This window comes from Microbacterium azadirachtae (genome assembly GCF_000956545.1).
GTDB lineage: Bacteria > Actinomycetota > Actinomycetes > Actinomycetales > Microbacteriaceae > Microbacterium > Microbacterium azadirachtae.
Genome location: NZ_JYIT01000077.1, coordinates 1 through 57,021, shown reverse-complemented (window position 1 = coordinate 57,021; position 57,021 = coordinate 1). Strand labels below are relative to the sequence as shown.

Here is a 57,021-nt window from a genome sequence, read left to right as displayed (position 1 = left end):
ACCCCGCCGTGCTGCGCCGCCTCGACCGCACCCGCACCAAGGGCGCCAGCGGGGCGCTCTGGGGCGGCGTGCTGGACCGGATCGACGAGGCGGTCTCCCCGGCGGGCGACGACGCGTCGGCCGCCCGCCTCTGCCTCAACGGCGCCAACCGCGCGGTGCGGGCGCTGCGCGACGTCGCCGACGACGCCGTGTTCGCGCGCACCGTGCAGCTGCTCTACATCCAGGCGCTGCTGGCGGGGCACCGCCCGCTGAGCGACGCCGACCGCGCGCTGATGACCGGCGCCCTCGCCGATCTCGTCGCGCTCTCGGCCGGCGTCGTCCCGGGCGCCCCCGATCCGCTCCCGGTCGTCCTCTCCGACGACGATCCGACCGCTCTCGACCCCGAGGATGGATGATGACAGGCCAGAACACGCAGCTGACCCGGCTGTTCGAGGAGATCGACCGCACCCCGTGGGGACCGCACGAGCAGGAGCTCGTCGCACAGGCCGTCGCGCTCGCCCAGGAGCTCGGCGACGAGACGCTCGAGTACCAGGCCCGCATGAGGCAGACCGCGTCCGCGAACATGGGCGGGCTGACCGATCTGATGCTGAGCTCGTTCGCGTGGTGCCTGGCCCGCCATGACGCCGACCCGGCGCGCTTCCCGGCCGACATCGACAACGGCGCCGCCGACCTGATGTGGCAGTTCAAGTGGATGGCGTCGTCGCTGCGCGGGTCGCCCGCCTTCGCCCCGGAACAGATCGCCGCCGTGCTCGACGACATGGAGTCCCACTACCGCGCCGCGGGCCTCGGACCCAGCGGCGTGCTCATGGCCCGCTTCGAGGATGCGCACGCCGCCGGCCGCCTGGACGAGGCGGAGCAGCTCCGCATCCGGCTCGAGACCACGCCGCGCGACTCCCACAGCCACTGCGACGCGTGCGGGCGCAGCCAGATCGCCGGCTTCTTCGCCGACACGGGCCGCGACGAGGAGGCGATCCGGCTCGTCGAGGAGATGGTCGAGGGCGGCTTCTCCTGCGGCGAGGAGCCCGAGCACGCGCTCTCGCTGGCTCTGCTCCCCTACCTGCGTCTCGATCGCGGCGAGGAGGCGAAGGCGGCGCACCTGCGCAGCTACCGCCTCGCCAAGGACAACCCGGACCTGCTGACCGCGATCGCGAACAGCATCCGCTTCTGCGCGATCACCGGCAACGAGGCGCGCGCGCTCGCGCTCGTCGAGCGGCACCTGCCCTGGCTCGCGCACGACGCCCTCAACGCGCAGGGGCACTTCGGGATGCTCACCGCGGTCGGCACCGCGCTCGACGCCGTCGCTGCCGCCGGACACGGGACCACACCGGTGCGGGGTGCGGACGCGGCCGGGCTGGAGCGGTTCTTCGGACCGCACGAGGGCGTCTGGACCGCGGCCGAGCTGGCCCCGGTCGCCTGGGCCGGAGCGGAGCGCCTCGGCGCGCGCTTCGACGAGCGCGACGGCACCGACAACCATGCCCGTCGCCTGCAGAACGCGCGGCAGAGGGCCGCGGAGCGCTACGAGGTGCCGATCCGCAGCGACGTGTTCACGGCCCCCGCGCCGGAGACGACTCCGGCCGACGCCGACGGCTGGTACCGCCGCGCGCTGGACATCTCCGGCTACGGGGCGGCCGCCGAGACGCTGGACATCCTGCCGCACGTGATCGACGAGGTGGATCCCGAGCGCCGCGCCGTGCTCACCGGACAGCGCCTGGCGGCGCTGGTGAATCTGGAGCGGATCGACGAGGCCCAGGAGCTGCTGCCCGACCGGATCCGCACGCTGCGCGCCGCAGGACGGCACGCCCAGGCAGACCTCGAGGAGCGGTTCGGGCTGGCGCTGTTCGGCACGGCCACCGCGGAGGACACGGCCGCGCTCGCGGAGCTCCTCGCGGAGTCCGCGGATCCGGCCGCCGTCCTGCCGCCGGACACCCGGGGCGACATCGCCCTCACGATCGCCTTCGGCCGGATCGACGACGACCCCGACGCCGCGCTCGAGCTCGCGGAGCAGGCGGGAGCGCTGTTCGCCCGGGCCGGGGACGCCCGGATGGGATACGGCGCCGAGTTCGCCGCGATCATGGCGCTGCTGCGTGCGGACCGCACAGAAGCGGGGAACGCCCGGATCGAGCGTCTTCTCGCCGACCCCGAACTCCCCCGCGGCGTGCGCGCGCGCACGCTCGAGCTGCGGGCACGGATCCGCGGCGGGCGCGGCGAGTTCACCGAGGGCGCCGCCGACGCCGACGAGGCGAGCCGCCTCCTCGCGGAGCTGGGAGGACGGGTCTCGCTCGCGAACGCGCAGATGCTCGCCGGAGCGCTCTGGGAGGACGCGGAGGCTCCCGAGCAGGCGCTCGCCCGCTATCGCGTCGGCGCCCGCCTCGTGGAGCAGACCGGCGGAGACGTCGCCGCGGCGAAGTACCGCGTGGCGCGCACGATGCTGAGCTCCGGAGCCGCCGACGAGGCGGCGGAGCTGTTCGGCGAGGTGCTGCAGCTCGAGGAGCGCACCGACGTCCCAGCGGGAAGCCGCGCGATGACCGCGCTCATGCTCGCCCGGGCCTTCCGCGCCGCGGGAGAGGGCGGGCAGGCGTACGGCGTGTTCGGCTATGCGGCGGAGCTCTTCGGAGAGGCCGAGAACCCGGCCGACCAGGCGCTCGCGCTGATGAGTCGAGCCCAGATCCTCGCGCAGTACGAGGAGCCGGAGCAGGCGGTGGCGACGCTCGAGGAGGCTGCGCAGATCGTGCGCACCGCCGAGGACGCCCCGGCCGCCGTCGTCGAGGTGCTCCACAACCTCGGCCAGTCCTACGGGGCGCGGCGCGACGACCGCGCCTTCGCCCTGTTCGACGAGGTCGAGGAGATCGCCCGCGCGAACGACGCCGCCTGGGTGATCGCAGACGTCCGCGACTCCCGGGCGAGGGCCCTGCTCGCCGCCGACCGCATCGACGAGGGCGTCGCCGCCGCGCTCACCGCCTCGGACGCGTTCGCCGAGGTCGGCGACCCGCAGTCCGCCGGCGGGTCGGCCCTGCTCGCGGCGCGGGCGCTGCACGGCGTCGGCCGCGCCGCGGACGCCGTCGCCGCATACCGGGCCGTGCTCGACCAGGCCGAGCAGATCCCGCCGCTGCGCCAGATCGCCGCGCTCGAGCTCGGCGACGTGCTGCAGGGCCTGGGCCGCGAGGCCGAGGCCGCCGAGGTGCGCCGGCTGGCGGAGGACTGAACAGGGTCCGGATCCCCTCCCCGCATATCCCAGAGGACGGCGGCGGACGGGATCCGGATCAGCTCAGAACAGCTGACGCCAGTTGGCCTTGGCGAGATCGAGCAGCTCGTCACCACGACCCGAGAGCACGGTGCGGATCGCGTACAGCGCGAAGCCCTTCACCTGCTCCGCGTTCACCGCGGGCGGCATCGACAGCTCCTGCCGCTCGGTGACCACGTCGAGCAGCGCGGGGCCGTCGTGGGCCAGCACCTCGGCGAGCGCCGCGGGAAGATCCTCGCTGCGCTCCACCCGGCGGGCAAAGATGCCCATGGCTTCTGCGACCGCAGCGAAGTCGGGGTTGCGCAGCTCGGTGCCGTAGTTCACGAAGCCGGCGGCCTTCATCTCGAGCTCGACGAAGTTCAGCGAGGAGTTGTTCACGACGATCGTCTTGACCGGCAGGTCGTTCTGGGTGAGGGAGATCAGCTCGCCCAGCATCATCGTGAGCCCGCCGTCCCCGGCGAGCGCCACGACCTGGCGGCCGGGTTCGGACGCCTGCGCGCCGATGCCGTGCAGCAGGGCATTCGCCATGGACCCGTGGTTGAAGGATCCGATCAGCCGGCGCTTCCCGTTCATGTGCAGGTAGCGGGCCGCCCAGACCGTAGGCGAGCCGACGTCCGCCGTGAACACGGCGTCGTCGGCGGCCGCCTCGTCCAGCAGCCGCGCCAGGTACTGCGGATGGATGGGCGCCTTGCCCCGCGACGGCACCGCCAGCTCGTCGAGCTTCGCGCGCGTCTTGCGGTAGTGCGCCGTGGCGTCGTCGAGGTGGGCCCGTCGACGATCGCCCTTGAGGCGCGGAAGCAGGGCCGCCGCGGTCGCGCCGACGTCGCCGACCAGGCCCAGATCGAGCGGGTGCCGCCGCCCGAGGTTCTCGCCGCGGATGTCGACCTGGATCGTGGTGGCGTCCGCCGGATAGAACTGCGGATAGGGGAAGTCGGATCCGAGGATCAGGAGGGCGTCCGCGCCCTCCATCGCGCGGTAGCCCGACGCGAAGCCGAGCAGTCCCGTCATCCCCACGTCGAACGGGTTGTCGTACTCGACGAACTCCTTGCCGCGCAGCGCGTGCACGACCGGTGCGGCGAGACGGTCGGCGAGCGCCACGACCTCGTCGTGCGCGCCCTCCGCGCCCGCGCCGGCGAGGATCGTCACCTTCGACGCCGCGTTCAGCAGGGTGGCCGCCCGCTCCAGCTCGTCCGGGGCGGGCACGACGATCGGGCGGCTGCGCTCGATCACGGCGACGCGGTCGTCCACCGCCTCCGCCAGGGCGATATCGCCGGGGATCACCAGCACCGCGACGCCGCGCCGGGCGATCGCCTGGCGCATCGCGACCTGCAGCAGCCGCGGCATCTGCACCGGATCCGAGACGTACTCGACGTACACGCTGCACTCGCGGAACAGCTCCTGCGGGTGCGTCTCCTGGAAGTACTGGGTGCCGATCTCGCTGGTCGGGATGTGCGCCGCGATCGCGAGCACCGGCACGCGCGAGCGGTTCGCGTCGTAGAGGCCGTTGATCAGGTGCAGGTTGCCCGGCCCGCAGGATCCGGCGACGACGGCGAGGTCGCCGGTGAGCGCGGCCTCCGCCGCGGCGGCGAAGGCGGCGGTCTCCTCGTGGCGCACGTGCACCCAGCGGATCGTGCCGTCCTTGCGGAGCGCGTCGGTGAAGCCGTTCAGGGAGTCCCCCGGGATCCCGTACACGCGCTTCACCCCGTTCGCGTGGAGGGAGCTGACGATGTTCTCGGCGACGGTGGTCATGGATGCCTCTCGTGAAAGCGAACAGGGCATCTCGAGGCTACGCCCGCAGGCGTGGGCGAGGGCCGGAGGGATCCGATCCCCGGTTCTCGAACCGTCTCCTGATGCTCTCTTCGAGGTGTGCGCACACTCCGGGCGGGACACGACGAAGGGCCGGACGACGTCGGTCACGTCGTCCGGCCCTTCCTTCCCGCTGAGTGCGGCGGGACGGGATCCGAGTCGCCGGAATCAGGCCACGCGGATGAGCTTCTTGTTCACGAACTCGTCCGCGGCCAGCAGACCGAGCTCGCGCGAGGTGCCGCTGCGCTTCACGCCGCCGAAGGGCAGCTCCGGGCTGTCGGCGAGCACGACGTTGACGTAGACCATGCCCGCATCGATGCCGTTCGCCACACGCTCGGCCTGCGCCTCGTCCGTGGTGTAGACGTAGGAGCCGAGCCCGAAGGAGGTGTCGTTGGCGAGGGCGACGGCCGCATCCTCGTCCGCCACGCGGTAGACCACCGCAGCCGGGCCGAACAGCTCCTCGCGGTACACGTCCATCTCCGGCGTCACGTCGGCGAGCAGCGTCGGCGCGTAGAACGCCCCCTCGCGCGTGCCTCCGGTCAGCAGCGTCGCCCCCTGAGCGACCGCGGTGTCGACCTGCTTCTGCAGGTTGACCGCGGCGGCCTCGGACACGAGCGGGCCGAGGACGGTGTCCTCCTGGGTCGGGTCGGCCGGCGTGACCGCGGCGAGAGCGGCGACCGCCTTCTCGACGAACGCGTCGTACAGGCCGTCGACCACGATGAACCGCTTGGCGCCGTTGCAGGCCTGGCCGTTGTTGTCCAGGCGCGCCGCGACGGCTGCCTCGACCGTGGCGTCCAGGTCGTCCGTGGAGAGCAGGATGAACGGGTCGGATCCGCCGAGCTCCAGAGCGACCTTCTTCAGGTTGCGGCCGGCGATCTCGGCGACCGCGGCGCCCGCACGCTCGGAGCCCGTGACCGAGACGCCCTGCACGCGCGGGTCCGCGACGATCGCGGCGGACTGCTCGTTGGTGGCGTAGACGTTCACGTAGGCGCCGTCGGGAAGGCCCGCGTCGCGGTAGATCTCCTCGAGGATCGCCGCGGACTCGGGGCACTGCGGCGCGTGCTTGAGGATGATCGTGTTGCCGATCGCCAGGTTCGGGCCTGCGAAGCGCGCGACCTGGTAGGCCGGGAAGTTCCACGGCATGATGCCGAACAGCACGCCCAGCGGGGCCTTGCGGATGACCGCCGAGCCGTCTCCGAGGATGTCCAGCGGCTGGTCGGCGGTGATCTTCTCCGCGTTGTCGGCGTAGAACTCGATGATGTCGGCGGCGAAGTCGACCTCGCCCGCGGCGGCGGCGAGCGGCTTGCCCATCTCCCGGGTGATGATCGCGGCGAACTCGTCGCGGCGGGCGCGGTGGCCCTCGGCGATCCGGCGCACGACCGCGGCGCGCTCGGCGACGGGCGTGCGACCCCAGACCGCGGCGGCCGCGTGGGCGCGCGCGACGGCGTCGTCGATCTGCGCGTCGGTGAAGGTCTCGTAGGTGGCCAGGGTCTCGCCCGTGGCCGGGTTGACGACGGCGTAGTCGGTCATTCCGGTTCCTTTCAGTGGGTTGTGTGGCCCGTCTGTGTGCGTCGAACCGTTGCAGGCGGAGGCCTCGTCCAACAGTTTGACGCAAACAGACGGGAAGGGGCCGGCCCTCGCCGTGGAGCGAGGACCGGCCGGGGAACTCAGTCGACCGGGATCAGCGTGTACTTGGTCGAGAGGTACTCGTGGATGCCCTCGAAGCCGCCCTCGCGGCCGACGCCGGACTGCTTGACGCCGCCGAAGGGGGCCGCCGCGTTGGACACGACGCCCACGTTCAGGCCCATCATGCCCGTCTCGAGCGCGTCGATCATCCGGTGACCCCGGGCCAGATCCTGCGTGAAGACGTAGGAGACCAGGCCGTACTCGGTGTCGTTGGCGAGGCGCACCGCCTCCGCCTCGTCCGCGAAGGTCGCGATCGCCAGCACCGGGCCGAAGATCTCCTCGCGGAGGATCTCGCTGCCGGCCTGCACGTTCGCGAGCACGGTGGGCTCGTAGAAGGATCCGACGCCCTCGACGGCCTTGCCGCCCGAGAGCAGCGTCGCGCCGCGCTCGACCGCGTCGCCCACGAGCTCCGCGGCCTTGGCCACGGCGTCGTCGTCGATCAGCGGGCCGATCGTGACGCCCTCCTCGGTGCCGCGGCCGATCTTCATCGCGTCCACGCGCTCGGTGATGCGGCGCGCGAACTCGTCGGCGACGTCCTTGTGCACGATGAAGCGGTTCGCCGCGGTGCAGGCCTGCCCGATGTTGCGGAACTTGGCAGCCAGCGCGCCCTCGACGGCCTTGTCCAGATCCGCGTCCTCGAAGACGACGAACGGGGCGTTGCCGCCGAGCTCCATCGACACGCGCAGCACGCCCTCCGCCGCCTGGGCGATGAGCTTGCGGCCGACCTCGGTCGAGCCCGTGAAGGACAGCTTGCGCAGACGCGGGTCGGCGATGATCGGCGCCGACAGCGCGGACGAGCGCGAGGTCTGCACGACGTTCACGACGCCCGCGGGGAGACCGGCCTCTTCGAGGAGCTTCACGAAGTAGATCGTGGTGAGCGGCGTCAGTGCCGGGGGCTTGATGACCACGGTGCAGCCGGCCGCGAGCGCGGGCGCGATCTTGCGCGTCGCCATCGCGAACGGGAAGTTCCATGGAGTGACGAAGAACGACGGGCCGACCGGTCGCTGGGACACGACCATGTGCCCGGTTCCCTCGGGGTTCAGGCCGTAGCGGCCGGAGATGCGCACGGCCTCCTCGCTGAACCAGCGCAGGAACTCGCCGCCGTAGCCGACCTCGCCGCGGGCCTCGGCCAGCGGCTTGCCCATCTCGACGGTCATGAGCAGCGCCAGGTCCTCCTTGTGCGCCTGCACGAGGTCGAACGCGCGGCGGAGAATGTCGCTGCGGGTGCGCGGCGGGGTCGCGGCCCACGCGTCCTGAGCGGCGACGGCGGCGTCGAGGGCACGGATGCCGTCGGCCGGCGACGCGTCGGCGATCGTGCGCACCACCTCGTTGGTCGCGGGGTCGCGCACGTCGAAGGTCTTGTCGCCCTCGGCGGCGATCCACTCGCCGGCGATGTAGAGCCCCGTCGGGACGCTCTCCAGCAGGGTCTTCTCCAGATCGGTCATGCGATCCTCCTTGTCAGATGCTTCGATTCTCATGCAATCGGATGGTGCGGGTCCGGTCAGGACCCAGAGTCTGCGCTGTCGTCCAGGCGTGTGCGCGGTACGACGATCATCGGCACAGGGATGACGTCGAGCATCTTCGCCGCGGTCGAGCCGAGGAACAGCCGCCGAGGCTGCGCGAGCCGGCTGGATCCGACCAGGATCAGCTCCCCCGGCAGCCAGGTCAGCCGGGCCACGGCCTCCTCGACCGTGTCCCCCGGGGCCCGCTCGAGCTCGGCGCGCACCCCCTGGGGCAGCTCCGTCTCCGCGCGGGCGAGCACATCGTCGCCGTGCGCCGCGCTCACCAGCCGGATCGCCTGCGGGTCGAACCCGCGCGGCACGTCGAACGCGACCAGCGAGACGAGCCGCAGCGTCGCCCCGGTCGCCGCCGAGAGCGCGACGGCGGCCTCCAGGAGCGCATCGGCTCCCGGGCGGTTGCCGATCGCGGCCGTGATCCGCGAGGTCGGCGCCTGCACGTCGGCACTGCGCGCGAAACCCGCGGGCGCCAGGGCCACGGGGATCGGCGACGAGTGCAGCAGCGCCTGTGCGACGCTGCCCATCCGGTGCAGCCCGATGGTGGCGCCGTTGGCCGCGCCGACGACGATCAGAGCCGCATCGAGCTGCTCCCCGGCGAGCACGAGCCCTTCGGCGAAGGAGTCGTGCACGCGCACGTGGGCGGTGTGCGCGACGTCGGCGGGGATCATCCCCTCCGCCTCGTCGAGCCACTGCCGCGCCTGCCCCTGGATGGGGCTCTCCCGCACCGGCTCCGCCGCGGACGTGTCGCCGTGGCCGGGCAGGACGATGAGCACGTGCAGGTGCCGCCGCGTGGCGCGGGCGAGTCGCACGCCCAGCGCCAGCGCGTCGGAACCGGTCTCCGTCGCCGTGTAGCCGACGACGATGGAGGTGGTCATCAGACCTCGGCGACGACGAGCTCTGGCGCGTCGTCGGCCGCCGTGTCGTCACCGCGGTCCGCCTCGAGGATCTGCGCGGCGGCGAGGCGACCCATGCGGATCGCGCCGTCGACGTGCTGGTACCCCGCGCCGGCCAGGTCGGAGCACGCGAAGTGGATCGGCCCGACGGGCGTGCGCAGGTCCTTGCCGTAGCGGTGCAGACCGCCCATGTCGAAGCTCGCCGCGTAGGCGCCGCGCGTCCACTCCTCGGTGCCCCAGTCGCTCTCGTAGTAGACGACCGGGTTCTTCGCCTCGGGACCGTAATAGTGCGAGAGCGACTCGAGGATCCGCTCCTTGCGCTCCTCGGCGCTGAGCTCGAACACGTCGTCGGCGTTCTGGTCGCTGACGAAGCCGACCAGGGTGCCGCGCTCGTCGCCGTGGTTGGTGTTGTCGTACGCCTCGTGGGAGAGCTCGTACGGGCTGAACGCGGTGCCGGACAGGCCCTGCTCGCGCCAGAACGGGCGGTCGTAGACGGCGTGCACCTTGATCACGAAGCCCATGGAGAGGTGCTGGTGCATCTGGTGCTGACGGCGCGGCAGCGACGGCACGAACGAGATCCGGTCGTACAGCACGGGGGCGTGCGCGAGGATCGCGTAGCGGGCGCGGACGGTGAGCGAGTCGGTGGTGGCGGTGACGCCGGCCCCAGAGCCTGTCGAGGGGTCGTCCCACTCCAGGGTGCGCACGGGCTGGTTCAGCAGCACGTCGTCGCCGAGGCGCTCGGCGAGCAGCAGCGGAACCTGCTGCAGACCGCCGACCACGCGCTTGTCCAGGATGAAGTCGGCGTCGACGAGGTGCGAGTAGGAGCCGGCGGACGCGGCCATGAGCAGCGACTGCAGCAGGGAGAACGCGTGCGTCGGCTTGGTGAGCATCGCGGATCCGGTCGCGAATGCGAGGTTGCGCACGGCCTCGTCGTCGTCGGTCTGCTGGCGCAGCCACGCGTCCCAGGTGATCGAGTCCCACTCGGCGGCCTTCGGGTGCGCGTACGGACGGTCGGGGTCGATCTCCGCCACCATCGCGTCGAGACGCTCGGTGATCTCGGCGATGACCTTCTCGGTCTCGGCCGAGACGGGGAACATCTCGCCCGTGAAGCGGTGCAGCGTGCCGTCGGGGCCGACGTAGACGCTGTCGCCCTCGCGGTAGCGGCTGAAGGTCTCCAGCCCGAGCTCGTCGATCGTCTCGATCAGCGCGTCCTGGTCGGGCGACACCCACTGGCCGCCGATCTCGAGCATCGCGCCGTCGATGACGTCGGTCCAGAGCCGGCCGCCGACCCGGTCACGGGCCTCCAGCACCACGACCGACAGACCCGCCTTGCGCAGTTCGTTCGCGGCGGTGGTGCCTGCGGCGCCCGCTCCCACGATGAGCACGTCACGGGTGATATCGGCCAATTTCGACTCCTTCATCGGTCTCGCACCGGGGCGGTGCGCAGTGCAGGTCTCCCTGCGGTTTTGTTGGAAAGTTGCCGGGCGCGATCCAGCATCCCCCGATCCCGATCGCGCCCGGACGTCTCAGTGGGCCGCGAGCGCGGCGGCGATGACGTCAAGACCCTCGTTCAGGAGGGCGTCGCCGATCGTCAGCGGGGGCAGGAAGCGGATCACGTTGCCGAACGTGCCGCAGGTGAGGACGATGACGCCCTGCGCGATCGCGGCCTTGGCGACCGCGGCGGTGAGCGCCGCGTCCGGGGCGCCGGTGGCCGGGTCGACGAACTCGGCGGCGATCATCGCACCGTGTCCGCGGATGTCGCCGAGGCGCGGGTCGCCGGCCTGGATCGCGGTGAGGCGGTCCTTGAGCAGAGCGCCGATCTCGACCGCGCGCTCCAGCAGACCCTCGGTCTCGTAGGCGTCGATCGCGGCGAGCGCCGCGGCACACGCCACCGGGTTGCCGCCGTAGGTGCCGCCGAGGCCGCCCGAGTGCGAGGCGTCCATGATCTCGGCGCGGCCGGTCACGGCCGCGAGCGGCATGCCGCCGGCGATGCCCTTCGCGGTCGTGATGAGGTCGGGCTCGATGCCGAAGATCTCGCTCGCGAACATCGCACCGGTGCGACCGAAGCCCGTCTGCACCTCGTCGGCGATGAACACGACGCCGTTTGCGCGGCACCACTCCACGATCGCGGGGAGGTATCCGTCGGCCGGGACGATGAAGCCGCCCTCGCCCTGGATCGGCTCGATGATCACGGCGGCCAGGTTGTCGGCACCGATCTGCTTCTCGAGCTGCAGGATCGTGCGGGCCGCCGCCTCAGCGCCGGAGAGCCCGTCGCGGAAGGGGTACGAGGCCTGCGCGCGGTACACCTCGGGGGCGAACGGGCCGAAGCCGCTCTTGTAGGGCATCGCCTTCGCGGTGAGCGCCATGGTGAGGTTGGTGCGGCCGTGGTAGCCGTGGTCGAAGGCCACGACCGCCTGGCGACCGGTGTGCTTGCGGGCGATCTTGATCGCGTTCTCGACGGCCTCGGCGCCGGAGTTGAACAGCGCGCTCTTCTTGGCGAAGTCGCCGGGGGTGAGGCGGTTGAGCGCCTCGGCGACCTCCACGTACGACTCGTACGGGGAGATCATGAAGCAGGTGTGGGTGAACTGCGCGGCCTGCGCGGCGATGGCCGCGGCGACCTTCGGGTGCGCGCTGCCCACGGTGGTCACGGCGATGCCGGACCCGAGGTCGATGAGCGAGTTGCCGTCGGCGTCGACGACCACGCCGCCGCCCGCGGCGACGGCCGCGACCGGCACCGTGTGACCGACTCCGGCGGGGACCGCGGTGGCCTTGCGGGCGAGGATCTCCGCCGAACGGGGGCCGGGGAGCTCGGTGACGAGGCGACGCTCCTGGGGAAGGGAGGGTCCGCCGAGGGGAAGGGTGTCAGCCTGCGCGTCGATGGTGCTCATGGCGTCGAGACTACGGAGGTCGACACCGCGGAGCATTCGCCGGCGCGTACAATCTGGTGGATGATTTCGCCGGCACGGCCACGTCGCTGCCGGCCGGGAAGGAGCACTCCGTGGACCAGGATCCCACCCTCCGCACACTGCTGGGACGGCGCGATCTGCACCTGCGCCTGGTCGGCGACGAGTCGGCGCTGCCCGCGGGATCCCTCGATCACCCGCTGCGTTGGGTGCACAACTCCGACCTCACCGATCCCACCCCGTTCCTCACCGACGATCTGGCGCTGCTGACGACCGGCACGCAGTTCGCCGACGACGACGCGGCGGGCGTCCGCGCCTACGTGCACCGGCTCGTGGACCGCGGGGTGGTCGCGCTCGGCTTCGGTACCGAGGTGCACCGCAGCGGCATCCCCGCCGACCTCGCGCACGCGTGCGCGCAGGCGAGCCTGCCCCTGTTCGAGGTGCCCTACGGGACGCCCTTCCTCGCCGTCGCCCGCGCCCACGCTGAGGCCATCGCCGCACAGGCGTACGCGCGTCGCACCTGGGCGCTGGAGACGCAGCGCGCCCTGTCCGTCGCGGCCCTGCGCCCGCACGGCCTGGAGTCCACGCTCACGGAGCTCTCCCGGCGCCTCGGCTGCTGGGTCGGCATGTACGACGCCGCGGGGCAGCTCGTCCACGAGCATCCGGAGGGCGGATCCTCGCCCGTCGTCGACGAGGCCGCCGCGGATCTGCTCGCGCGCGGCGGATCCGCGAACCGCGTCGTCGACGCCGGCGAGGCCGCGCACACCCTGCTGACCGTGGGGCGCGCCGGGCACCTCCGCGGCATCGTGGCGATCGCGAGCGGCACCCTCGATCCGGAGACCCGCGCCGTGGTGACCTCGGTCATCGCGATGGCCGGGCTGTCGCTCGAGCAGAGCGAGCAGCTCGCGCGCAGCCGTCGGCGCCTGCACCGTCAGCTGCTGGCCTCGCTCCTCACCGATGACCCGACCCTCGCGCGCCGCGTTCTGGGGGCCCTCCCGCCGGCGCCCGTGGTGGTCGCGGTGGCTGCCGGTCAGCGCCAGGGTGCGGTCGTGGAATGGTGGGAGCGGCAGCCGGCCGACGCTCCCGCGGCCTTCCTCGCCGAGTCGGAGGACGGGCTCGTGATGTGCCTCGCCGTCGGCGACGCCGGCGTGCTGGACGAGCTCGCCGCGCGGACGGACGTGCGCATCGGCGTCTCGGCGCCCGAGGAGTACTCCGCGTTCTCGCGTGCCCACGCGCAGGCGCTCACGGCGCTGCGGCGTTCGGGCGACGGGGTCGCGCGCTACGCCGACAGTGCCGAGTCGAGCGTGCTCGCGGCGTTCGCGACCGACGAGGCACGGCTGATCGCGGAGTCGCGCCTGGCCCCGCTGCGTCAGCACGACGCGCACGAGGGCTCCGAGCTCGAACGGTCGCTGCGGGTGTGGCTCGAGCACGACACGCGATTGGAGCCGGCCGCGGCCGCCCTGGGCGTACACCGTCACACGCTGCGCACGCGGATCGCTCAGGCGGCGATGATCCTGGATGCGGATCTCACGTCGTTCCCCGCGCGCGCCGAGCTGTGGGCGACACTCCGCACGGCCGGCGACTGAACCGCGCCTCCGCATCCGTCTATTTCTGCCAATCCGTCGGTTTGGAGCCCGAGGAACCACGGTTCGACAGAAATAGACGGCGCCCGGGGGCGCCCCGGGTCGGGTGTCAGCGCTTGAGCACCGCGAGCATCTCGGCGGCGGTGCCGTGGAAGATCGGACCGTGACCGACGACGATCTCGCGCTCGGGCAGCGCGCGCAGGCGCTCGAGGCTGCCGGGCGTGGCATCGGGGTCGTCGCTGAACGGACCGACCTGCACGTCGGACGAGCCGTTGAGCACGTGCCGGGTGGTGATCGCGTCGCCGACGAAGATCGCGTCGACGGCGGGGACGCGGATCGCGATGGATCCGGCAGAATGCCCCGGCATGCCGATGATCTGCGGGGATCCGGGCAGGTCGAGCACGTCGCCGTCGCGCACCGTGCGCACCTCGCCGAGGTGCTTCGGACGCAGGCCGCCACGGCGCAGAGCGGCGGCGAAGAACTGCAGCGTGGGACCGAGGCGCATGGCGCCGCCTGACGCGGAGGGCGTCTTCTCCCCCTGGGCGCGGCCCGCGTCGGCCTCGTGCACGTACGTCGGCACGCCGTGCTCGGAGCGCAGCCACTCGGCGACGCCGATGTGATCGCTGTCGCCGTGGGTCAGCACCACACCGCGGATGTCGGAGACGCTGCGGCCCGCGGCGGCGAGAGCCTGCTGCAGGATCCGGCGGTCGCCCGGAAGCCCTGCGTCGATGAGCGTGACGCCCTCGTCGGTGACGACGGCGTGCATGGCGACGATGTCGTCGCCGATCCGGAGGAGTTCTGCGTTCATGATGGCTACGCTACATAGCTATCATGGCTACTGTCAATAGCCTTATGATGAGGTTCCGGGATCCCCGCAGGACGTCGCCGCAGAGGAGGACACGATGCCCGCACCGCAGCGCGTCACCCGCGCCGCCCTCACCGACGCCGCCCGCGCGATCGCCGAGCGCGAGGGGATCGACGCCGTCACGATCAGCGCCGTGGCCGCCGTCGTGGGCGTGCGCGCCCCCAGCCTGTACAAGCACGTCGCGCACCGGCACGACCTGTTGCGCCTGATCGCCGACGATGCGGCACGGGAGCTGGGCGAGGACATCGCCGCGCTCTCCGGATCCGACGAGGATCCGGCGACCGGACTCCGCGCGATCGCCCGCGCCTTCCGCGCGTTCAGCGCACGCTCCCCGCGCGCCGCGTCGCTGCTGTTCGCCGGGGCCGACCTGAGCGCCCAGCCCCCATCCGAGGGCATGGCGGCGCTGACCGCGACGCTCCTGGGCGCGGTGCGGAAGGCGGCGCCGGGGGATCCGCTCCCGGCCGCGCGGACCCTGACCGCCTGGGCGCACGGGTTCTGCACCATGGAGCAGGCCGGGGCCTTCCAGCTCGGCGGCGACGTGGACGAGGCCTTCGAGTTCGGTCTCGCGACACTCGTGGACGCGCTGGTCGTCCGGCGGGACACCGCCCGCTGATCGAGGCGCCGCGCCGCCTGCCCGCATCGCACCTGCCCGCATCGCACCGCCTGACGTAGGGTGGCGACATGGGCTGGAGCGAGGATCTGGAGCGCGTCGTGACCGCGGCCGCGGCTCCGGGTGCGGCCGAGCGGGCGCTCGCGTCGTCCGAGCTCCTGGCCTCCGCGATCGACGCGGACCGCGACGCCGGGCTCTTCGCGCGGTGGGGACGCGCCGCGGCCCCCTCCGACGATGCGGGCGAGCCGCTCCTGCGCCGAGCCGTCTTCGAGGCGCTGCACTCCCGCGCCGGACTGGAGGCGGCGTGGCCCGTGGGCAACGCCGGACTCCTCCGCACGTACGGCGTTCCGCTCGCCGCCGCGGCCCACGGCACGACCGCGGAGCCAGGGCACTCCCCCGCACTGGCGCGGGCGCTGGGCCTCGACGATGCCCGTTTCGCGCCCGACGGCGACTCCGGCACGCTGCTCGCCCGCGCCACGGACGCAGCGTCGGTGCTGCTCGCCTCCGGCGGCGAGTTCTCCTGGTACGCCCTCGTGGACGGCCGTGCCACGCGCACCGTGCTCGGGCCCGCGCGCGGCGGCGCGCGGGCGCTCGCCTACGCGGTCGCCCCGGCTCCGGGCTACGCGCCGCTTCTGGTCGCCCTGTTCCCGATCACGGATGCGGAACCGGTGCGCCGCGAGCTCGACGAGGCCTCGGCGCGCCTGCGCTGGGGCGCCGTCTGAGCACCCCGCCGCAACGGCGGATCAGTCCGGCGCGTGCGCCTCGAGGAACTCGTACACGTCGGTCGTGTCGACGCCGGGGAACGCCCCCGTCGGCAGCGTGGCGAGCAGGGTGCGCGGGGTGCGCACGTTCGGCCACGACTGCTCGCGCCACCGCGCCTCGAGATCCGCCGGCGCCCGCCGGCAGCACACCTCGACGGAGTGCTTCGAGACGCCGCGGTTGGGGGTGTCCCGCCCGATGAACCACTTGGTGTCGTCGAAGCGCACGCCCACGCTCACCGAGTGCAGCCCCTCGCTCGACGGCTCCACGCGCGCCGTGCACCAATACGTGCCGTTGCCGGTGTCCGTGTACTGGTAGTACGGGTTGAACCGGTCCTCCTCGTCGAACACGACGCGGCTGGTCCACTTGCGGCAGCACATCTGCCCCTCGATGGACCCGAGCCGATCGGTCGGGAAGTTCACGTCGTCGTTCTCGTACGCCTTCGTGATCGTGCCCGACTCATGCACCTTCAGGAAGTGCACCGGGATGTCCAGGTGCCGGGTGGCGAGGTTCGTGAAGCGGTGCGCCGCGGTCTCGTAGGACACCGAGTACGCGTCGCGCAGATCCTCGATGGAGATGGCCCGGCGCTGCTTGGCGTCCTTCAGCACCGGCACGAGGTGCTCCTCCGGCATGAGCAGTGCACCCGTGAGGTAGTTGGTCTCGACTCGCTGGCGCAGGAACTCGGCGTAGCTGCGCGGCTCGGAATGGCCCAGGATCCGGCTCGACAGCGCCTGCAGCACCGCCGTGCGGGCATCGCCCTTGCCCGGCACGCGGCTGGAGAGGTACAGCCGGCCGTGCGCGAGGTCGGCGACGCTGCGCGTGGACTGCGGCAGGTCGGGCGCATAGTGCAGCGTGAACCCGAGGTGCGCGGCGATGTCGCTCGCGGTGCGCTGCGTCAGCGGGCCTCCGGGGTGGCGCACGGCGGCGAGGATCTCGGCGGCCTTGCGCTCCAGATCCGCGAAGTGGTTGTCCTGGCTGCGCATGAGGTGACGCAGCTCGAGGTTCGCGCGCCGGGCCTCCTCCGGGGTGGCGGCGCGCTCGTCGCGCAGCCGCTCGATCTCGCCGTGCAGGGCGAGCAGGGCCTTGAGCGCCTCGTCGGGCACCGTCTTCGCGATCCGGAACGGCGCGATGCCGAGCGCCTGGAACGTCTGCCCCTTCATCGCCCGCTCCACGGCGATCTCCATGCCGCTTCTCTCGTCGAGCGGGGCCTCGGCCAGGATCTGGTCGATCGTCGTGTCCAGCGCCCGGGCGATCGCCTGCAACTGGGTGAGCTTGGGCTCGCGCTTGCCCGTCTCGATCATCGACACCTGGCTAGGCGCACGGTCGATCTCGGTCGCGAGCTGCTCGAGGGTCATCCCCCGGGCGGTGCGGAGCTGCCTGATGCGCCGCCCGATCGTGAGCGCGTCGACCTCTTCTGCCGTGTCTGCGGTGACCATGCGGCCGATTCTGTCATGAAAACAGAAATCTCTTCAAACTTCTCAGCAAGATCCGACAGTCGGCCGCGCGAACTTCACGCAGAGTGGTCTCCAAGCCGCCCGGCACAGCCCCTCGGCCCCTGAGGCTCTCGAAGCCCCCTGAGGCTCTCGAAGGGCCGACCGACATCTCACGGAGGAGACAGATCATGACCATTCCCACGGCGTCGCCGACCGCCCCGATCCGGATCGTCGGCACCGTCGCGTCCGCCGAGGGGCCCTCGATGCGCATCACCGGACCGATGCACGAGCGCTTCTCGGAGATCCTCACGCCCGCTGCGGTCGCGTTCCTCACGGAGCTCCACCACCGCTTCGGCGGACGTCGCCACGACCGTCTCGCCGACCGCATGCGCCGCCGCTTCGAGATCGGCAACGGCCACGACCCGCGCTTCCGCGACGACACCCGGCACATCCGCGAAGACGCCGACTGGCGCGTCGCAGGCGCCGGGCCCGGCCTGGAGGACCGCCGCGTGGAGATCACCGGCCCCACCGATCCGAAGATGACGATCAACGCCCTGAACTCCGGCGCGAAGGTGTGGCTGGCCGACCAGGAGGATGCGACGAGCCCCACCTGGCGCAACGTGATCGGCGGGCAGCTGTCGCTGCGCGACGCGATCCGCGGCCGCCTGACCCACACGAGCGAGGACGGCAGGGAGTACCGCGTCACCGCCGAGCAGACGCCCACGATCGTGATGCGCCCGCGCGGCTGGCATCTCGTCGAGAAGCACCTCGAGTTCACCGACCGCACCGGCCGCCGGATGGACGCGTCGGGCTCGCTGGTGGACTTCGGCCTCTACTTCTTCCACAACGCGCAAGCGCTCATCGAGGCGGGCCGCGGCCCGTACTTCTACCTCGCCAAGATCGAGTCGAGCGAGGAGGCCAAGCTCTGGAACGACGTGTTCACGTTCAGCGAGGAGTACTTCGGGATCCCCCGCGGCACGATCCGCGCGACCGTGCTCATCGAGACGCTTCCGGCCGCCTTCGAGATGGAGGAGATCCTGTTCGAGCTGCGCGAGCACTGCGCGGGCCTGAACGCGGGCCGGTGGGACTACATCTTCTCGATCATCAAGAACTACCGCGGACGCGGCGCGCGGTTCGTCCTGCCGGACCGCAGCGAGGTCACCATGACGGTGCCGTTCATGCGGGCCTACACCGAGCTGCTCGTGAAGACCTGCCACAAGCGCGGTGCCTTCGCGATCGGCGGCATGAGCGCCTTCATCCCCAACCGGCGCGACCCCGAGGTGACCGCGCGCGCGATCGAGAAGGTCGCCGCCGACAAGAAGCGCGAGGCCGGCGACGGCTTCGACGGGACCTGGGTGGCGCATCCCGACCTGATCCCCACGGCGCAGGCCGAGTTCGACGCCGTGCTCGGCGATCGCCCGAACCAGCTCAACCGGCAGCGCGACGACGTGCAGGTGCGCGCCGAGGACCTGCTCGACGTGCACATCGGCCGGCCGATCACGGCCGACGGCGTGCGCGACAACGTCTCCGTGGCGATCCGCTACATCGAGGCGTGGCTGCGCGGCATCGGCGCCGTCGCGATCGACAACCTCATGGAGGATGCGGCGACCGCCGAGATCAGCCGGTCCCAGGTGTGGCAGTGGATCCACCAGGGTCAGTCCACCCAGGACGGCACGCTCATCACTGCGGAGTACGTCGAAGGCCTGATCGACGCGCTGCTCGCGGAGACCCCGCGCTCCGAGGCCGACCGCTTCGATGACGCTGCCGAGGTGTTCCGCGAGGTCGCGCTGCGGCCCGAGTTCCCTGCGTTCCTCACTCTCAGCGCCTACGCGAAGCACCTCGTCGAGGACTGAGCGCTCCCCCGGGGTCGTTGAGCGAGGACGCCGAAGGCGACGTCCTCGCTCAACGATCGCGAGGGCCGTGAAAGGATCCCCACCATGACCTCCACCGCAGACCTCTACGACGAGCACGGCGACGCGCTGCAGTCCCTGGCCCTTCCGCTGCGGGACTTCGGCGGACGCCTCGCGTTCGACGGGCCGATCCGCACGGTGCGCTGCTTCCAGGACAACCAGCTCGTGAAGGAGCTGCTGGCGACCGACGGCGACGGCGCCGTCCTCGTGGTCGACGGATCCGGCTCCCTCGGCACGGCGCTCATGGGCGACATGATCGCCGAGAGCGCCGTCGAGCACGGCTGGGCGGGTGTCCTCATCCACGGGGCGATCCGCGACAGCGCCGCGATCGGCCGGCTCCCCCTGGGCGTCAAGGCCCTGGGCACCAACCCCCGCAAGAGCGCGAAGACGGGCTCCGGCGAGATCGACGCGGTGCTGCGCTTCGGCGACGTCGAGTTCCGGCCGGGCGCCCGGCTGTACGCCGATGAGGACGGCGTGCTCGTCGAGCGCTGAGCGCCCGCCGGCCGGATCCGGCCCGCGACCGCTCGTACGCGCCTACCCTGGACCCATGACCGATCCCTCCGCGCGGCGCACCCTGTTCGACGGCATCGCGGACGAGTTCCTCCGCGACTACCCCCGGGGCGCCCGCCTCGTGGCGGTGGCGAGCCCCGACGGGGCGCGCTCCGCGGCGGCGGCCGCGAGCCTGCGCGAGGCGCTCGCCGGTCGCGGCGTCGACGCGCGGGTCACCACCGCGCCGGGCGAGGGCGCGGAGCAGCTGCGCACCGAGGTGGTGGCGCCGTTCCGCGCCGCCGGCGCCGACGCGGTGCTGATCGTCCCCGGCTCGGCGAACCTCCTCGCCGAGCGGGCACGCGGCCTCTGGCACTACTCCGTGTGGGTGATCGAGGGCGACGAGGTGCCCCACACGGCCGCGACGGCGCTCGTCGACGTGACGGATCCGAATGCCCCCGCGCGACGCTTGGCCGACTACTGCGCGGTCCCGCCGTCGTTCCTGACCTGAGCGCCGCGCGGCTCTGACCCGGGCGCCGTGCAGCCCGCTCGACGGCGGAGCGGCGCCGTTCGCCTTGTCGGACAAAGAGCGCCCTTTCTTGTACGTCATGGCCATATCACGCGAGTGCCTCCCGAGTACGCTGGGAGCGTGACCGAACGCGCGCCTCTCTCCCGCAAACTCTCCGCCATCGCCGAGTCCGCCACGCTGAAGGTGGATGCCAAGGCCAAGGCCCTCAAGGCTGAGGGCAAGCCCGTCGTCTCGTACGCCGCCGGCGAGCCCGACTTCGCCACGCCGCAGTTCATCGTGGACGCGGCGGCCGAGGCCCTGGCGAACCCGGCGAACTACCGCTACACGCCGGCCGCCGGGCTTCCGGAGCTGCGCGAGGCGATCGCCGCGAAGACGCTGCGCGACTCCGGCCTCGAGGTGTCCCCGTCGCAGGTGATCGTCACCAACGGCGGCAAGCAGTCGGTCTACCAGGCATTCCAGGCCGTCGTGAACCCGGGCGACGAGGTGCTGCTGCCCGCCCCGTACTGGACCACCTATCCCGAGGCCATCCGCCTCGCCGACGGCGTCCCGGTCGAGGTCTTCGCCGGCGCCGACCAGGACTACAAGGTCACGGTCGACCAGCTCGAGGCGGCCCGCACCGAGCGCACCACCGTGCTGGTGTTCGTGTCTCCGTCCAACCCGACCGGATCCGTGTACTCCGCGGAGGAGACGAAGGCCATCGCGGCCTGGGCCCTCGAGCACGGAATCTGGATCGTCTCGGACGAGATCTACCAGAACCTCACCTACGAGGGTGTGAAGGCGACCTCCGTCGTCGAGGCGCTGCCCGAGGTCGCCGGCCAGACCATCCTGGTCAACGGCGTCGCGAAGACCTACGCGATGACCGGCTGGCGGGTGGGCTGGATGGTCGGCCCGGCGGATGCGATCAAGATCGCGGGCAACCTGCAGTCACACCTCACGAGCAACGTGAACAACGTCGCGCAGCGCGCCGCGATCGCCGCCCTGAACGGCCCGCAGACCGAGGCCGAGCAGATGCGCGAGGCGTTCGACCGCCGCCGTCGGCTCATCGTCTCGGAGCTGTCGAAGATCGAAGGCCTCGTGGTGCCGAACCCGACCGGCGCCTTCTACGTCTACCCCGACGTGCAGGGCCTGCTCGGGCGCACCTGGGGCGGTGTGACGCCGACGACCTCCCTCGAGCTCGCCGACCTCATCCTCGACCAGGCCGAGGTAGCCGTGGTGCCGGGCGAGGCCTTCGGCCCGTCGGGCTACATCCGCATGTCGTACGCGCTCGGCGACGACCAGCTCCTCGAGGGCGTGCAGCGCCTGCAGCGCCTCTTCGCCTCCTGACCGTCGCCTGCTTCCGTCTATTTCTGCCGAACCGTGGCTTTCAGGGCCTGAATCCCACGGTTCGGCAGAAATAGACGGAGAGACGGGGAGCACTCAGCCCTCGTAGCCGATGAGCCAGCGCACACCGAAGCGGTCCACGAGCGTGCCGTCGTGGGCACCCCAAGGGCGCTCCTGCAGCGGGTCGATCACGCGGCCGCCGTCGCCGAGCTGCGCGAACCAGCGCGTGAGCGTCTCCGGATCCGCGGTGCCCAGCAGCGAGAAGAACATCCCGTTCATGTGCACCGCATCCTCGTCCGGCGCCGCATCGGCGGCGGCCAGCGCGACCGGCCCGCCGGTGAGCATGCCGTGCGCGATGGCGTCGCCGGGTCCGTCGGCGCGCCCGAACTCGGCGTAGGTGTGCAGCACCGCCTCGCCGCCGAAGATCGTCTGGTAGAACGGCAGCGCATCGGCCGCGGTTCCGGGGAACAGGAGGTAGGGCACGAGTCCGGTCATCCTGCGAGCGTACGCCGCGGATCCGACCTCAGCCGAGCATCCCCGGCTCCGCTTACAGCTCGACGTCGACGAGGACGGGCTCGGGCTGCAGCAGCAGGCCGAACTCGGAATGCACCCGGCTCTGGATGAAGCGGGCGAGCTCGGCGATCTCTCCCGCCGTCGCCCCTCCGCGGTTCGTGAGGGCGAGGGCGTGCTTGGTGGACACGCCGGCGCGTGAGCGCGGCAGCCTGAAGCCCTTGCGGATCCCGGCGTGCTCGATGAGCCATGCTGCGCTCACCTTCACGTCGCTCGGCGGTGCCTCGGGCTTGGGCACGAGGCCGTAGTACGCGTCGAGCGGGATCACGGTGATCGTGTCGAGATCGGGCGTGACGGGCCAGCGCGGGCACTCGGGCGGCAGAGTCCGCGCCACGGACTCCGGCACGATCGCGTTCTGGAAGAAGGATCCGGCCCCGTGCGTGTCCGGATCCGCGGGGTCGAAGAGCATCCCCTTCGCGGCCCGGGTGGAGAGGATGCGCTCGCGCACCCAGGCGAGCGGCACGGGGTCGTCGTTCGTGAGTCCGAGCGCCCGGCGCAGCTGCTCGCCGCGCACAACCCGTCCGGCGTCACCCGTGACCGCGAGGTCGAGGGTGACGGAGAGGATCACGGCCCGGCGCTCGGCGACGGATCCGTAGTGGTGCTTCAGCACGGAGGTGCGGAAGCCGAGCCCGAGGTCTGCCGCAGGCGTCGTGACGACCTCGCCGGAGTGCTCGTCGAGGAGTTCCACCTCGACGAGGGTCTCCTGGATCTCCTGCCCGTAGGCGCCCACGTTCTGCACCGGAGCGGCGCCGACCGTGCCAGGGATGCCCGACATCGCCTCGATGCCGGCGTACCCGCGCTCGACGGCGTACGCGACGAGCGCATCCCAGTCATGACCGGCCTGCGCGCGCAGACGGATCCGTCCCGGATGCGGCGACGGCAGCTCCTCGATCCCGTTCGTGCGGATGCGCACGACGGTGCCGTCGAAGGGCGCGTCGCCCGCGAACAGGTTGGATCCGCCGCCGAGCACGAACCACTCGTCCCCGCTCGCCCACACGTCGCGCAGGGCGGCGACGAGGTCGTCCGCGGTCATGGCCTCGACCATCCGCGCAGGGGCCGCGCCGGTCTGCAGCGTGGTCAGCTCGGCGAGGCGGATCGGCTCGATCTGCGTCATGTCAGAGCGAGTCCGCCGCGATGCGGAGCTGGGCCTTCACGAGCACGGTGGTGTCGGCGTGCGTGACGACGAGGTCGATGCGCACCGCGGTCTCGTCGACGGCTCCGACCTTGGCCGTGATCGCGACGTCGGCGCCCGCCTGCGGGTCGACGACCACCGGACGGGCGAAGCGCACGCCGTAGTCGAGCACGCGCGCGGTGCCGGGAAGCGCCGCGATCGCGACCGACGAGGCCACCCCCATCGTCAGCATCCCGTGGGCGAGAACGCCCGGCAGGCCGACCTCGGCGGCGACGTCGTCGCGGTAGTGGATCGGGTTGAAGTCGCCGGATGCCCCGGCGTAGCGCACGAGCGACTCGCGCGTGAGATGCACGGTGCGCTCGGCGATGATGTCTCCGACGTTCACGCGCCGGCCTCCTCTGCGTCTTCGGCGGGCGCGTCGCTCACGAGCAGGACGCTCGTCGCGGTGACCACGTGCGCGCCGGACGCGTCACGGATCTCGGCGTCGCTCGTGATCATGGCTGCAGGGCCCATGGCCCGGATCCCGGTGACGGTCAGCTGCGCGGTCAGCTCGTCGCCGGCGACGATCGGACGCGTGTAGGCGAAGCGCTGCTCGGCATGGATGGTGCGCGACAGCACGATCCCGGAGTCCTCCAGCCCGAGCAGCTGCTGCAGGGTGAGGTCCTGGACGACCATCGCGAACGTGGGCGGGGCGACGACGTCGGAGAACCCGAGCGCCTGGGCGGCCGCCACGTCGGTGTGCTGGGGGGCGTCGGCGAACACGGCGCGCGCGAACTCGCGCACCTTCTCGCGGCCGACGAGGTAGGGGGCCGTCGGCGGGAACTCCCGGCCGACCAGTTCAGGATTCACGGGCACCCCTCGATCCTATCGACCGGGATCCCGGCGCCGCCGAGCAGGCGCTCAGGCGGTGCGGGTCCGGCGACCCCGGATCGCCTTGAGCGCCATCTGCACGGCGATGAAGACGAGGTAGACCGCGAACAGCACGTTGCCCCAGAACGGGTCGATGAGGGTGGCGAGCCAGGCGCCGAGCGCGGTCGTGGTGCACGCGGCCACGCCCACGAGGGCCGCCGCGAGCAGGTCGACGTTGTGATGGCGCAGGTTGCCGATCGTGCCCGAGATCGCCGTGGGGATCATCATGAGCAAGGACGTCCCCTTCGCGACGAGATCGCTCGTGCCGAACGCGAGCATGAGTGCGGGGACGACCACGATGCCGCCGCCGACGCCGATGAGGCCCGCGAGCACGCCCGTGAACAGTCCGAGGACGAGCAGCAGCGGGCCGCTCACCCAGGTCAGCTCCAGCACGGCGCCGCGCGACGGGATGACGAGGAAGAGGCTCACCACCACGACCGCGAGGAAGCCGACGAATCCCCAGCGCAGCGCGGTCTGCGAGATCCGGGGCAGCAGCCGGGTGCCGATCTGCGCCCCGACGACGGATCCGGCCGCGAGGATGATCGCGGGGATCCAGGCCACCGCGTCGTGCACGGCGTAGGAGATCACGCCGACCGCGGCGGTGGGCACGATCGCCGCGAGCGAGGTGCCGGCGCCGAGGCGCTGGTCGAATCCCAGCAGGAGCACCAGCAGCGGCACGATCACGGTGCCGCCGCCCACGCCGAACAGACCCGAGAGGAGTCCCGCGGCGAGGCCGATCCCGATGAAGGAGGCGACGGCCCGCGGTCCTCGCATGCGCTCCACGACGCCGTCTCCCACATCCGCTCCCGTCCGCCGTCCGGGGCCGGGCAGCATCGTCCAGCGTAGTCCGGGCCGGCTCAGCGCCCGGCGAACCGCGGCGAGCGCTTCTCCTGGAAGGCGGCGAAGCCCTCGCGGTAGTCCTCGGTGTCGCAGAGGGCGGCCTGTGCCGCGTTCTCCTGGCTCATCGACTCCCAGAGGCCCAGGCGCTGGTCCCGCAGGGCCGCGACGAGACGCTTGCTCGCGACGAAGGCCGCCGTGGCGCCGTCGGCGGCGTGCGCGGCGGCGGCGAGCGTCGCGGCGAGCACGTCCTCCGCCGGCAGGGCCTGCGAGAACAGTCCCGCGGCGACGGCCTCGGTGCCGGTCATCAGGCGCCCGCTGTAGATCAGATCGAGGGTGCGGTGCGCGCCGAGCCGCTCCACGAACAGGGCGTGCCCGCCCGAGTCCAGCGTCGCGCCGAGCGCGGCGAACGGGGATCCGATCTTCGCGGAGTCGGCGACGTACACCACGTCGGTGGCGATGAGCAGCCCGAGGCCGACACCGAGGCACGCGCCCTGCGCGGCGGCGAACGTGGGCGCGGGGAACGCCGCCATCCGCTGCAGCACGGGCGTCACCAGGCCGTCGAGGTAGCCCATCACGTCGTCGTCGCGCGGATCCACGCCCGAGATGTCGCGTCCGGCGCAGAACGCCCGGCCCTCGCCGCGCAGCACGAGCGCGCGCACCCCGGCGCGCTCCGCCTCGGCGTAGGCGTCGCCGAGGTCGCGGACGGCCTGCTCGTCCAGTGCGTTGAGCTTCGAGGGGTTGTCCAGCACGACGTGCGCGATGCCGGCGCCGGACGGCGTGCGGACGATGTCGAGGTCGATCACGGGCTGCTCCGTTCGGTTCGGCGGCTCAGACGTCGTAGTCGACGACGACGCGGTCCGTCGTGGGGTGGGACTGGCAGGTGAGCACGTAGCCGCGGTCGAGCTCTTCCTGCTCCAGCGCGTAGTTCTCGGTCATCGTGACGGAGCCGTCGACGAGGCGCGCACGACAGGTGCCGCACACGCCGCCCGCGCAGGCGAAGGGCACGTCCGGCCGCACGCGCAGCGCCGCGTTCAGGATGGACTCGTTCGCGGACACCGGAGTGTCCACCGAGCCCGACTGGCCGTCGAGCGTGAACTCGATCGTGCGCACCGGCTCGTCCTCGCGCACCTCGACGGGACGACCGGCCTCGGGCCGCTCCTGCCCGGGCTCCCCCGTCGTGAACAGCTCGTAGCGCACGTGCGCGGGCTCCACGCCGATGTCGGCGAGGGTGTCGCGGCACAGCTGCACCAGGTCGAACGGCCCGCACAGGAACCACTCGTCCACCGTCGCGGGGAGCACAAGCGCATCCAGGATGCCGCGCAGGCGCGCTTCGTCGATCCGCCCCGACAGCAGGGGTGCGGAGCGCTGCTCGCGGGTGAGCACATGGTGCACCGCGAAGCGCGTGGGATAGCGGTCCTTGAGATCGGCGAGATCGTCCAGGAACATGACGTCGGTCGCGCGGCGGTTCGTGTAGACGAGGGTGAACCTGCTGCTCTCCGACCGCGCCAGCACGGTCGCCGCGAGCGCCATGAGCGGCGTGATCCCGGATCCGGCCGCGATGCCGACGACATGCGCCTCGTCCAGGGCGTCCAGCGCCGAGGTGAACGTGCCCTGCGGGCTCATCACGTCGATCCGGTCGCCCTCGTGCAGCTCGCTCTGCGCCCAGGTCGAGAAGCGTCCGCCGTGGTCGCGCTTGATCGCGACGCTGACCGACCCGCGCGCGGGCGGGCGGCACAGCGAGTAGGAGCGCCGCACCTCGTGCCCGTCGAGCTCGGCGCGCAGGGCGACGTGCTGCCCGGCGAGGTAGCCGAACTCCCCCGCGAGCTCCTCCGGAACCGCGAAGGTGACCTCGATCGCGTCGGCGGTGAGCGGGCGCACCTCCTGCACGGTGAGCGTGTGGAAGCGCGCGCGCCGCCGCGGCGACGTCGCCGGGGAGCCGCCGCCCGAGGCTCCTCCGACGACGCTGCGGAGCAGGGCGCCCGCGATGCGCTCGGCGTCGGCCTCCGCGGCGCGGACCGGCGAGGCGGGGGCGGCCGGATGCCAGAGCGCCATCAGATCGCCTTGAAGCGGTCGAAGGGCTCGAGGCAGGCGCGGCACTCGTAGAGCGCCTTGCACGACGTGGAGCCGAAGCGGGAGATCTCGCGGGTGTCCAGCGAGCCGCAGCGCGGGCAGCGCACGCCGAGCGCGATGCGCACCGGGCCCTGCCGGTGGGCGGCGCCCCCGGTGGGCGGCGCGATGCCGTATTCGGTGAGCTTGCGCTTGCCCTCGTCGCTCATCCAGTCCGTGGTCCAGGCCGGCGAGAGCACGAGGCGCACCTCGACGTCGCCGAAGCCGGCGTGGGTGAGGGCCAGCTCGACATCGTCGCGGATCGCGTCCATGGCCGGGCATCCGCTGTAGGTCGGCGTGATGTCGACCCGGATCCGGTCGCCCTCGACGGTGACGTCGCGCAGCACCCCGAGGTCCTCGATGGTCAGCACCGGCACCTCCGGATCCTTCACCGCGGCGGCGGCCTCCCAGGCGCGCTCGCGCAGCCCGGTCACCACGTCGCCCCCGGGTGGCGGCGGGCGAGCACCTGCATCTCGGACAGCAGGTGCCCGAGCCCGCTGGCGTGGGATCCGTGACGCCCCCCGCCCGCCGAGACCGATCCCGAGGGGATCTCGAGCTCCGCCTCGGCGAACACGGCCGCGATGACCGCATCGAAGCCCGGCCGCAGGGACGAGGGCCGCACCGCCGCGCCGTCCAGGCGGTCGATGAGCGGCTCGTCGCGGAAGAGCTCGGCGGCGTAGGGCCACACGTCGGCGAACGCGCGGACGATCCGGCGTCGCGACTCTTCGGTGCCCCCGGCCAGGCGCAGCGTCCACTGCACGGCGTGGTCGCGGTGGTAGTCGACCTCCTTGACCGCCTTCTCGGCGATCGCGGCGAACGTCGGATCCGTGCTGGCGCGCAGGGCGGAGTACAGCTCGAGCAGGTAGGTGCTCGCGAGGAGCTGCCGGGCGATCGTCTGCGCGAAGTCGCCGTTGGGCTGCTCCACGAGCCAGCAGCTGCGGAAGTCCGGCTCGTCGCGGAAGTAGGCGAGGTCGTCCTCACTGCGCCCGTCCCAGGACCCGGCGTAGCGCAGGAACGAGCGGGCGTGCCCGAGCAGGTCCAGGGCGATGTTGCCCAGCGCCACGTCCTCCTCCAGCTCGGGCGCGTACGTGATCCACGCGCCGAGCTGCTGCGACAGGATCAGGGCGTCGTCGCCGAGCCACAGCGCGTACTCTGCGATGTCGGCCGAGGCCGCGCGCTCCCCCGACCCGGCGAGCTCGGCGCTGAGCGAGAGCTCGTCGACCGTGACGTCACCGTGCGGGTCAGACCATGACGCAGGAGATCCGGTCGCATCGGCCGCTGGGGACGGTTCCGGCGGCAGGATCTCCTGCGTCGTGTCCCGGGATTCGGCGCTCACAGGTGCGGCACCCCCTCGGATGCCGTGTAGTACACGGCGTGGCGGTAGTTCTTGCCGGCGGGGCTCTCGAAGAACGCGCCCTTGTCGTCCGGGTCGCTCGTGGTGATCGCGTCGGCAGGAACGACCCAGACCGACGTGCCCTCGTTGCGCCGGGTGTACAGGTCGCGCGCGTTGCGCAGCGCCATGTCGGCGTCGGGGGCGTGCAGGGATCCGACATGCACGTGGCTGAGCCCGCGGTTCGCGCGCACGAACACCTCGTAGAGGGGCCAGGTCTCCTCCGGGGATGCGCCGGGGGTCGTCATGCCGCCACCTCCTGCCGCAGGGCCTGCTTGCGGGCGTACTCCGCCGCGGCCTCGCGCACCCAGGCGCCCTCTTCGTGCGCGTCGCGGCGGCGCTGCAGCCGCTCGGCGTTGCACGGGCCGTTGCCGCGCACCACCTCGAAGAACTCGTCCCAGTCGATCTCGCCCATCGCGTACCGCCCGGTCTCCGCGTCGTAGCGGAGCTCGGGATCCGGCAGCGTCACGCCGAGGATCTCCGCCTGCGGCACGAGCATGCCGACGAAGCGCTGGCGCAGATCGTCGTTCGAGAAGCGCTTGATCTTCCACTGCATCGACTGCGCCGAGTTCGGCGACTGGTCGTCCGGCGGACCGAACATCGCCAGCGCGGGCCAGTACCAGCGGTTCACCGCGTCCTGCGCCATCGCCCGCTGCTCCTCGGATCCCTGCATGAGGGTGAGCAGGATCTCGAACCCCTGCCGCTGGTGGAACGACTCCTCCTTGCAGATCCGCACCATGGCGCGTCCGTACGGTCCGTACGAGGCCCGGCACAGCGGCACCTGGTTGCAGATCGCGGCGCCGTCGACCAGCCAGCCGATCGCGCCCATGTCCGCCCAGGTCGGGGTCGGATAGTTGAAGATCGAGGAGTACTTCGCCTTGCCGTCGATCAGCTGCTGCATCATCTCGTCGCGCGTGATCCCGAGGGTCTGGGCGGCGGAGTAGAGGTAGAGCCCGTGCCCGGCCTCGTCCTGCACCTTCGCCATGAGGATCGCCTTGCGCTTGAGGCTCGGGGCGCGCGTGATCCAGTTGCCCTCGGGCTGCATGCCGATGATCTCGGAGTGCGCATGCTGGGAGATCTGGCGGATCAGGGTCCTGCGGTACGCCTCGGGCATCCAGTCGCGCGGCTCGATCCGCTGCTCGTTCGCCACGAGCTCGTCGAACAGCGCCTGTGCGCCGAGGTCCTCGGCCGTCGTCACCGGTGGAACAGTCATCGTCGACTCCCTGTGCTCATCCGTCTGCGGTCATCCACGCATCGTGAATTACCTACCGTTCGTACAGTAATTATGGCACACTCGTATCGTTCGCAGAAGAACAGCCCTTCTCGAACCGGATCCCGCCCGTCCGGATCCGCACGCATCGTTCGAAGGAGAGCCGATGACCGAGCCTGTCGCGCAGCTGCGCCCGATGATGCGGCGCGATCGCGCATCCCACGCGCTCGGCATGCGCGTCGTCGTGGACGAGCCCGGTCGCGCCGTCGTCTCGATGGTCGTGCGCGACGACATGCTGAACGGCTTCGACATCACGCACGGCGGGCTCGTGTTCGCGCTCGCCGACACCGCGTTCGCGATCGTCTGCAACGAGGACGAGCAGGTGACGGTCGCGGCCGGCGCCGACATCACGTTCCTCAAGTCCACGCACGCCGGCCAGGAGCTGACCGCCACGGGCGCCCGCCGTGCGCGCAACGGCCGCACCGGGCTCTACGACATCACCGTGACCGACGAGACCGGCGACGTGGTCGCCGAGTTCCGCGGCCGCTCGATCACCACCAACCGTCCCTTCCCGGAGGAGAGCGCATGACCGACATCGCGGCGGAGCCGACGTCGAACGCCGAGGCCGTGCACCTGGACCCCGAGCGGCTGCGCGCCCTGCAGCTCGAGCGGCTGCAGTGGTCGGTGCGCCACGCCTACGAGAACGTGCCGTTCTACCGGCTCGCGTTCGAGCGCGTCGGCGTGCATCCCGACGACGTCCGCTCGCTCGCCGACCTCGCGCGGCTCCCGTTCACCACCAAGAGCGATCTGCGCGAGTACTACCCGTTCGGCATGTTCGCCGTGCCGATGTCCGACGTGCGGCGGATCCATGCCTCCTCGGGCACGACGGGGCGCCCGACCGTGGTCGGCTACACGCAGGCCGACCTGGACAACTGGGCCGACCTGATCGCGCGGTCGCTGAGCGCGGCCGGCGTGCAGCCTGGCTGGAAGGTGCACAACGCCTACGGTTACGGCCTGTTCACCGGCGGCCTGGGCGCGCACGCGGGAATCGAGCGCCTCGGCGCGACGGTGATCCCGATGTCGGGCGGTCAGACCGCCAAACAGGTGCAGCTCATCCACGACTTCGAACCCGACGCGATCATGTGCACGCCGACGTATCTGCTCACGATCGCGGACGCGATGGAGGAGGCCGGGATCGATCCGCGCTCCACGTCGCTCAAGGTGGGCATCCTCGGGGCCGAGCCCTGGACGAACGAGATGCGCCATCAGATCGAGCAGCGGCTGAACATCGACGCGGTCGACATCTACGGCCTCAGCGAGGTCATGGGGCCCGGCGTCGCGATGGAGGCGGCCGCCACGAAGGACGGCCCGCACATCTGGGAGGACCACTTCCTGCCCGAGATCATCGATCCCGCCACCGGCGAGCCGGTGCCCGACGGCGAACCCGGCGAGCTCGTCTTCACCTCGCTGACGAAGCAGGCCTTCCCGGTGATCCGCTACCGCACCCGAGATCTGACTCGGCTGCTGCCCGGATCCGCCTATCCCGCGATGCGGCGGATGGAGAAGATCACGGGGCGTGACGACGACATGATCATCCTCCGCGGCGTGAACCTCTTCCCGACGCAGATCGAGGAGATCGCACTCGGGATCGAGACGCTGACCCCGCACTTCGTCCTGGAACTGACCCGGCAGGGGCACCTCGACGCTCTGAAGGTGCGCATCGAACGGCATCCCGAGATCGACGCGGCGAGCGCGGTCGCGGCCGCCGAAGTGCTGAAGCTGCGGATCAAGACGTCGATCGGCACCTCGGTGGACGTGCAGGTCGAGGAGCCCGGCGCCCTCCCCCGCAGCGAGGGCAAGTACAAGCGTCTCTACGACCTCCGCTGACCCCGTCCCGGGTCAGCTGCGCCGGCCTCGCTCGACGACCTCAGGCCGCGGGGGTGAGTTCCTTCTCCACGAGCGTCAGCACATCGTAGGTCGCGACGACCTCGTCGCGCTGGTTGTGGATCACCGCGTCCCAGCGCACCTCGCCGTAGCCGTCGGTCTCCCTCGGGGTGATCTGCTTGGCGGTGAGCGTGACCCGGATCGCGTCGCCGGGCTTCACCGGGGTGACGAACCGCAGATTCTCCAGTCCGTAGTTCGCGAGCACGGGTCCGGGCTCGGGCGAGACGAACAGGCCCGCAGCCCACGACACCAGCAGATAGCCGTGGGCGACCCGTCCGCCGAAGAACGGGTTGGCCTCGGCGGCCTGCTCATCCATGTGCGCATAGAAGGTGTCGCCCGTGGAGTGCGCGAACGCCTCGATGTCCTCCAGCGACAGCGGACGCAGCCCGGACTCCACCTGGTCGCCCAGCCGCAGCTCGGCCAGGGACTTGCGGAACGGATGCACGGCGCGGTCGGTGCCCGCGCCGGTGTGCCACACGCCTGTGATGGCGGTGAGGATCTCCGGCGTCCCCTGGATCGCCGTGCGCTGCATGAAGTGCCGGACGGCGCGGATCCCGCCGAGCTCCTCTCCGCCCCCGGCGCGGCCGGGACCGCCGTGCACCAGGTGCGGGACCGGCGAACCGTGGCCCGTCGAGGTGCGCGCGTCGTCGCGGTTGAGGAAGAGAACCCGGCCGTTGTACGCGGCGATGCCCGCCAGCAGCTCGGTCGCGACCTGCGGGTCGTTCGTGGCCACGCTCGTGACGAGGGACCCGCCGCCGCGGCCGACGAGCTCCGCGGCCTCGGCGACCGTCGAGTACCCGAGCACGCTCGAGACCGGGCCGAACGCCTCGACCTCGTGCACCGCCGGCGCCGAGGTGTCGGCGAACCCGACGAGCATCGGCGCGACGAACGCCCCTTCCGGGGCGGGCCCGGTGGTGCCGTCGGCGCGCAGGACCTCGGGTGCGTCGGTCGATCCCAGGAGCAGCTCGCCGCCGGCGGCACGGAGGGCGTCGACCTGGCGCAGCACCTCGTCGCGCTGCGCGGTCGAGACGAGCGGGCCCATGGTGACCTCGGCGACGTGCGGATCGCCGATGACCACGCGCTCGGCGATCTTCGCCCGCAGCGCGTCGACGAGCGGAGCCACCAGCGGCGCCGGCACGATCGCGCGCCGGATCGCGGTGCACTTCTGTCCTGCCTTCGTGGTCAGCTCGATCATGAGCTGCTTCACGTAGGCGTCGAACTCAGGAGTGCCGGGCACCGCATCGGGGCCGAGCACGGAGGCGTTGATCGAGTCGGTCTCGCTCGTGAAGCGCACCCCGTCGGCGGCCTGGGCGCGCAGGCCCGCGGCGGTCGACGCGCTGCCGGTGAACGCGACCAGGTCGCCGAGGCGGAGCAGGTCGAAGATCCCGGGGAGGGATCCGCTCACGAGCTGCAGCGACCCGTCCGGCAGCAGTCCCGAGTCGACCAGGATCCGCACCCAGGCCTCGGCGACGTACGTGGTCGGCGTCGCGGGCTTCACGATCGACGGCACGCCCGCGAGGAACGCGGGGGCGAACTTCTCCAGAGCGCCCCACATCGGGAAGTTGAAGGCGTTGATCTGCACGGCCACGCCGGGCAGGCGCGTGTACACGTGCCGGCCGAGGAAGGATCCGTCCTTCGACAGCGGCTCGACGGGGCCGTCCAGGAGCACGGTGGCGTTCGGGAGCTCGCGACGCCCCTTCGAGGAGTAGGTGAACAGCACGCCGATGCCGCCGTCGACGTCGGCATAGGAGTCACGGACGGTGGATCCGCTGCGCTTGGACAGCTCGTAGAGCTCCTCCTTGTGCTCGGTGAGCACGACGGCCATCTGCTTGAGCAGCAGTGCGCGCTGGTGGAAGGTGAGCGCGCCGAGGCTCCGCTGCCCCACGGTGCGCGCGTACTCCACCGCGCCCGCCAGGTCGATCCCCGTGGCGTCGATCCGGACGATCTCCTCGCCGGTGGACGCGTCGCGGACCACGGTTCCTCCCGTCCGGGTGCCGTCCTCGTCAGTGGTTCCGCGAGGGGACGTCCACCAGGCGCCCTGCAGGTAGCTCGGCAGCAGATCGGTCATCTCACTCGCTCCATTCGTAGAATCCGCGGCCGGTCTTGCGGCCCAGGTGTCCGTCGGCGACCAGGTCGCGCAACAGCTGCGGCGGCGCGAACCTCTCGCCGAGCGCGGCGTGCAGCTCCTCCGCGATGCCGAGGCGCACGTCGAGTCCGACGATGTCGGTCGTGCGCAGCGGGCCGGCGGGATGCCGGTAGCCCAGCTCCATGGCGGCGTCGATGTCCGCCGCCGTCGCGACGCCCTCCTCGAGCATGCGGATCGCCTCGAGCGCGAGGGCCACGCCCAGCCGGCTGGACGCGAAGCCGGGTGCGTCCGCCACGACGACGGGCGTCTTGCCGAGGGCCTCGGTCCAGCCCCGGGCGTCGTCGACGAGCTCCTGGTTCGTGGATCCGCCGACGACGATCTCGATGAGCGACGAGGCGGGCACGGGGTTGAAGAAGTGCAGTCCGAGGAAGCGCTCCGGGTGCTGCAGCGCCGCGGCGAGGTCGTCGATCGAGATGGACGACGTGTTGGAGGCGATCGCGGCCGTGCGGCTCACCGCCGCCTCGATCCGGCGCAGGCTCTCGGACTTGAGCGCGCGGTCCTCCGGAACCGCCTCGATCACGAGCTCGGCATCGGCGAACGAGCCCGCGTCGACGCCCGTCTCCAGCGCGTTCTCGAGCGCCGCGATGGCCCGCGTGGTGCTGCCGCGGTCCACGGAGCGCTGCAGACTGGCGCGGATCCGCTCGCCCGCGGCCGCGGCGCTCGCCTCATCGCGCTCGACGACGACGACCTGTGAGCCGGCGAGCAGGAACGCGTGCGCGATGCCCGCGCCCATCCGCCCGCCGCCGAGCACGCCCACGCGCGCCGGCGTCGAGGTCTCGCTCAGGGGTTCCGGATCCTGTCCGCTCATCGGCGGCTCCTCCGTTCCAGGAAGGCGGTCATCCGCCGATGCTTCTCGGGGCTCTCGAACAGCTCGGCCTGCAGCTCCAGCTCGATCGCGGGATGCGCGTCCGGCGCCGCACGGAGCGCAGTCTTGGTGTACCGGGTGGCGAGCGGGTCGTTGGCGGCGATGCGATCGGCGATCGCGTGCGCCGCGGCCAGCAGATCCTCGGACTCGTGCAGCGACGACAGCAGCCCCCACTGCAGCGCTTCGGCCCCGGTCAGCGCGCGTCCGGTGAACAGCAGCTCCGCCGCTCGCGCCTCGCCGACGATCTGCGGGAGACGCCACGTCGCACCGGCCGCGGCGATGATGCCGAGTCCGGTCTCCGGGTTGCCGATGCGCACCCCCGGCGTGCCGATGCGGATGTCGGCCGCGTACGCGAGCTCGGCGCCGCCGCCGAGCGCATAGCCGTCGACCGCGGCGATCACCGGCATCGGAAGATCCCTGATGCGCCGGAATGCCGTCGTGTTGATGCCTGCCCGGGCGTCCTGCGCACGGCGATCGCGCAATTGGGCGATATCGGCCCCCGACGCGAAGACGCCGTCGGCGCCGATCAGGATCAGGATCCGCGGATCCGCCTCGAGCTCCGCGCACAGGGCGTGCAGCTCGTCGATCATCGCCTGGTCGATCGCGTTGCGCGTCTCGGGGCGGTCGAGCGTCGCCGTGACCCGCTCGGCGGTGCGCTCGATGCGCAGCCGGCGCTCGACGCCCGTCACCGCACCCGCTCCAGGATCATCGCGGTGCCCTGGCCGACGCCCACGCACATGGTCGCGAGACCGTACCGGGCGCCTTCCCGCTCCATCCGGCCGAGCAGGGTGAGGAGGAGACGGCTGCCGCTGGAGCCGAGGGGGTGGCCGAGGGCGATCGCGCCGCCGTCCGCGTTCACGATCTCGGGGTCGAGGCCGAGGCGGCGCATCGAGGCGAGCGACTGAGACGCGAACGCCTCGTTCAGCTCGACCGCGCCGAGGTCCGCCGCGGTCAGCCCGGCCTTCGCGAGCGCCTTCTCGGTCGCCGGCACCGGCCCGAGGCCCATGATCTCCGGGGCGAGCGCGGCCGACGCCGACGCCACGATACGGGCGCGCGGCGTGAGACCGTGCCTTTCGATCGCGGCGGATCCGGCGACCACCAGGGCCGAGGCTCCGTCGTTGAGCGACGAGGAGTTGCCCGCCGTGACCACGCTGCCGCCGGCGACGACCGGGCGCAGTCCCGCGAGCGCCTCCAGGCTGGTGTCACGGCGCGGCCCCTCGTCGGTGTCGACGACCGCTCCCCGCGGTGCGGGCACGGCCACGATCTCCGGGGCCAGGCGCCCGGCATCGATCGCGGCGATCGCGCGCTCGTGGCTGCGCAGCGCGAAAGCGTCCGCGTCCTCGCGGGTGATGCCGTCCCGTCGCGCCACCTCCTCGGCGGTCTCGGGCATCGAGAAGGTGGCCTTGTCGCGCGCGACCAGACGCGGGTTGGCGAATCGCCAGCCGATCGAGGTGTCGAACGCCTCGCCCGGCTTCGCCCATGCCCGCTCCGGCTTCGCCTGCACCCAGGGGGCCCTGGTCATCGACTCGACGCCGCCGGCGACCATCACGTCGGCATCGCCCGCGCGGATCGCCTGCGCGGCGAGCGCGACCGCGGACATGCCCGATGCGCACAGACGGTTGACGGTCATCGCGGGGACCGAGTCCGGCAAGCCCGCGAGCAGCACCGCCATGCGCGCCACGTTGCGGTTGTCCTCTCCCGCCTGATTCGCCGCGCCGAGGAGCACCTCGTCGATCGCCTCGTCGCCGACGCCCGCGCGGTGCACCGCCTCGCGGACGACGAGCGCGGCCAGATCGTCGGGGCGGACACCGGCGAGCGCACCGCCGTAGCGGCCGACCGGCGTGCGCGCTCCGTCGATCAGGTAGGCGTCCGACATGCTGGTCCTCCGGGTCTTCGTCGACGGGGCGATCCCGGCCGGGAGCGAAGAGCGCTTGTTTCCCGACCGATCGTTCAGTAAAAAGGATGACAGACGGATCCCACCCGGGCAAGTCCGCGCGCCGGGGCCGATGGGAGAGAATGATCCCGATGAGCACCCCACCCGCGAGCATCGCCGCAGCGGCCGACGAGGCCGCTCCGCGCTCGCGCCGCGGCCGCCCCGGCTACGACCGCGCGCAGGTGCTGGAGATCGCCGTGCGCCTGTTCAACGAGCAGGGCTACGACGCGACGAGCGTCTCCTCGCTCGCCGCGGAGCTCGGCCTCAGCAAGGCGGCGCTCTACCATCACTTCTCCTCGAAGGAGCAGATCCTCCAGATCGCCCTCGACGACGCCCTCGGGGGACTGGAGGCCGTGCTCGAGGACGCGCTGTCCGGCGAGCAGCCCACGGCCGCTCGGCTGGTCTCGGTGATCCAGGGAGCCGTGCGCGTGCTCACGAGCAGGCTCCCCCAGGTCACGCTGCTGCTGCGGGTGCACGGCAACAGCGAGATCGAGAGGGCCGCCCTGGAGCGGCGGCGTATCTTCGATCAGCGCGTCGCGAAGCTCGTGGCGCAGGCCCAGCGCGAGGGAGAGCTGCGCAGCGACATCCGCCCGTCGGTGGCGACGCGGCTCATGTTCGGGATGATCAACTCCCTCATCGAGTGGTACCGCCCGGCGCACACCTCACTGACGCCGGAAGAGCTCGTCGGCGACGTGACGCGCGTGATCTTCGACGGGCTGCGCGCGCGCTGAGCGATCCCGGATCCCGGCCGATCCGCCACGGAGGAGAAAACCCGCGGGAACAGCGGAACGCCCCGCACTCGATCGAGTACGGGGCGTTCCGGGAGGGTATGGATCAGGCGGAGGCCTTGGCGTCGTTGCTGCTCAGCACGCGGAACAGCAGCGCGGCGACCGCGGCGCCGACCAGCGGGGCCACGATGTAGAGCCACAGGTTCGCCCAGTCGAACTGGCCGCTGATCGACAGGCCCAGGGCGACGGCCGGGTTGAAGCCGCCGCCGGAGATGCCGCCGACCGCGGTCGCGCCGACGAACACCGTGCCGCCGATCGCGAGGCCGTAGAAGGAGTTGTTGTCGTTGTCCTTGGAGGTCGCGACGTTCAGCACCACCCAGACGAGCACGAGCGTGAACAGCGCCTCGACCAGGAACGCGGGGCCGACCGAGATCTTCGTCGCCTTCTCCGCGTGCGGCCACACCACGAAGCTCACAAGGGCCGCCAGCGCACCGCCGATGAACTGGGCGACGATGTACGCCACGAAGTCGACGACGCCGATGCCGCCGCGGAGGAGGACGCCGAAGGAGACGGCAGGGTTCAGGTGCGCACCGGAGATGTGTCCGGCGGCATAGACGAGCACGCCCAGCGCGAGACCGATCGCCAGCGGGGTCAGCGGGCTGCCGCTGTTGACGGCGCCGATGATGCTGAACACGAACAGGAACGTGGAGATCGCCTCGGTGAGCGCCTTTCCAGCAATACCAGTCATTTCGAATGCCTTTTCTGTCAGGTCGAGGGTGAGGGCGGAGGTTCCCGCACGCCGGCCGGCGCACCCTGGATTGCCGAGCCAGAATACCGGGTTCCTGTCAATCAGCTGGGAACGACGCAACATTCGGGCACATCCGGCCGGGAACCTCTTGACCCTGGAGTCGCATCATCCTACGATTTCATTATTCGATAGATCAATTCCATCATTCGGAATGTGACGCGAGAGAAGAGGCGATGATGCCCGAGACCCCCGACACCGTCGATCGCCGCCCGGAGTCTTCCGGCGCCGTGCCGCACCGCGCCGCGATCTACCCGCTCATCGACGTCGATCCCGACTTCCACATCCCCACTCGCCGCGACGGCGCCCTCACCCGCCTGCTCGTCGCACTGCGGATCCTCCCGCAGGCCTCCTGATCCACGACGGTCGGGGCGCGATCCCGGAGGACCGCACCCCGACCGCTGCGCGATCAGGCGCGCTCGTCCAGAACGCTCCGGAGACGCTCGGCGAAGCCAGCCGGGTCGCTGGGGAAGCCCGGCTGCTCCGTGAACCCGCCGTGGTTGCTCGGGAACTCGGTCGCCTCGATGCCGATGACCGCGGCCACGGCGCGTGCCGCCCGGGCGGGCATGGTCTCCCCCGACTCCGCGCCCGCCGCGATCACCAGCCGATCGCCGTGCGCCTGGAGGGCGGGCACGTCGGGCTGATACGCGATCGTCGCCGGCATGTTGCGGAAGAGCGGATCCGTCCTGCTGCCGTCATCCGCGGTCGGCAGTCCGAACAGGGCCGGATCCGGTGCCGGGCCGTCCAGGTAGCCGTCCGGCACCACGCCGTCGAGCATGACGAACTGGATGAACTTCGCCAGGGCCGGGCCGTCTCCCTCGTCCGCGAACGTGCGCTTCATGTCGGCCGTGACGGCGAGCACGGCGTCGCGGTCGGGCAGGAACTCGGCGACCGGCGGCTCGTGGACGACCGCGATCCGCACATCCTCCGGATGCGCGGCGATCAGTGCGAGCAGGTTCACGCCGCCGCCGCTGCTGCCGAATGCGTCCACCGCCCCGACGCCGAGGGCCGAGATGACGCGGTGCAGGTCGTCTGCGTGCTGCGGAACGGCGATGTCGGAGCTGTCGACGGGGTTGCGACCGGCGCCGCGCGGATCGTAGGTAACCACCGGCCGGTCGGCGAAGTGCGCGGCGAGGATCTCGAACCCCGTGGCGTCCATCGGCGCCCCGAAGAGGAACAGCGCGGGGCGCTCCGCGGTGGCCGTGGCCAGATCGCCGTGGACGTCGTAGGTGATCGCGTCGTCACCCTCACCGACGGTGCGGGTGGCGACGGTCCGTACTGCGCTGCTGTCCGACATGGTTTCTCCTCCAGATAAATACAACTGATTGGTTGTAGATTACGGGTCGGCGGGGCTGCTCCGCAAGACCGCATCGGGCACTCCTCTCGCCGCAGCGGGTCACGCGATCTAACGTGGAGTCATGGCAGGGCGAGCCGAGACGTTCATCGAGGTCGACGGAGCCGAGGTGCGCGTGTCGCATCCCGACAAGGTCGTCTTCCCGCACGCGGGGCTGACGAAGCTCGACATCGTCGAGTACTACATCGGAGTCGCGGAGGGGGCCCTGCGCGGCGCCGGCGGACGCCCGATGGTGCTGAAGCGGTTCGTGAAGGGCATCGACGCCGAGCCGTTCTTCCAGAAGCGCGTCCCCGCGCATCCCGACTTCATCGGCACGGCGGTGCTGCGCTACGCCTCGGGCGGCTCCGCGGAGGAGGCGGTGCTCTCCGACGCGGCGGGACTCGCCTGGATCGTGAACCTGGGCTGTCTCGACCTCAATCCGCACGCCGTCCGCGCCGGCGACCTCGATCATCCGGACGAGCTGCGCGTCGACCTGGATCCGATGCCCGGTGTCGACTGGTCGCAGATCGTCGACACCGCCTTCGTCGTGCGCGAGGTGCTCGACGACTGCGGCCTCGTCGGCTGGCCGAAGACGAGCGGATCCCGGGGCATGCACATCCTCGTCCGCATCCGGCCGGAGTGGGACTTCGCCGCGGTGCGCCACGCGGCCGAGACGCTCGCCCGAGAGGTCGAGCGTCGTGCACCGGGGCTCGCGACCGCGCGCTGGTGGAAGGAGGAACGCGGCGAGAGCGTGTTCGTCGACTTCAACCAGAACGCGAAGGACCGCACGGTCGCCTCCGCCTACTCGGTGCGTCCGCTGCCCGACGCGCGGGTGTCGACACCGCTCGCCTGGGACGAGGTGCGCCTGCGTCGCCCCGAGGAGTTCACGGTGCCGAGCGTGCGGGCGCGGTTCGCGGACATCGGGGACCCCCACCGCGGCATCGACGAGGCGGGCGGATCGCTGTCCTCGCTGCTCGCGCTGGCCGACGAGCTCGGCCCGGCGGAGAAGCCCCCGCGCGGCGCCGACGGCTCCGGGCGGCGGGTGTCGAGCATGCCCCTCATCGAGATCGCCCGCACGAAGACCAAGCCCGAGGCGCTCGCCGCGCTGGAGCGGTGGCGCGAGACCCACCCCTCGGCGAGCGCGCTGCTGCACCCCGCCGACGTCCTGATCGACGGCATGCGCGGATCCAGCTCGCTCTGGTACCGGGTGCGCATCAATCTGCAGCACATCCCCGAAGAGGAGCGTCCGCCGCAGGAGCCGCTGCTCGCCGACTACGACCCCTGGGCGGGGAAGGTCTGGCCCGGCTGAGGGCCGGGCGCCGCGGATGCGGCCCCGACCCCCAGGCACGGGTGACGGCTCAGATCTCCCGATCCGCCGACACCGGCACCGCGATCGACTCGGTGAGCGCGAGCTCGTAGCGGCGCTGTCGACGCTTGAGCCAGAGCCCTCCGGCGATGAGCAGCGCCAGCACACCGTATGCCGACGCGGCGAACGGATGCATCACCAGCGTCGTCAGATCCCCCTGGCTCAGCTGCAGCGCTCGACGCAGCTGCGCCTCGCCCATCGGCCCCAGGATCATGCCCACGACCAGCGGCGCGACCGGGTAGCCGTACCGGCGCATGAAGAACCCGAGCACGCCGATGATCAGCAGGATCAGGATGTCGACGACCGAGAAGTTGACCGCGTAGGCGCCGAAGCAGGCGAACAGGAGGATCCCCGCGTACAGGTAGGGTCGCGGGATCTGCAGGAGCTTGACCCACATCCCCACGAGCGGGAGGTTCAGGACCAGCAGGATCACGTTGCCGATGTACAGGCTCGCCACCAGGGCCCAGACCAGTCCCGGCTGGCTGCTGAACAGCTGCGGGCCCGGCTGGATCCCGTACGACTGGAACGCCGTGATGATGATGGCGGCCGTCGCGGTGGTGGGCAGCCCGAGCGTGAGCAGCGGCACGAGCACGCCCGCGGCCGCAGCGTTGTTCGCCGCCTCCGGGCCCGCCACGCCCTCGATCGCACCACGGCCGAACTCGCCCTTGTGCCGGGACAGCTTCCGTTCCGCCGCATAGGAGAGGAACGTCGCCACGTCGGCGCCGCCCGCCGGGATCGTGCCGATCGGGAACCCGATCGCCGTGCCGCGCAGCCAAGGCTTCCATGAGCGCTTCCAGTCCTCGCGGCTCATCCAGCTGCGCCAGCCCCGCGCCACCGGGATGAGGGCGATCGGACCGTGTCGCAGCCGGGCTGCGACGTAGAGCGTCTCCCCCACCGCGAAGAGGCCGACGGCCACGAGCACGACGTCGATCCCGTCGGCGAGCGGCAGCAGGCCCAGCGTGTACCGCTGCTGGCCGGACAGCACCTCGGTGCCGATCAGGCCGAGGAACAGGCCGACCCCGAGCGACACCATGCCGCGCGGCACCGACGAGCCCAGCAGCGCACCCACGGTCACGAACGCGATCACGATGAGGGCGACGTAGTCGGCGGGACCGAGGTTCACGGCGAACCGCGCGAGCACAGGGGCCAGCAGCGTGAGGCCGAGCGTGGCGATCGAGCCGGCGACGAAGGATCCGATCGCGGCGGTCGCGAGCGCCGCCGCTCCCCGGCCGAGCTTGGCCATCTTGTTGCCCTCGATCGCCGTCACGATCGAGGCGGATTCTCCGGGCGTGTTCAACAGGATGCTCGTGGTGGATCCGCCGTACATCCCGCCGTAGTAGATCCCGGCGAACGTGATGAGCGCCGCAGCGGGTTCCAGCGTGTAGGTCAACGGCAGGAGCAGCGCCACCGTCATCGCGGGGCCGATGCCCGGCAGCACGCCGACGGCGGTGCCCAGCAGCACGCCGAGGAAGGCGAACACGAGGTACTGCGGCTGCAGCGCCGTCGCGAAACCCTCCATGAGCAGGTTCCAGCTGTCCATCAGAACATCCCTCCCAGCCAGCCGAGCAGCGGACCCCACGGAAGCGAGAGCCCCAGCAGGCCGCCGAACACGATCTGCACGACCAGCGCCACCGCGGCCCCGATCACGAACGCCAGCCACCAGCGCTTCGCTCCGAGCGACCAGGCGACGCCGCCGAACAGCAGTGCGGCGGCCGGCGCCCAGCCGATGTACTCGAGCAGAGCGAGGTGCGCGACGACGAGCGCGGTGATCTTCGCGAGCGTGAGCCAGTCGGTCGGCAGGCTCTCATCGATGTCCTCCCCCTCCTCCGCCTGCGCCCGCTGTCCGCGGAGCACGCCGACCAGCACGGCGACCGAGGCCACCAGCAGGATCGCGGACACGAGGATCGGGAACACGGTCGGCCCGACCGTGGCCCCGGCGGGCACGCGGATCCCGAAGACGCCGACGAGGGCGAAGATCCCGAGCCCGAGCATGATGAGGGCGAACACGAGCTCGCCCACCGGGACGGACGGTCGTGCGGGCCGGATCTCGCCGACCCGCACGAGCGAGGGATCCGTCCCCGGAGTCCCTGTGGTCATCTCAGCCGACCAGGCCGATGTTCTTCAGCGTCGCCGAGACGTCCTTGATGTTGCCGGCGAGGAACTCGTCGAACTCCGCCCCGACGAGGAAAGCGTCGTTCCAGCCGCGCTCCTTCAGCACGCCGCTCCACGCGCCCGTGTCGTGGAGCGCGGTGACGACCCGCTCCAGCTCGGCCTTGCGGGCCTCGTCGATGCCGCCCGGGGCGACGACACCGCGCCAGTTCGTGAGCACGACGTCGTAGCCCTCGTCGGTGATGGTGGGGGTGTCGGGGAGCTGCGCCACCGTCTTCTCGGACGAGACGGCGAGCGCGCGCATGTCGCCGGACTCGATGTGCTGCACGAACTCACCCACCCCGGAGATGCCCGCCGACACCTGGTTCCCGATGATGAGCGACGTCGCCTCTCCGCCGCCCGAGTTGGGCACGTAGTTCAGCTTCTGCGCGATATCGGCGCCCTTGAGCCCGGCCGCCTCGAGCAGCAGCCCCGCGAGGATGTGGTCGGCGCCTCCGGCCGATCCACCGGTCACGGTGACGCCCTGGCCCTTGGCGACGATGTCCTTCACCAGATCCTCGAGCGTCTTGTACGGGGACGCGGCCGGGACGACCACGACGAGCGGCTCGTCGGTGAGCCGAGCGATCGGAGTGGTGTCCTCGATCCGCACCTTCGCCTTGTTCGTCTCGACCGCGCCGACCATCACCAGACCGGTGACCATCAGCGTGTCGGGGTTCTTCTCGTTGGCGAGCTGTGCGAGGCCCACCGTGCCGCCGGCGCCGCCCACGTTGGTGACCGATGCCGAGGTGACGATCTTCTCGTCGAGCAGGGTCTTCGAGATCGCACGGCCGGTCTGATCCCAGCCGCCTCCGGGGTCGGCCGGGACGACGATCGACACGGCCGTCGTCTTCTTCGCGGACTCCTTGCCGGCGCCGCCTGCCGACGCTCCGCCGGAACAGGCGGACAGGGCCAGCAGGCCGGCCGTGGCGAGGGCCAGGGCCCCCATCGAACGCTTCATCGCAGTTCTCACTTCACTCCTCCTCGAGTGCTCTTGGTGCCCTGCCACGGTAGGGATCGGCCGAGGGTCCGCGAGGGTTCCGGAAGCATTGGTCCGAGTTACGCAACTATTGGTCGTGATCGGCATCGTCAGGCGGGCTCCGGTCCTCGCGCGCGCGTGCACAATGGACGAATGGCCTCGAAGACGATGCCGGCGCGCATGACGCTGCGCGCACAGCTGCTCGCCCTGCAGGCGCTGATCCTGTGCGTCGTGACGATCGCCGCGGGCCTTGCTGCGGGCGCGTTCCAGGAGCGGGCGATCCGCGACTCGTACCGGGATCGGATGCAGGCCGTCGCACAGTCGATCGCGTCGCTGCCGACGATCCGCGAGGCCTTCCGCGATGCGGATCCGTCCTCGACGATCCAGCCGGTCGCCGAGGTGATCCGAGAGGCCTCCGACCTCGCTTACGTGGTGGTGGCCGACGCCCACGGCATCCGGTACTCCCACCCGAACCCGGCACTGATCGGCAAGAAGGTCTCCACCGATCCGTCGATCCCGCTCTCCGGCGAGGTCTACGTCGGCACGCAGACGGGCACGCTCGGCACGAGCTGGCGGGTGAAGGTGCCGGTCCGGAGCGACGCGGGATCGGTGATCGGCACCGTGTCCGTCGGGATCCTGGAGTCGGAGCTGCGCGCCGACTTCATCGGCAATCTCGCCTGGCTCATCGGCGCCATGCTCGCGGCCGCCCTCATCGGCCTGCTCGGCGCGGCGTGGGTGACCTCGGTCATCCGCGCCCGCATCCATCGCCTCGAGCCCGAGCAGATCACGGCGCTCGTGAAGAGCCACGAGACCACGATGCACCGTCTCAGCGAGGGCGTCATCGTCGTCGACGAGGACGGCGTGATCACGCTCGTGAACGACGCCGGAGCCGACCTGGTCGGCCGCGATACCGACACCCTCACCGGAGCCGCGGCCGCGGAGGCCCTGCCCCCGGAGCTCGTGAAGATCCTGGACGAGGGCGAGCCCTCGGGGCGGCCGGTGATCCTCGGTCCTCGCGTCGTGGTCGCCCGCAGCACAGGGTCGACCGTGGACGGGGCCCGCGCCGAGGCGACGCTGCTCCTGCGCGATCACACCGAGCTGCACGACGTGGTGCGCCGGGTCGACGCCGCCGACGCCATCATCGCGTTCCGGCAGCGTGCGGGCGTTCCGAAGGGCCTCAGCACCGAGACGCTGGACCGCGTGGTGCGGGCGCTCGCCGCCCGCGACGACGCCTCCGCTACGGAGGTCGCGGAAACGCTGTCGATGTCCCGGGTCAGCGCACGACGCTATCTCGAGTACCTGGCCAGCGTCGGCCGCGCCTCGCGCAGCCTGGACTACAGCACCAAGGGCAGGCCAGGCAGCCGCTACCGCCTGATCGACGCGCCCTCGCCGGGCTGAGCATCCGTTCCTGTGCCCTGGACAGCGTCGGGCCGACGGCAGTTCGGCGTGATGTTCTTCCCGGATCGGCCGGCCGCGCATCGGCAGGTCCACCGGGTGCCGCGCCCGGGCGGCGCGGCGCTGTTCTCCACCTGGGACGCGGTCGAGACCAACGCGGTCGCGCGGGCCGTCGACGAGGCGTACCGGCAGGTGCTTCCCGATGCGCCGCCGAACGTGATCACCCGCGTCGCGCACGGGTATCACGATCCCGAGGAGATCCGCCGCGATGCCGAGGCGGGCGGCCTCGTGGTCGACGCCGTCGAGGCGGTCGACCTGATCGGAGCGGCGCAGTCGGCGGCCGCCGCGGCCGCCGCGCTCCCGCACGGCAGCCCGCTGCGCGCAGAGCTCGAGCCGTACGGCGACCGGGTCCGCGCCCGGATCGAGGCGATCGCTGCGGAGCTCCTCGCGCAGCGCTTCGGCACCGGCCCGATCCGCACGCCGCTCCGGGCCTTCGTGGTCACGGCGCACCGCTGACCAGAGGCCGATGCCGAGCGTCGCTCCGAAGGGCAGTCGTTCTGCATCGCGGAGTCGTCAGGATGTCGCGTCGTTCTTTCGTGGGTAATCGCGGCCACGGGGTCGAACGTAGGTTATCCAGATGGGGAAAAAATTCTGGCATACCGGAAACACGAAATCGGATCGCACGTCTCGCCCGAGCCAGGAGTATTCGACACCCTGGCTTCTGAGAGAGGTCGCGGGGGCACCGGTGTGGGCGATGATCGCATTCGGCGCGGTGATTCTCGGAATCGCGGCGCTTTACATTCTGCACAGGTGAGCACGAACGACTGAAGCGCCATGGACGACGTGAAGGTGCCTCACGCATTCCGCTGGCACGCGAGCCGGTGAGGCACCTCCTGGGAACCTCGCAACGCCGGGTTCCTGTGCCGCTGACTGCGAATCGCGACAGCTAGATCCTCGGCGAGGGAGTGCCGACGACGCCACCCCGCGCACAAACGAGGGACATTCACGCAGCTTGCAGCGACAGAGCGCCCTGGCCGCAGGACGTCGCCACGGTCTTCCGCCGCGGATCGGACATTCTGTCGCAGGAAACTTAGTCATTTGTCGCAAGGAACGCGAGTGACCTTCCGCGCCGTCGAGGGCACTGCGAACCTGGGCACACCTCCCCACCTGGTACGAGCGCTGTGTCCCCCGATGCGCGTGCCGACTTGTTCCATACACGCGAGGACCATTCATGAACTCTTCCGCCCGGTGCTGCCCGGAGTCGACCCGTTGCGCTCTGGACCCGCTCCCGCTCTTCGAAGACAGCCTGCGGTAGAAGCGGTCCGGCTCCCCGCCACGAGCACCTCACCCGCACCGGCACCGGCACGGAAGCCTCTGACCGGTGACGGCACGCATGCTCGCTCGCGGCGACGCCGCTCCACGACGAACCATGACCTCGATCGAAAGAACCGCCGCGTCGACCGTGCCTGTCCCTCCCCCGCGTCCTGAACGCAGTTACGCGTACTACGGAATCGCATCGCACGGCGACGACGTCCGCACGGACTTCCACCGACTGGGCTGGACCTTCTCTCACGGCCAGAGCGACTCTCACCTGTTCGCGGACCACATCGTCTTCGCCAACGTCCAGTTCTCACGGATCTGGTCCAGCTGCGGCGTGCGCGCATCCCGCCCGTCGGAGGGTCGGGTGCTGGTCGTGGGATCGGTCGAAGGCGCTATGACGATCGAGACGCCCTTGGGCTCGAAGGTGCTGCAACACGACCAGCTCGCGGTGCTCGACACCTCGCTGGGCGTCACCATCGGACACCGCGCGCATGTCGCCGTGTACGAGATCAGCCTCCCTTCACGGGAGATCGCCGTGCTCGCCGAACGCCTGCGCCTCGGCGACATCGTCGTCCTGGAACGTGCGACGCCGCAGGCGCTGGTCTCCATGTTGAACGCGATGTTCAACGAGCGCCTCGATGTCGCGCTTCCCGGCAACGCGTACCGGCGTCCCGCCGTGGTCGATCTCCTGGCAGCCACGATGCTCGATGAGCTCGGGGGCGACAAAGAGACGAAGCCTGGTGCGCACGACCGACTCGTCCGCGATGCGAGGATGATCATCGATCAGCACTTCAGCTCCCCCGGCTTCAATGCCGCGACCCTCGCGAAGATGCTGTACCTGTCCCGATCGCAGCTGTATCGCGCGTTCGAGAGCCACCACTCGACTCCTCGCACGGAGATCCTGCAGCGCCGGCTCAAAGAGGTGGCGCGCCAGCTGGGTGTGGATCCGCACACTCTCAGCGAACAGTCCGGGCGACTGCTCGACGCCGCACTCGAGTCCTCGGGCTTCGGCAGTCGACGCGCTCTCGCTCGGGCGATCGCCTCGCTCAACCCGGCGCGGGACGGGCTCGCCGCGCCCGCCGACCCGCACCTTCCGGACCCGGCGGATCATCCTGATCGAGACCCGCACTGAGATGCCGGACGAAGTGTTTGCATCCTGTGCCGACATGTCGCGCGTTCCCTCCTCGCTGGCGTCGAGGCGCGACACGCGAACTAGCTTTTTCCTAGTCGACCGGGGCGTCGGTGAACAATCGCGACTCTGGGAGGGCGGAGCATGATCGGCAGGGGGAATGCCGCGACCGTTCTGGGTCGTCTGGGCGCCGAGTGGACTCGCCCTATCGCGACGGCTCCCTTCAGACGCGTCCTGACGACTCATCACCTTTTCGACGCGGGCTCGAGGCTCTCTTGGCCGGCGCAGTCGGCACACGACGACTCCGACGCCGTCGCCGGAATGCTCTTCTCCCAGCGGCCGATCCGTCTCCTCGGACGAGACCGCGGCGGCGAGGCACGCGCCGTCTTCCTTCACCCTCGCCATCCACTCCAACTGTCCGCGACGGCGGCGACCAGCGTGATGGCGGTCTGGCTCCCCTGGTCCTCTGTCCGCGAGATCGAGCCGGTGATGCGTGCCGCGACTCGCGTGGAGACGAACTCTCCTCTGATTCGTGCCGCGTGGTCGTTTCTCGCCTCTCTGCTCACGGAGCAATCCGATCCCACCCTGTATTCCGACTATCTGGTCGAGCGACTTCTTGTGGAGATGGTCTTCGGCATGCTCGTGGAAACGGCGCCGACCCCGTTGCCCGGCCCCAACGACACCGCGATGATCGCGCGGGCGCGAACCCTGATGCTCATGAACCGGAGCGACCCGAGCTTCACCGTTCAAGCCGTATCGAAGGCGCTCCATCTCTCGCTGCGACAGCTGCAACGGGTCTTCGCCGCCGCCGGCAGCAGCCCGGCTGCCGAGTTGCGCATGCTCCGGGTCGACCTGGCGTGCGAGCTGATCCGCGATGAGGACTACGCCGGAATGGGTGTCCTCGACATCGCCTTGCACTCCGGCTTCCGCAACAGCAGCGGGATGAGGCGCGCGTTCGCCGCCGCGGGGCTCGCCACCCCTGGGAGAATGCGCGCAGAAGGCACGAGCTCCCGCTAGCCACGACGATCGCGCGCAGACGACCGGCCGCCGCCTGCCACAGTCCTCGGAACGGGGGCTCCCGGCGCTACGCCTACGCGGGGTCGTTCAACGCCTTGAGGGCACGGCGCAGGGTGCTCGCGGAGCCGAAGCCCGGCTGCCGGCTGAGTCTGGACACCGGGATGTTCTCCTCCTCGGCGAGGCTTCGCGCAGCGGTGAGCGCACGCTGGTGCCGAAGCTCTTCGGCGACGCCGCGCGGGCGATCGGCGAAGGCTCGATACAACGTGCTCGTCGACACGTTGAGCTGATCCGCGATTCGTCGTGCGTCGAGTCCACTGTCCGTGTGCTGATCGGTGATGATCTCGATCGCATCCTCCCAGAGGGACCTCGACGGCACCCGAGCCGCCCGGACGAGCGCGCGCGCGGAGCCTTTCAGGAGGCTGCGCATGGCCGCCGTGCTCTCGCCCTGCTCCGGGGAGCTCGAATCGATCAGCGCCCGCAGAAGAGAGTAGGAAGCCTGGAACACGCTCGATGACGGATGCAACGCCCCCACGGTCTCAGGCGTCAGGTCGAAGGGCTGGACAGCGTCCGTCTCGAACGCGAACGCGATCGCCTCGACCGGCGACGACGTCCCCAGGGTGATCGCCGTCTGCTCCGGAAAGGGCATCAGGATCGCCTCGCCCGACGCGACGTGGCGCGAGCCGTCGGCTCCGATCGCCATCCTCCCTCGAGCGACGAACACCACCGCGAATCGGTGCCTGCCCGAGCGCGCGCTCGGCCTCCAGACGATGTGACCCGTCCTCGCGCGCACGCGAGCGACGACGTATTCGTCCAGTCGGAGGATCCGCGCGAACACTGAGCTGATCTCGGCGTCGCGCAGATGCACATTGGCCCCCGCGAGCAGGGTGTCCAGCCGTCCCCGCTTCATCGTCCTCGGGTCGAAGATCGCACGCTCGTATCCCGAGAACGACGACTCATCGAGCTTCGATCGCCGGATGGCTCCCTCTAATACCACTACGAACTCCCCCCGTGTCGGCCGTCGCGGAGCGCTGTCCCGCAGGCGCAGGGGTCGAGACCACCCCCGCACCGTCGAGCGCCCCCAGGGGTCGACGACTACCCCCCGATTATCAAGATCATCGCCGCAGAGAATCGCCGCCCGACGCAACATCGACAAGATGCGCCAGGATGGTTCGGCTATGAGTCAGAATGGCGACCGGAAACGGAATGACACGCCTTTCGACGCCGGATCCGAAATTCACGTCGAGCTCGGTCAGCAAAATGCGCGAAAAAGCGTGCGGCGCTTCGCAGCGATGCCGTAAGACGACAGAAGATGCGCCCTTCCGTGCAAATCGTGTCAGATGCACAGCACTCCAGGCCGCGACGAGGAGCATGCCGCGATACACGGCACACCAAGCACGACGCTTGAACTCGAATCGCGGCCTGAATCATGGCCGACCTGCTTCTGAGAAGCAGAGTCCTCTGCGCGCACCATCGCCGCGGGAGTGGCCGCCGCGACATCACACCACATCACAACCATGGGGGAAAAATGCGCAGACGCAAGATCGCGTCGACGATGATAGCCGCGCTGCTGTTTACCGGTGCTGCCGGAGTAGCGACGGCCTCCGCTGCTCAGGCGGTGGAACAGCCGGTGACCATCACCAACGCGAAGGTGCTGCTGAACGGCGTCGAAGTCGATCCGAACACGGTGATCAAGACCGGTCAGCAGCTGCGGTTCCAGGCAGACTGGAGCGTGACCGGCCAAGTGTCCGCGGGCGACACCTTCAGCGTTCCGCTTCCCACCTCCGTGCAGCTCGTCTCCTCCGCTCCGTTCTTCCTTGTCGAGGACGGGGTGAACCTCGCCCGTTGCGTGTACAACCAGGACAGCATCCTGTGCACGTTCCAGCCCGGGGGGCCGTACGGCAGCCCCCACGGCGACATCTGGTTCGTCGCGTCGTTGAAGGCGTCGACTGCCGGGGAGACCCCGAAGTGGGACGTCGGCGGGTCTCCGATCGCCCTCCCGGTGCCGATTCCGGCGACCCAGGGCCCCTGGACGCCCCCGTTCGGCACGAGCAAGAGCGGCTACGGCGAGATCGTCGACGGCAAGGCCCTGATGACGTGGAACGTCTACATGTGGCCGGGATCCGGCCCCGCCGCGAACGAGGCGGTGCGGAAGTTCGACGTCTCCGACACCCTCGATTCGAGCTCCCCGAACCAGCCCCACGTGCTCGTCCCGGACTCGTTCGTCCTCACCCGCTGGCAGCGGGATCCCGCCGATCCGACACAGGGCGTGCCCGGGTCGTCCGTGACGCTGCCGCTGGACGGAAGCTACCAGGCCGGCAGCGCGGGATATCTGGGCGAGACGTTCAGCGCCCCCGTCGTCGACAGCTCTCGGACCAGCTACAGCTTCACGCTCGACAACCTCGTCTACGGATACGAGTACCGGCTGAGCTACAAGACCGAGGCGACCGGCGCAGTTTCGTTCGCCACGGATCTGTTCGCGAACACCGCGACCGTGAACGGCAAGCCCCTGCCCGCGACCGCCACACCGCGCGCGTACGGCGGAGGAGGTGCCGAGGCGAGCGGGTACACGTCCTTCTCTGTGTCGAAGCACCTCACCAACAACTCCCGGGCCACGATGCCGGATTCGTTCGACCTCGTCGCGAACGCGGGGAGCGCGACAGAGACCGTCCACGTTCCCTCGGACGGCACTCCGGTGAACTCGGGCTACTTCCCCGTGGGCACCACCATCTCGCTCTGCGAGACGGCCGCCCACGTGTCCGGAGTCACGTGGCGGAAGTACGTGATCACGGGTGACGGCATCACCGGCCCGGATGCGAAGGGGTGCTACAGCCTCGACGGAAAGGGCGGCGAGCGCATCTCGCTCGTGCTGACCAACGTCGCCGACGCCGTGGTCGTCCCGCCGAAGCCCACGCCGACGCCCACCCCAACGGTGAAGCCGACGCCCACCGTGACGCCGACCCCGGCGCCCTCGACGACCCCGAAGCCCACCTCGACCCCCGTGCCGTCGACGCCGGCAACGGCGCCTCCGACCGACAAGTCGGGTCTGGCGAGCACGGGAGTCGACGGCGCCGTCCTCGCCGCCGTCGTCCCGGTCGCGCTTCTCCTCGTGCTGATCGGCGGCGGCGCGGTCCTCCTGGGTCGACGTCGCTCCACGTCGAACTAGCCGACGCGCACACAACGAAGAGGACGACGGGCGATGGTCCGTCGTCCTCTTCCGCGCGCCCAGGCCGTGGCGAGATGCCGTGAGTCGGATGTGCGCGGCCGACGTCCCCCGAGGTCGGCCGCGCAAGGGCCTCAGCGAAGAGGAACCGCAGCCGAGAACGCCGCCGGATGGTCCCCAATCCGGCGCGTCGAATCCGGCGACTCAGCACCCTCACCCTGGGAAGGAAGGCAAAGCAGGGTGCCCGCCGCCGGAACTGCGGTCCGGGCCGAAGTCGGCCCGCCCGGGAACAATCCTCGGATTGATTCAGCCGCGCGACCAATCTGTCGCGTTCCCCCTACGCGGAAGAACTCGAATGTCCCTGTGACCGTCCACGGCCACGTGCCCGCTGTCAGGATGGGTGGGCTTCGGCGGGCGAGGGGTTCTCTCGGACCATGACGATTTGGGGGACGATGTCTTCAGGGCGCAAGGAGCGGTTACTCGGTCTCCTGATCGAAGACAACGGCTGGATCAGTTCCCGGCGGTTGGCGGACCACGTCGGCGTGACGACGCGCACCGTGCGCAACTACGTGGCTGAGCTGAACTCGCGGGGTCCCGACCTTGTCATCGAATCGGGTCCGGGCGGATATCGTGCCGCTGAGGGGGCTCGAGGCCTGCGAGACCGAGGGTACGGAAGCTCTCCTCGAGCACGTCGTGACGTCCTTGTGCGCCGGCTCGTCGATGTCGATGAGGGCTTCGACGTGTTCGAGATGGCGTCGGAGCTGTTCATCAGCGAGTCGACCCTGGAGACCGACCTGGGCAGGGCCCGAGCGATGCTCGCGGGGACGCCGTTGAGTCTGAGGCGGATCGGGGATCGCGTTCGGCTGTCGGGAAGCGAGATCGCGCGCCGGCGACTGCTGAGTCGCCTCGCACACGATGAGCTCGACGCGTCGGCCGAGCCCGCGGCCGCCTATCGCGGGACGCGAGGCGGCCGCGGGCCGTCAGCGCAGGCTATGGACCCCTTCAAGGTCGATCTCGTCCGCAGCCTCGACGCGCTCGGCTACTACGTCAACGAGCTCGCGATCTCCGATGTGCTCCTCCACATCGCGATCTCAGCCGAACGCGTCATGGCCGGCCACCCGATCGATGCCCCGAGCGCGCCCGAGGATCCCGAGGTCTCAGCGATCGCCCACGTCCTGCAGGAGCTCGTCGAGACCGCGTTCGGACTCGAACTGGGGGAAGGAGATCTCGACCATCTTGCACGGCTCGTGCTCTCTCGGCTGGTGACCCCCGGCAGGACGAAAGTCGAGGCGGCAGGACTGATCGATGCGGACGTTCACGGAGCCGTGCGTGCGGCGGCGGCTCACGTCGCACGCGCGTACGCCGTCGAGTTGGACGACGAGCAGTTCTTGCTGCGGCTGGCCTTGCACGTGCAGAACCTGCGGCGGCGCGTCAACGAGCAGACCACGGCCCGAAACCCGCTCACTCGCACCCTCAAGAGCGCATACCCGCTGCTCTTCGAGATCGCCGTCGCCTTCGCGGACGACCTTCATCGGCGTCTGGGTCTGCCGTCGGATGAGGATGAGATCGCGTATCTCGCGATGCACATCGGCGGGCACCTGGAGCAGGCGCGACGCACAGCCGACGTCGTCACCGTCACCATCGTGTGCCCGGGGTACTACGAGCTCCACGAGATCCTGCGGTCGCGGGTGGGCCGCTCGTTGGGCGTGGCCATCGATGTGATCCAGGTGCTCACGCGAGTCGATCCCGATTGGGACAGCCTCACGACCGACCTGGTGCTGAGCACCATTCCGTCACCGCTGCCACCCGATCGCGTCGTGCGGATCCACCCGTTCCTGACAGAGGCCGACGTCGAGACGACGCAACGAGCCGCGGCGCGCGTGCGGAGGTCGAGACGGCTCGGTCGTCTTCGCGCCGAGCTCTCCCGGTATCTGTCGGAGGCTGCCTTCCTCTATCCGTTGCCCGACGACGGCGAGGAGGTCATCATCCGGAAGCTGGGTTCGCTCCTTCTCCACGAGGGAGTCGTCGATCAGACCTACATCGACAACACGATCGCCCGAGAGCAGATCTCGTCGACGGCCTTCACGGCGGCGTTGGCGGTGCCTCACGCCCTGCAGATGACGGCACGCCGGACGGCGATAGCGATCGGCGTCGCCGACGGTTCCGTGCGATGGGGCTCCGGGCGGGTACAGGTCGTGGCATTCGCGGCCTTCAGCGGGAACGATCGGGCGGCTTTTCAGACCGTGCTCGAACAACTCGCGGAGGTCTTCAGCGAGGGCGAGAGTGTGCAGCGCATCGTCCGCCGCGGCAGGACGTTCGCCGTGTTCTTCGATGAGCTCGTCGCCGCCATCGACCGGTGAGCCGGCAGCGCTCCCCGGTCGGAACACGGTCAGCGCTGACGAGCCGGGATCACGCCGACCTCGTGGAGGAAGCCCCAGAGACGGAACGCGGTCAGCGTCATGCCCCCCTCGTCGACGACGACCCGCTCCTGCCCGACCACGCGATGCACACGATGGGAAACCAGCAGGGCGGCCGTCGGCGCATGCGGAGACGGACCGCGTCCGATACGCATCACATCGCGCCCCAGCGGATCGATCGCTGATCCGAGGATCAGCAGGTCGTCCGCCAGCAGCACTCGACGAAGCAGCTGCCTGTGCTGCTCATCGGTCAGCGTCCAGTGCCGGAAGATCCTCCCGACGGTCTGCACCAGTTCGTCGCCGTTGACCCCTGCACGAAAGCCGTAGTCGAACAGAAGCCGATCCACGTCGTCGGCCGACGCACGGGGAAGACGTCTCCGGGGAGTCAGCAGCTCTCCCTCGGCATAGCGCCGCGTGTCGACCACCCGGCCGGCCAGACGCTCGGCCGTCAGCACAGGACCATCGATGGTCGGATCGTAGAAGTCCCCCTCATGGATCACCCGTCGGCCGGAGCCGCCCTTGGTCCATTTCAACGTCTCGATGACGAGCCGACCGTCGCCTCGTTCGGATCTCTTCCAGGACAGGGTGCGCGACGCTCTCATCGGCCGGGCCACGTCGTGCCCCGCGCCGTCACTGATCGGAGCAAGCGGGTGGATCGACATGGATGTTCTCTCTCGGGTCAGCCGACCCGCACAGGGCGGCCAAGGCTCCCCCAGTGTGGCGTCCCCGCGGGGCGGCTCGACAAGCGGTTTGTTTCCGCGGATACGGAAGTTCGCGGCCGCTCGTCGATGCACCGCGGTCGACAGCAGATCGCGTCCAGAGACTCGCGTAATAATCCCTGCGTTCGCGGGTCTCCTCATTCGACGGATCAGCCGCTACCCAGACGATCTCGGATCGGACGTGGCTGACGATCGTTGGGCACCGTATCCCCGATGCCCGATGCGGCCGGTGTCCCACAGTTCCGCCGGCCGCATCACACCCACGATGGCGGCGTGCGATGCGAGCTCAGACAGGCCGGGACTGGACTGTGCGGGCGCCGGTTTCGAGGTCGGAGCCGTTGCGAGAGCGACGCATCGTCGCGACGACGATGACCATCAGGATCGCGCATCCCAGGGCGACCCAACCGGAACCGACCCCGACGCCGCCCTCGGTCGTCGGCTTGCCGAGCGCGTCGGCGATCGAGGCGCCGAGCGGCCGGGTGAGCACGTACGCCGCCCAGAAGGAGAGAGTCCCGTTCCAACGCAGGAACCGGAACCCCAGAGCGGGAACGAGGATGAGCACGGCGAACAGGACGATCGACGGCACGTAGCCCAGCCCGAGGCCCACCGCCGCGAGGTCGCCCGCGGCCGTGCCGAGAGCGAACGTGGCCACGACGGCCGCCCAGTAGAACAGCTCTCGACGCGTCGTGCGGACTTCGTGCACCGACACGGAGCCCTCGATCCGCGACCACAGCAGGAACACGACGCCCAGGGCGAGCGCGTAGACGACCGTCGTCACCGCATACGGAAGCCCGATCACGACGTGCACCACGTCGGCGGCCATGGTGCCGAACACCCCGACCATCGCCACGGTGAGCCAATACACCCCCGGAACATGACGGCGGCGGGTGAGCTGCCAGGTGAGGGCTCCGCTGAAGAGCACGAAGCCGAGAAGCACAGCGAGCACAGGCGGCATCACATGAATCGAGAAGTCCGACGCCGCTTCACCGAACGCGGTCGACGCGGCCTTCGCCAGCCAGAAGCCGGCCGTGGGATCGGGGACGCGAGATGCCGTTCGCGCGTCGTCATGTCCGGTCATGGTCGCTCCCCGGTCTGCGGCCCGTCTGGTCCCGCCGACTGCGGATCCGCAAGGACGTTATCGGCGGCGTTTAGGCGTGCGCTGACAGCCGCAGGCGCTTGGCGCTCGAGCGCGCGGCGTCCGTGGCGGTCCATTGCGGAGGACGACACCCGGTCAGGTCGCAGACCAGCTGATGACGACGACGCCCCCGCCGCGTTCCGCCACGGCGCAGCCGATCTTCACCAACCGCTGCTCGGGAGGAAGGTCGGGAGCGACGGGCGGGAGCGTCACGGTGGCCAGGTAGGAGAGGCGGTAGAGATCCCCCTCCCAGACGCCGTCGGGCGCCGCGGATGAGCGTTGCGCGACGAAGCCGCCGGGATACTGCGCGACCCCCTGGGCGTCGCACGTCGTGAGAGACCCGGTTTCGACGCGGGACTTCGGATCGGTGGACGATGCGAGGGTCTCCGTGGGGCTCGGGGTGGGCGAGGCGCTCGGAACCGACGCGCGAGCGCCGTCCATCTCAGAATCGGTGCCAGAACACGAGGTCGTGAGCAGTGCCATGGCCACGATCCCAAGGACAGTCAGAATCCGCATGCGGTCATCCGGGCATCTCGAGTACCCGCGCGAGGCGGTGAGATCCGGGTCCGAAGCCCACCGGCGAAACCGTGGCATCAGGATCCGACTCGCGTCCTCGACGCTCGGCGCGGCGCTCTCGGTCTCGTCGGTGCAAGGCGGTCGCCGTGTACGGTGCCGGACGGCAGCTCCTGCTCGTCACTGCGGTAATAATCCCCGTGGTACTGATACCCGTAATACGCAGCACCACTACCCCGACGCGGAACCTTGTTCAACACCAAACCCAAAGCAC

General features: G+C 70.8%; 53 protein-coding genes (1 of these 53 only partly in view). 20 read left to right on the top strand and 33 right to left on the bottom strand.

Annotation, left to right across the window (positions count from 1 at the left end):
* Both RL72_RS10330 and RL72_RS10325 read left to right on the top strand, forming a co-directional pair.
* A protein-coding gene (locus RL72_RS10330; protein ID WP_082072317.1) for an HSP90 family protein crosses the window boundary here: on the top strand, positions 1-395 show its end. Its footprint begins 1,513 nt before the window's first position; 395 of the gene's 1,908 nt are visible here — the last part of the coding sequence; the start codon falls outside the window, past its left edge; it ends in the stop codon at positions 393-395.
* A complete protein-coding gene (locus tag RL72_RS10325; protein WP_045250753.1) occupies positions 395-3,202 on the top strand; it encodes a hypothetical protein in 2,808 nt (935 codons plus the stop codon). The genes RL72_RS10330 and RL72_RS10325 overlap by 1 nt, the downstream gene beginning before the upstream one ends.
* A 63-nt stretch (positions 3,203-3,265) precedes the next feature.
* Here RL72_RS10325 and poxB read toward each other — a convergent pair whose 3' ends face one another.
* From poxB to gabT, 6 genes are all read right to left on the bottom strand, one after another.
* Positions 3,266-4,990, bottom strand: coding sequence for a ubiquinone-dependent pyruvate dehydrogenase (poxB, locus tag RL72_RS10320; protein WP_045250752.1), 1,725 nt, complete (start codon positions 4,988-4,990; stop codon positions 3,266-3,268).
* 225 nt (positions 4,991-5,215) lie between these two features.
* Positions 5,216-6,577 carry an NAD-dependent succinate-semialdehyde dehydrogenase gene (locus RL72_RS10315; RefSeq protein WP_045250751.1) on the bottom strand — a complete coding sequence of 454 codons (1,362 nt, stop codon included), beginning with the start codon at positions 6,575-6,577 and terminating at the stop codon, positions 5,216-5,218.
* A 137-nt stretch (positions 6,578-6,714) separates the two neighbouring features.
* The gene (locus RL72_RS10310; RefSeq protein ID WP_045250750.1) at positions 6,715-8,178 is read right to left on the bottom strand and encodes an NAD-dependent succinate-semialdehyde dehydrogenase; all 1,464 of its coding nucleotides are present in this window, start codon (positions 8,176-8,178) and stop codon (positions 6,715-6,717) included.
* A gap of 56 nt (positions 8,179-8,234) precedes the next feature.
* The gene (locus RL72_RS10305; RefSeq protein ID WP_045250749.1) at positions 8,235-9,125 is read right to left on the bottom strand and encodes a universal stress protein; all 891 of its coding nucleotides are present in this window, start codon (positions 9,123-9,125) and stop codon (positions 8,235-8,237) included.
* Positions 9,125-10,549: a flavin monoamine oxidase family protein gene (locus RL72_RS10300; protein WP_045250748.1), complete on the bottom strand. Its 1,425-nt coding sequence runs from the start codon at positions 10,547-10,549 to the stop codon at positions 9,125-9,127. Before RL72_RS10300 ends, RL72_RS10305 begins: the two co-directional genes overlap by 1 nt.
* 120 nt (positions 10,550-10,669) lie before the next feature.
* Positions 10,670-12,031 (bottom strand): 4-aminobutyrate--2-oxoglutarate transaminase, encoded by a 1,362-nt coding sequence (gabT, locus tag RL72_RS10295; RefSeq protein WP_045250799.1) that lies wholly within the window; start codon positions 12,029-12,031, stop codon positions 10,670-10,672.
* Positions 12,032-12,087: 56 nt separating this feature from the next.
* Between gabT and RL72_RS10290 the strand changes: the two genes are divergently transcribed.
* Complete coding sequence (locus RL72_RS10290) at positions 12,088-13,632, top strand: PucR family transcriptional regulator (protein ID WP_248700443.1); 1,545 nt, start codon at positions 12,088-12,090, stop codon at positions 13,630-13,632.
* A gap of 106 nt (positions 13,633-13,738) precedes the next feature.
* On the opposite strand, the gene RL72_RS10285 is transcribed toward RL72_RS10290, so the two are convergent.
* Entirely contained in the window at positions 13,739-14,437 is a 699-nt protein-coding gene (locus tag RL72_RS10285) for an MBL fold metallo-hydrolase (RefSeq protein WP_045250747.1), read from the bottom strand.
* Positions 14,438-14,531: 94 nt separating this feature from the next.
* Between RL72_RS10285 and RL72_RS10280 the strand changes: the two genes are divergently transcribed.
* Positions 14,532-15,107, top strand: a complete 576-nt coding sequence (locus tag RL72_RS10280) for a TetR/AcrR family transcriptional regulator (protein ID WP_045250746.1) — start codon at positions 14,532-14,534, stop codon at positions 15,105-15,107.
* Between the two features lie 68 nt (positions 15,108-15,175).
* The gene (locus RL72_RS10275; protein ID WP_052674315.1) at positions 15,176-15,826 is read left to right on the top strand and encodes a hypothetical protein; all 651 of its coding nucleotides are present in this window, start codon (positions 15,176-15,178) and stop codon (positions 15,824-15,826) included.
* Positions 15,827-15,847: 21 nt separating this feature from the next.
* Here RL72_RS10275 and RL72_RS10270 read toward each other — a convergent pair whose 3' ends face one another.
* Positions 15,848-17,299 carry a helix-turn-helix transcriptional regulator gene (locus tag RL72_RS10270; protein WP_045250745.1) on the bottom strand — a complete coding sequence of 484 codons (1,452 nt, stop codon included), beginning with the start codon at positions 17,297-17,299 and terminating at the stop codon, positions 15,848-15,850.
* 185 nt (positions 17,300-17,484) lie between these two features.
* On the opposite strand from RL72_RS10270, the gene aceB reads away from it, so the two are divergent.
* The 4 genes from aceB (at position 17,485) to RL72_RS10250 (ending at position 21,544) form a co-directional block, all read left to right on the top strand.
* A complete protein-coding gene (gene aceB / locus RL72_RS10265; protein ID WP_045250744.1) occupies positions 17,485-19,149 on the top strand; it encodes a malate synthase A in 1,665 nt (554 codons plus the stop codon).
* Between the two features lie 84 nt (positions 19,150-19,233).
* A complete protein-coding gene (gene rraA, locus RL72_RS10260; protein WP_045250743.1) occupies positions 19,234-19,698 on the top strand; it encodes a ribonuclease E activity regulator RraA in 465 nt (154 codons plus the stop codon).
* A 55-nt stretch (positions 19,699-19,753) separates the two neighbouring features.
* Positions 19,754-20,203, top strand: a complete 450-nt coding sequence (locus RL72_RS10255; protein ID WP_045250742.1) for a hypothetical protein — start codon at positions 19,754-19,756, stop codon at positions 20,201-20,203.
* A 138-nt stretch (positions 20,204-20,341) separates the two neighbouring features.
* Positions 20,342-21,544 carry a pyridoxal phosphate-dependent aminotransferase gene (locus tag RL72_RS10250; protein ID WP_091481395.1) on the top strand — a complete coding sequence of 401 codons (1,203 nt, stop codon included), beginning with the start codon at positions 20,342-20,344 and terminating at the stop codon, positions 21,542-21,544.
* A gap of 93 nt (positions 21,545-21,637) precedes the next feature.
* Here RL72_RS10250 and RL72_RS10245 read toward each other — a convergent pair whose 3' ends face one another.
* The 11 genes from RL72_RS10245 to paaA all read right to left on the bottom strand — a co-directional run bounded on the left by RL72_RS10245 (position 21,638) and on the right by paaA (position 29,701).
* On the bottom strand, positions 21,638-22,036 hold the full coding sequence (locus RL72_RS10245; RefSeq protein WP_045250740.1) for a VOC family protein: 399 nt from the start codon (positions 22,034-22,036) through the stop codon (positions 21,638-21,640).
* A 52-nt stretch (positions 22,037-22,088) separates the two neighbouring features.
* Positions 22,089-23,225 (bottom strand): UDP-N-acetylmuramate dehydrogenase, encoded by a 1,137-nt coding sequence (locus tag RL72_RS10240; RefSeq protein ID WP_045250739.1) that lies wholly within the window; start codon positions 23,223-23,225, stop codon positions 22,089-22,091.
* A gap of 1 nt (position 23,226) precedes the next feature.
* A complete protein-coding gene (locus RL72_RS10235) occupies positions 23,227-23,628 on the bottom strand; it encodes a MaoC/PaaZ C-terminal domain-containing protein (protein ID WP_045250738.1) in 402 nt (133 codons plus the stop codon).
* Positions 23,625-24,098: an FAS1-like dehydratase domain-containing protein gene (locus RL72_RS10230; protein WP_045250737.1), complete on the bottom strand. Its 474-nt coding sequence runs from the start codon at positions 24,096-24,098 to the stop codon at positions 23,625-23,627. Before RL72_RS10230 ends, RL72_RS10235 begins: the two co-directional genes overlap by 4 nt.
* 45 nt (positions 24,099-24,143) lie before the next feature.
* Positions 24,144-24,926 (bottom strand): sulfite exporter TauE/SafE family protein, encoded by a 783-nt coding sequence (locus RL72_RS10225; RefSeq protein WP_045250796.1) that lies wholly within the window; start codon positions 24,924-24,926, stop codon positions 24,144-24,146.
* Positions 24,927-25,009: 83 nt separating this feature from the next.
* Positions 25,010-25,795 (bottom strand): enoyl-CoA hydratase/isomerase family protein, encoded by a 786-nt coding sequence (locus RL72_RS10220; RefSeq protein WP_045250736.1) that lies wholly within the window; start codon positions 25,793-25,795, stop codon positions 25,010-25,012.
* Positions 25,796-25,820: 25 nt separating this feature from the next.
* A complete protein-coding gene (gene paaE, locus RL72_RS10215) occupies positions 25,821-27,044 on the bottom strand; it encodes a 1,2-phenylacetyl-CoA epoxidase subunit PaaE (protein ID WP_082072316.1) in 1,224 nt (407 codons plus the stop codon).
* Positions 27,044-27,532, bottom strand: a complete 489-nt coding sequence (gene paaD / locus RL72_RS10210) for a 1,2-phenylacetyl-CoA epoxidase subunit PaaD (protein WP_428838624.1) — start codon at positions 27,530-27,532, stop codon at positions 27,044-27,046. Before paaD ends, paaE begins: the two co-directional genes overlap by 1 nt.
* Positions 27,529-28,398, bottom strand: coding sequence for a 1,2-phenylacetyl-CoA epoxidase subunit PaaC (gene paaC / locus RL72_RS10205; RefSeq protein ID WP_045250794.1), 870 nt, complete (start codon positions 28,396-28,398; stop codon positions 27,529-27,531). The genes paaD and paaC overlap by 4 nt, the downstream gene beginning before the upstream one ends.
* A gap of 32 nt (positions 28,399-28,430) precedes the next feature.
* Complete coding sequence (gene paaB / locus RL72_RS10200) at positions 28,431-28,736, bottom strand: 1,2-phenylacetyl-CoA epoxidase subunit PaaB (protein ID WP_045250734.1); 306 nt, start codon at positions 28,734-28,736, stop codon at positions 28,431-28,433.
* Positions 28,733-29,701 (bottom strand): 1,2-phenylacetyl-CoA epoxidase subunit PaaA, encoded by a 969-nt coding sequence (gene paaA / locus RL72_RS10195; protein WP_045250733.1) that lies wholly within the window; start codon positions 29,699-29,701, stop codon positions 28,733-28,735. Before paaA ends, paaB begins: the two co-directional genes overlap by 4 nt.
* Before the next feature lie 163 nt (positions 29,702-29,864).
* Between paaA and paaI the strand changes: the two genes are divergently transcribed.
* Positions 29,865-30,287 (top strand): hydroxyphenylacetyl-CoA thioesterase PaaI, encoded by a 423-nt coding sequence (paaI, locus tag RL72_RS10190; protein WP_045250732.1) that lies wholly within the window; start codon positions 29,865-29,867, stop codon positions 30,285-30,287.
* Positions 30,284-31,585 carry a phenylacetate--CoA ligase PaaK gene (gene paaK, locus RL72_RS10185; protein ID WP_045250731.1) on the top strand — a complete coding sequence of 434 codons (1,302 nt, stop codon included), beginning with the start codon at positions 30,284-30,286 and terminating at the stop codon, positions 31,583-31,585. Before paaI ends, paaK begins: the two co-directional genes overlap by 4 nt.
* 40 nt (positions 31,586-31,625) lie before the next feature.
* Here paaK and paaZ read toward each other — a convergent pair whose 3' ends face one another.
* The 4 genes from paaZ to RL72_RS10165 are packed head-to-tail and all read right to left on the bottom strand — an operon-like array spanning position 31,626 to position 36,529.
* Positions 31,626-33,710 (bottom strand): phenylacetic acid degradation bifunctional protein PaaZ, encoded by a 2,085-nt coding sequence (paaZ, locus tag RL72_RS10180; protein ID WP_045250730.1) that lies wholly within the window; start codon positions 33,708-33,710, stop codon positions 31,626-31,628.
* Position 33,711: 1 nt separating this feature from the next.
* On the bottom strand, positions 33,712-34,596 hold the full coding sequence (locus RL72_RS10175) for a 3-hydroxyacyl-CoA dehydrogenase family protein (protein WP_045250729.1): 885 nt from the start codon (positions 34,594-34,596) through the stop codon (positions 33,712-33,714).
* A complete protein-coding gene (locus tag RL72_RS10170; RefSeq protein ID WP_045250728.1) occupies positions 34,593-35,342 on the bottom strand; it encodes an enoyl-CoA hydratase/isomerase family protein in 750 nt (249 codons plus the stop codon). The genes RL72_RS10175 and RL72_RS10170 overlap by 4 nt, the downstream gene beginning before the upstream one ends.
* A complete protein-coding gene (locus RL72_RS10165; protein WP_045250727.1) occupies positions 35,339-36,529 on the bottom strand; it encodes a thiolase family protein in 1,191 nt (396 codons plus the stop codon). The genes RL72_RS10170 and RL72_RS10165 overlap by 4 nt, the downstream gene beginning before the upstream one ends.
* Positions 36,530-36,678: 149 nt before the next feature.
* Between RL72_RS10165 and RL72_RS10160 the strand changes: the two genes are divergently transcribed.
* Positions 36,679-37,317, top strand: a complete 639-nt coding sequence (locus RL72_RS10160; protein WP_045250793.1) for a TetR/AcrR family transcriptional regulator — start codon at positions 36,679-36,681, stop codon at positions 37,315-37,317.
* 103 nt (positions 37,318-37,420) lie between these two features.
* Here RL72_RS10160 and RL72_RS10155 read toward each other — a convergent pair whose 3' ends face one another.
* On the bottom strand, positions 37,421-38,062 hold the full coding sequence (locus RL72_RS10155) for an MIP/aquaporin family protein (RefSeq protein WP_045250726.1): 642 nt from the start codon (positions 38,060-38,062) through the stop codon (positions 37,421-37,423).
* Positions 38,063-38,295: 233 nt separating this feature from the next.
* Between RL72_RS10155 and RL72_RS10150 the strand changes: the two genes are divergently transcribed.
* Positions 38,296-38,475 (top strand): hypothetical protein, encoded by a 180-nt coding sequence (locus RL72_RS10150; protein ID WP_045250725.1) that lies wholly within the window; start codon positions 38,296-38,298, stop codon positions 38,473-38,475.
* A gap of 53 nt (positions 38,476-38,528) precedes the next feature.
* Here RL72_RS10150 and RL72_RS10145 read toward each other — a convergent pair whose 3' ends face one another.
* Positions 38,529-39,416: an alpha/beta fold hydrolase gene (locus RL72_RS10145; protein WP_045250724.1), complete on the bottom strand. Its 888-nt coding sequence runs from the start codon at positions 39,414-39,416 to the stop codon at positions 38,529-38,531.
* 121 nt (positions 39,417-39,537) lie between these two features.
* Between RL72_RS10145 and RL72_RS10140 the strand changes: the two genes are divergently transcribed.
* On the top strand, positions 39,538-40,761 hold the full coding sequence (locus tag RL72_RS10140; protein ID WP_045250723.1) for a DNA polymerase domain-containing protein: 1,224 nt from the start codon (positions 39,538-39,540) through the stop codon (positions 40,759-40,761).
* Between the two features lie 49 nt (positions 40,762-40,810).
* Here RL72_RS10140 and RL72_RS10135 read toward each other — a convergent pair whose 3' ends face one another.
* From RL72_RS10135 to RL72_RS10125, 3 genes are read right to left on the bottom strand one after another with little or no spacing between them, the layout of a single operon-like run.
* Positions 40,811-42,358, bottom strand: a complete 1,548-nt coding sequence (locus RL72_RS10135; protein ID WP_045250722.1) for a tripartite tricarboxylate transporter permease — start codon at positions 42,356-42,358, stop codon at positions 40,811-40,813.
* On the bottom strand, positions 42,358-42,915 hold the full coding sequence (locus RL72_RS10130) for a tripartite tricarboxylate transporter TctB family protein (RefSeq protein WP_091481445.1): 558 nt from the start codon (positions 42,913-42,915) through the stop codon (positions 42,358-42,360). Before RL72_RS10130 ends, RL72_RS10135 begins: the two co-directional genes overlap by 1 nt.
* Position 42,916: 1 nt before the next feature.
* The gene (locus RL72_RS10125) at positions 42,917-43,936 is read right to left on the bottom strand and encodes a Bug family tripartite tricarboxylate transporter substrate binding protein (protein WP_309599118.1); all 1,020 of its coding nucleotides are present in this window, start codon (positions 43,934-43,936) and stop codon (positions 42,917-42,919) included.
* Between the two features lie 159 nt (positions 43,937-44,095).
* On the opposite strand from RL72_RS10125, the gene RL72_RS10120 reads away from it, so the two are divergent.
* The 4 genes from RL72_RS10120 (at position 44,096) to RL72_RS10105 (ending at position 48,803) form a co-directional block, all read left to right on the top strand.
* Complete coding sequence (locus RL72_RS10120; RefSeq protein WP_248700442.1) at positions 44,096-45,340, top strand: PAS domain-containing protein; 1,245 nt, start codon at positions 44,096-44,098, stop codon at positions 45,338-45,340.
* Positions 45,341-45,352: 12 nt separating this feature from the next.
* On the top strand, positions 45,353-45,853 hold the full coding sequence (locus RL72_RS10115; RefSeq protein ID WP_156156772.1) for a class I SAM-dependent methyltransferase: 501 nt from the start codon (positions 45,353-45,355) through the stop codon (positions 45,851-45,853).
* Between the two features lie 913 nt (positions 45,854-46,766).
* A complete protein-coding gene (locus RL72_RS10110; protein ID WP_045250719.1) occupies positions 46,767-47,789 on the top strand; it encodes an AraC family transcriptional regulator in 1,023 nt (340 codons plus the stop codon).
* A gap of 438 nt (positions 47,790-48,227) precedes the next feature.
* On the top strand, positions 48,228-48,803 hold the full coding sequence (locus tag RL72_RS10105) for a helix-turn-helix domain-containing protein (protein ID WP_248700447.1): 576 nt from the start codon (positions 48,228-48,230) through the stop codon (positions 48,801-48,803).
* 73 nt (positions 48,804-48,876) lie between these two features.
* Here RL72_RS10105 and RL72_RS10100 read toward each other — a convergent pair whose 3' ends face one another.
* Entirely contained in the window at positions 48,877-49,956 is a 1,080-nt protein-coding gene (locus RL72_RS10100; protein ID WP_156156771.1) for a helix-turn-helix domain-containing protein, read from the bottom strand.
* Complete coding sequence (locus RL72_RS19850; protein ID WP_156156770.1) at positions 49,916-50,173, bottom strand: hypothetical protein; 258 nt, start codon at positions 50,171-50,173, stop codon at positions 49,916-49,918. Before RL72_RS19850 ends, RL72_RS10100 begins: the two co-directional genes overlap by 41 nt.
* A gap of 257 nt (positions 50,174-50,430) precedes the next feature.
* Between RL72_RS19850 and RL72_RS10095 the strand changes: the two genes are divergently transcribed.
* Both RL72_RS10095 and RL72_RS10090 read left to right on the top strand, forming a co-directional pair.
* Positions 50,431-51,966, top strand: a complete 1,536-nt coding sequence (locus RL72_RS10095) for an Ig-like domain-containing protein (RefSeq protein ID WP_045250716.1) — start codon at positions 50,431-50,433, stop codon at positions 51,964-51,966.
* A gap of 431 nt (positions 51,967-52,397) precedes the next feature.
* Entirely contained in the window at positions 52,398-54,323 is a 1,926-nt protein-coding gene (locus RL72_RS10090; RefSeq protein ID WP_346218190.1) for a BglG family transcription antiterminator, read from the top strand.
* A gap of 29 nt (positions 54,324-54,352) precedes the next feature.
* Here RL72_RS10090 and RL72_RS10085 read toward each other — a convergent pair whose 3' ends face one another.
* From RL72_RS10085 to RL72_RS10075, 3 genes are all read right to left on the bottom strand, one after another.
* Positions 54,353-54,835, bottom strand: a complete 483-nt coding sequence (locus RL72_RS10085) for a hypothetical protein (RefSeq protein WP_156156769.1) — start codon at positions 54,833-54,835, stop codon at positions 54,353-54,355.
* A gap of 550 nt (positions 54,836-55,385) precedes the next feature.
* Positions 55,386-56,177 carry a COG4705 family protein gene (locus RL72_RS10080; protein WP_045250713.1) on the bottom strand — a complete coding sequence of 264 codons (792 nt, stop codon included), beginning with the start codon at positions 56,175-56,177 and terminating at the stop codon, positions 55,386-55,388.
* Between the two features lie 153 nt (positions 56,178-56,330).
* Positions 56,331-56,675 carry a hypothetical protein gene (locus RL72_RS10075; protein ID WP_045250712.1) on the bottom strand — a complete coding sequence of 115 codons (345 nt, stop codon included), beginning with the start codon at positions 56,673-56,675 and terminating at the stop codon, positions 56,331-56,333.
* Positions 56,676-57,021 lie beyond the last annotated feature (346 nt).

Bases quoted from the DNA above. Each gene is read 5' to 3' on its own strand.
- RL72_RS10325 (WP_045250753.1), top strand. From the start codon at position 395: ATGACAGGCCAGAACACGCAGCTGACCCGGCTGTTCGAGGAGATCGAC.
- poxB (WP_045250752.1), bottom strand. From the start codon at position 4,990: ATGACCACCGTCGCCGAGAACATCGTCAGCTCCCTCCACGCGAACGGG.
- RL72_RS10315 (WP_045250751.1), bottom strand. From the start codon at position 6,577: ATGACCGACTACGCCGTCGTCAACCCGGCCACGGGCGAGACCCTGGCC.
- RL72_RS10310 (WP_045250750.1), bottom strand. From the start codon at position 8,178: ATGACCGATCTGGAGAAGACCCTGCTGGAGAGCGTCCCGACGGGGCTC.
- RL72_RS10305 (WP_045250749.1), bottom strand. From the start codon at position 9,125: ATGACCACCTCCATCGTCGTCGGCTACACGGCGACGGAGACCGGTTCC.
- gabT (WP_045250799.1), bottom strand. From the start codon at position 12,031: ATGAGCACCATCGACGCGCAGGCTGACACCCTTCCCCTCGGCGGACCC.
- RL72_RS10285 (WP_045250747.1), bottom strand. From the start codon at position 14,437: ATGAACGCAGAACTCCTCCGGATCGGCGACGACATCGTCGCCATGCAC.
- RL72_RS10280 (WP_045250746.1), top strand. From the start codon at position 14,532: ATGCCCGCACCGCAGCGCGTCACCCGCGCCGCCCTCACCGACGCCGCC.
- RL72_RS10275 (WP_052674315.1), top strand. From the start codon at position 15,176: ATGGGCTGGAGCGAGGATCTGGAGCGCGTCGTGACCGCGGCCGCGGCT.
- RL72_RS10270 (WP_045250745.1), bottom strand. From the start codon at position 17,299: ATGGTCACCGCAGACACGGCAGAAGAGGTCGACGCGCTCACGATCGGG.
- aceB (WP_045250744.1), top strand. From the start codon at position 17,485: ATGACCATTCCCACGGCGTCGCCGACCGCCCCGATCCGGATCGTCGGC.
- rraA (WP_045250743.1), top strand. From the start codon at position 19,234: ATGACCTCCACCGCAGACCTCTACGACGAGCACGGCGACGCGCTGCAG.
- RL72_RS10255 (WP_045250742.1), top strand. From the start codon at position 19,754: ATGACCGATCCCTCCGCGCGGCGCACCCTGTTCGACGGCATCGCGGAC.
- RL72_RS10245 (WP_045250740.1), bottom strand. From the start codon at position 22,036: ATGACCGGACTCGTGCCCTACCTCCTGTTCCCCGGAACCGCGGCCGAT.
- RL72_RS10240 (WP_045250739.1), bottom strand. From the start codon at position 23,225: ATGACGCAGATCGAGCCGATCCGCCTCGCCGAGCTGACCACGCTGCAG.
- RL72_RS10225 (WP_045250796.1), bottom strand. From the start codon at position 24,926: ATGCGAGGACCGCGGGCCGTCGCCTCCTTCATCGGGATCGGCCTCGCC.
- paaE (WP_082072316.1), bottom strand. From the start codon at position 27,044: ATGGCGCTCTGGCATCCGGCCGCCCCCGCCTCGCCGGTCCGCGCCGCG.
- paaB (WP_045250734.1), bottom strand. From the start codon at position 28,736: ATGACGACCCCCGGCGCATCCCCGGAGGAGACCTGGCCCCTCTACGAG.
- paaA (WP_045250733.1), bottom strand. From the start codon at position 29,701: ATGACTGTTCCACCGGTGACGACGGCCGAGGACCTCGGCGCACAGGCG.
- paaI (WP_045250732.1), top strand. From the start codon at position 29,865: ATGACCGAGCCTGTCGCGCAGCTGCGCCCGATGATGCGGCGCGATCGC.
- paaK (WP_045250731.1), top strand. From the start codon at position 30,284: ATGACCGACATCGCGGCGGAGCCGACGTCGAACGCCGAGGCCGTGCAC.
- paaZ (WP_045250730.1), bottom strand. From the start codon at position 33,710: ATGACCGATCTGCTGCCGAGCTACCTGCAGGGCGCCTGGTGGACGTCC.
- RL72_RS10175 (WP_045250729.1), bottom strand. From the start codon at position 34,596: ATGAGCGGACAGGATCCGGAACCCCTGAGCGAGACCTCGACGCCGGCG.
- RL72_RS10165 (WP_045250727.1), bottom strand. From the start codon at position 36,529: ATGTCGGACGCCTACCTGATCGACGGAGCGCGCACGCCGGTCGGCCGC.
- RL72_RS10160 (WP_045250793.1), top strand. From the start codon at position 36,679: ATGAGCACCCCACCCGCGAGCATCGCCGCAGCGGCCGACGAGGCCGCT.
- RL72_RS10155 (WP_045250726.1), bottom strand. From the start codon at position 38,062: ATGACTGGTATTGCTGGAAAGGCGCTCACCGAGGCGATCTCCACGTTC.
- RL72_RS10150 (WP_045250725.1), top strand. From the start codon at position 38,296: ATGATGCCCGAGACCCCCGACACCGTCGATCGCCGCCCGGAGTCTTCC.
- RL72_RS10145 (WP_045250724.1), bottom strand. From the start codon at position 39,416: ATGTCGGACAGCAGCGCAGTACGGACCGTCGCCACCCGCACCGTCGGT.
- RL72_RS10140 (WP_045250723.1), top strand. From the start codon at position 39,538: ATGGCAGGGCGAGCCGAGACGTTCATCGAGGTCGACGGAGCCGAGGTG.
- RL72_RS10135 (WP_045250722.1), bottom strand. From the start codon at position 42,358: ATGGACAGCTGGAACCTGCTCATGGAGGGTTTCGCGACGGCGCTGCAG.
- RL72_RS10130 (WP_091481445.1), bottom strand. From the start codon at position 42,915: ATGACCACAGGGACTCCGGGGACGGATCCCTCGCTCGTGCGGGTCGGC.
- RL72_RS10120 (WP_248700442.1), top strand. From the start codon at position 44,096: ATGGCCTCGAAGACGATGCCGGCGCGCATGACGCTGCGCGCACAGCTG.
- RL72_RS10110 (WP_045250719.1), top strand. From the start codon at position 46,767: ATGACCTCGATCGAAAGAACCGCCGCGTCGACCGTGCCTGTCCCTCCC.
- RL72_RS10105 (WP_248700447.1), top strand. From the start codon at position 48,228: ATGGCGGTCTGGCTCCCCTGGTCCTCTGTCCGCGAGATCGAGCCGGTG.
- RL72_RS19850 (WP_156156770.1), bottom strand. From the start codon at position 50,173: ATGCTCCTCGTCGCGGCCTGGAGTGCTGTGCATCTGACACGATTTGCA.
- RL72_RS10090 (WP_346218190.1), top strand. From the start codon at position 52,398: ATGACGATTTGGGGGACGATGTCTTCAGGGCGCAAGGAGCGGTTACTC.
- RL72_RS10080 (WP_045250713.1), bottom strand. From the start codon at position 56,177: ATGACCGGACATGACGACGCGCGAACGGCATCTCGCGTCCCCGATCCC.
- RL72_RS10075 (WP_045250712.1), bottom strand. From the start codon at position 56,675: ATGGACGGCGCTCGCGCGTCGGTTCCGAGCGCCTCGCCCACCCCGAGC.